Origin of the sequence: Sporolactobacillus putidus (genome assembly GCF_014647035.1) — a bacterium.
Classification (GTDB): domain Bacteria; phylum Bacillota; class Bacilli; order Bacillales; family Sporolactobacillaceae; genus Sporolactobacillus; species Sporolactobacillus putidus.
In genome coordinates, this window is sequence record NZ_BMOK01000005.1 from 114,057 (window position 1) to 171,081 (window position 57,025).

At 47.3% G+C, this 57,025-nt stretch carries 63 protein-coding genes, 1 tRNA gene, 1 pseudogene and 1 riboswitch (2 of these 66 only partly in view); of the genes and pseudogenes, 50 read left to right on the forward strand and 15 right to left on the reverse strand.

The window, feature by feature from the left end:
• Positions 1-69, forward strand: the final stretch of a protein-coding gene (locus tag IEX81_RS07475) for a hypothetical protein (protein WP_188802458.1). Its footprint begins 339 nt before the window's first position; 69 of the gene's 408 nt are visible here — the last part of the coding sequence; the start codon falls outside the window, past its left edge; it ends in the stop codon at positions 67-69.
• Between the two features lie 83 nt (positions 70-152).
• On the opposite strand, the gene IEX81_RS07480 is transcribed toward IEX81_RS07475, so the two are convergent.
• From IEX81_RS07480 to IEX81_RS07520, 9 genes are all read right to left on the reverse strand, one after another.
• Positions 153-581: a hypothetical protein gene (locus IEX81_RS07480; RefSeq protein WP_188802459.1), complete on the reverse strand. Its 429-nt coding sequence runs from the start codon at positions 579-581 to the stop codon at positions 153-155.
• A 120-nt stretch (positions 582-701) separates the two neighbouring features.
• Positions 702-1,736, reverse strand: a complete 1,035-nt coding sequence (locus IEX81_RS07485; RefSeq protein ID WP_188802460.1) for a cation diffusion facilitator family transporter — start codon at positions 1,734-1,736, stop codon at positions 702-704.
• Positions 1,737-1,798: 62 nt separating this feature from the next.
• Positions 1,799-2,848 carry a uroporphyrinogen decarboxylase family protein gene (locus IEX81_RS07490; protein ID WP_188802461.1) on the reverse strand — a complete coding sequence of 350 codons (1,050 nt, stop codon included), beginning with the start codon at positions 2,846-2,848 and terminating at the stop codon, positions 1,799-1,801.
• Positions 2,849-2,871: 23 nt separating this feature from the next.
• Positions 2,872-3,564 (reverse strand): amino acid ABC transporter permease, encoded by a 693-nt coding sequence (locus tag IEX81_RS07495; RefSeq protein WP_229727516.1) that lies wholly within the window; start codon positions 3,562-3,564, stop codon positions 2,872-2,874.
• Positions 3,565-3,575: 11 nt separating this feature from the next.
• Positions 3,576-4,274, reverse strand: coding sequence for an amino acid ABC transporter permease (locus IEX81_RS07500; RefSeq protein ID WP_229727525.1), 699 nt, complete (start codon positions 4,272-4,274; stop codon positions 3,576-3,578).
• 86 nt (positions 4,275-4,360) lie between these two features.
• A complete protein-coding gene (locus IEX81_RS07505) occupies positions 4,361-5,203 on the reverse strand; it encodes a transporter substrate-binding domain-containing protein (RefSeq protein WP_188802464.1) in 843 nt (280 codons plus the stop codon).
• 12 nt (positions 5,204-5,215) lie between these two features.
• The gene (locus IEX81_RS07510) at positions 5,216-5,977 is read right to left on the reverse strand and encodes an amino acid ABC transporter ATP-binding protein (protein WP_188802465.1); all 762 of its coding nucleotides are present in this window, start codon (positions 5,975-5,977) and stop codon (positions 5,216-5,218) included.
• Positions 5,978-6,105: 128 nt separating this feature from the next.
• Positions 6,106-6,213: riboswitch (SAM riboswitch) on the reverse strand.
• Between the two features lie 410 nt (positions 6,214-6,623).
• Positions 6,624-6,806: a small acid-soluble spore protein H gene (locus IEX81_RS07515; RefSeq protein ID WP_188802466.1), complete on the reverse strand. Its 183-nt coding sequence runs from the start codon at positions 6,804-6,806 to the stop codon at positions 6,624-6,626.
• A gap of 343 nt (positions 6,807-7,149) precedes the next feature.
• Positions 7,150-7,521, reverse strand: coding sequence for a ParB/RepB/Spo0J family partition protein (locus IEX81_RS07520; RefSeq protein WP_188802467.1), 372 nt, complete (start codon positions 7,519-7,521; stop codon positions 7,150-7,152).
• A gap of 398 nt (positions 7,522-7,919) precedes the next feature.
• Here IEX81_RS07520 and IEX81_RS07525 point away from each other — a divergent pair, with 398 nt between their 5' ends.
• The 36 genes and pseudogenes from IEX81_RS07525 to IEX81_RS07705 all read left to right on the forward strand — a co-directional run bounded on the left by IEX81_RS07525 (position 7,920) and on the right by IEX81_RS07705 (position 40,663).
• Positions 7,920-8,408, forward strand: coding sequence for a YbaK/EbsC family protein (locus IEX81_RS07525; RefSeq protein WP_188802468.1), 489 nt, complete (start codon positions 7,920-7,922; stop codon positions 8,406-8,408).
• Between the two features lie 271 nt (positions 8,409-8,679).
• Complete coding sequence (locus IEX81_RS07530; protein WP_188802469.1) at positions 8,680-9,540, forward strand: DUF4097 family beta strand repeat-containing protein; 861 nt, start codon at positions 8,680-8,682, stop codon at positions 9,538-9,540.
• Between the two features lie 204 nt (positions 9,541-9,744).
• Complete coding sequence (locus tag IEX81_RS07535; protein WP_229727517.1) at positions 9,745-10,980, forward strand: AGE family epimerase/isomerase; 1,236 nt, start codon at positions 9,745-9,747, stop codon at positions 10,978-10,980.
• Positions 10,981-11,076: 96 nt separating this feature from the next.
• Positions 11,077-11,580, forward strand: coding sequence for an RrF2 family transcriptional regulator (locus IEX81_RS07540; protein ID WP_188802470.1), 504 nt, complete (start codon positions 11,077-11,079; stop codon positions 11,578-11,580).
• Positions 11,577-11,945, forward strand: coding sequence for a hypothetical protein (locus tag IEX81_RS07545; protein ID WP_229727518.1), 369 nt, complete (start codon positions 11,577-11,579; stop codon positions 11,943-11,945). The genes IEX81_RS07540 and IEX81_RS07545 overlap by 4 nt, the downstream gene beginning before the upstream one ends.
• 265 nt (positions 11,946-12,210) lie before the next feature.
• Entirely contained in the window at positions 12,211-13,011 is an 801-nt protein-coding gene (locus IEX81_RS07550) for an aldo/keto reductase (RefSeq protein ID WP_188802471.1), read from the forward strand.
• Positions 13,012-13,188: 177 nt separating this feature from the next.
• The gene (locus IEX81_RS07555) at positions 13,189-14,628 is read left to right on the forward strand and encodes an MDR family MFS transporter (RefSeq protein WP_188802472.1); all 1,440 of its coding nucleotides are present in this window, start codon (positions 13,189-13,191) and stop codon (positions 14,626-14,628) included.
• Between the two features lie 104 nt (positions 14,629-14,732).
• Positions 14,733-15,503, forward strand: a complete 771-nt coding sequence (locus IEX81_RS07560) for a YwaF family protein (RefSeq protein WP_188802473.1) — start codon at positions 14,733-14,735, stop codon at positions 15,501-15,503.
• Between the two features lie 383 nt (positions 15,504-15,886).
• Positions 15,887-16,180, forward strand: coding sequence for a WXG100 family type VII secretion target (locus tag IEX81_RS07565; RefSeq protein WP_188802474.1), 294 nt, complete (start codon positions 15,887-15,889; stop codon positions 16,178-16,180).
• A gap of 120 nt (positions 16,181-16,300) precedes the next feature.
• Complete coding sequence (locus IEX81_RS07570; protein WP_188802475.1) at positions 16,301-16,693, forward strand: YwqH-like family protein; 393 nt, start codon at positions 16,301-16,303, stop codon at positions 16,691-16,693.
• Positions 16,694-16,704: 11 nt separating this feature from the next.
• Positions 16,705-16,989: a TIGR04197 family type VII secretion effector gene (locus IEX81_RS07575; RefSeq protein WP_188802476.1), complete on the forward strand. Its 285-nt coding sequence runs from the start codon at positions 16,705-16,707 to the stop codon at positions 16,987-16,989.
• Positions 16,990-17,011: 22 nt separating this feature from the next.
• Positions 17,012-18,490: a T7SS effector LXG polymorphic toxin gene (locus tag IEX81_RS07580; RefSeq protein ID WP_188802477.1), complete on the forward strand. Its 1,479-nt coding sequence runs from the start codon at positions 17,012-17,014 to the stop codon at positions 18,488-18,490.
• 26 nt (positions 18,491-18,516) lie between these two features.
• Positions 18,517-19,383, forward strand: coding sequence for a hypothetical protein (locus IEX81_RS07585; protein ID WP_188802478.1), 867 nt, complete (start codon positions 18,517-18,519; stop codon positions 19,381-19,383).
• Positions 19,384-19,425: 42 nt separating this feature from the next.
• Positions 19,426-20,280, forward strand: a complete 855-nt coding sequence (locus IEX81_RS07590) for a hypothetical protein (protein WP_188802479.1) — start codon at positions 19,426-19,428, stop codon at positions 20,278-20,280.
• 111 nt (positions 20,281-20,391) lie between these two features.
• Positions 20,392-20,844: a hypothetical protein gene (locus IEX81_RS07595; RefSeq protein WP_188802480.1), complete on the forward strand. Its 453-nt coding sequence runs from the start codon at positions 20,392-20,394 to the stop codon at positions 20,842-20,844.
• Entirely contained in the window at positions 20,844-21,281 is a 438-nt protein-coding gene (locus tag IEX81_RS07600; RefSeq protein WP_188802481.1) for a DUF5085 family protein, read from the forward strand. Before IEX81_RS07595 ends, IEX81_RS07600 begins: the two co-directional genes overlap by 1 nt.
• Positions 21,281-21,787, forward strand: a complete 507-nt coding sequence (locus tag IEX81_RS07605) for a hypothetical protein (RefSeq protein ID WP_188802482.1) — start codon at positions 21,281-21,283, stop codon at positions 21,785-21,787. The genes IEX81_RS07600 and IEX81_RS07605 overlap by 1 nt, the downstream gene beginning before the upstream one ends.
• 331 nt (positions 21,788-22,118) lie before the next feature.
• The gene (locus tag IEX81_RS07610) at positions 22,119-22,412 is read left to right on the forward strand and encodes a WXG100 family type VII secretion target (protein ID WP_188802483.1); all 294 of its coding nucleotides are present in this window, start codon (positions 22,119-22,121) and stop codon (positions 22,410-22,412) included.
• Positions 22,413-22,474: 62 nt separating this feature from the next.
• On the forward strand, positions 22,475-22,714 hold the full coding sequence (gene yukD / locus IEX81_RS07615) for an ESX secretion system protein YukD (protein WP_188802484.1): 240 nt from the start codon (positions 22,475-22,477) through the stop codon (positions 22,712-22,714).
• Between the two features lie 12 nt (positions 22,715-22,726).
• Positions 22,727-24,070, forward strand: coding sequence for a type VII secretion protein EssB (gene essB, locus IEX81_RS07620; protein ID WP_188802485.1), 1,344 nt, complete (start codon positions 22,727-22,729; stop codon positions 24,068-24,070).
• 54 nt (positions 24,071-24,124) lie between these two features.
• A complete protein-coding gene (essC, locus tag IEX81_RS07625; protein WP_188802486.1) occupies positions 24,125-28,606 on the forward strand; it encodes a type VII secretion protein EssC in 4,482 nt (1,493 codons plus the stop codon).
• 55 nt (positions 28,607-28,661) lie between these two features.
• Positions 28,662-31,511: a type VII secretion protein EsaA gene (esaA, locus tag IEX81_RS07630; RefSeq protein ID WP_188802487.1), complete on the forward strand. Its 2,850-nt coding sequence runs from the start codon at positions 28,662-28,664 to the stop codon at positions 31,509-31,511.
• The gene (locus tag IEX81_RS07635) at positions 31,492-31,818 is read left to right on the forward strand and encodes a hypothetical protein (protein WP_188802488.1); all 327 of its coding nucleotides are present in this window, start codon (positions 31,492-31,494) and stop codon (positions 31,816-31,818) included. Before esaA ends, IEX81_RS07635 begins: the two co-directional genes overlap by 20 nt.
• Positions 31,819-31,850: 32 nt before the next feature.
• Positions 31,851-32,219 (forward strand): hypothetical protein, encoded by a 369-nt coding sequence (locus IEX81_RS07640; RefSeq protein ID WP_188802489.1) that lies wholly within the window; start codon positions 31,851-31,853, stop codon positions 32,217-32,219.
• 8 nt (positions 32,220-32,227) lie between these two features.
• Positions 32,228-32,545, forward strand: coding sequence for a hypothetical protein (locus IEX81_RS07645; protein WP_188802490.1), 318 nt, complete (start codon positions 32,228-32,230; stop codon positions 32,543-32,545).
• Positions 32,546-32,547: 2 nt separating this feature from the next.
• A pseudogene (locus tag IEX81_RS07650) lies at positions 32,548-33,251 on the forward strand (DUF5081 family protein).
• Complete coding sequence (locus tag IEX81_RS07660; RefSeq protein ID WP_188802493.1) at positions 33,251-33,568, forward strand: hypothetical protein; 318 nt, start codon at positions 33,251-33,253, stop codon at positions 33,566-33,568. The pseudogene IEX81_RS07650 and the gene IEX81_RS07660 overlap by 1 nt, the downstream one beginning before the upstream one ends.
• An 8-nt stretch (positions 33,569-33,576) precedes the next feature.
• Positions 33,577-35,382, forward strand: coding sequence for a TNT domain-containing protein (locus IEX81_RS07665; RefSeq protein ID WP_188802494.1), 1,806 nt, complete (start codon positions 33,577-33,579; stop codon positions 35,380-35,382).
• Positions 35,383-35,404: 22 nt separating this feature from the next.
• Positions 35,405-35,662, forward strand: coding sequence for an Imm59 family immunity protein (locus IEX81_RS07670; protein ID WP_188802495.1), 258 nt, complete (start codon positions 35,405-35,407; stop codon positions 35,660-35,662).
• Between the two features lie 253 nt (positions 35,663-35,915).
• Positions 35,916-37,100 carry a hypothetical protein gene (locus IEX81_RS07675; protein ID WP_188802496.1) on the forward strand — a complete coding sequence of 395 codons (1,185 nt, stop codon included), beginning with the start codon at positions 35,916-35,918 and terminating at the stop codon, positions 37,098-37,100.
• A gap of 17 nt (positions 37,101-37,117) precedes the next feature.
• Positions 37,118-37,552, forward strand: a complete 435-nt coding sequence (locus IEX81_RS07680; protein WP_188802497.1) for a hypothetical protein — start codon at positions 37,118-37,120, stop codon at positions 37,550-37,552.
• Positions 37,553-37,721: 169 nt separating this feature from the next.
• Positions 37,722-38,585, forward strand: coding sequence for an IS1380 family transposase (locus tag IEX81_RS07685; RefSeq protein WP_188802498.1), 864 nt, complete (start codon positions 37,722-37,724; stop codon positions 38,583-38,585).
• Positions 38,586-38,731: 146 nt separating this feature from the next.
• Positions 38,732-39,121 carry an SMI1/KNR4 family protein gene (locus tag IEX81_RS07690; RefSeq protein ID WP_308424068.1) on the forward strand — a complete coding sequence of 130 codons (390 nt, stop codon included), beginning with the start codon at positions 38,732-38,734 and terminating at the stop codon, positions 39,119-39,121.
• A 141-nt stretch (positions 39,122-39,262) separates the two neighbouring features.
• Positions 39,263-39,409: a hypothetical protein gene (locus IEX81_RS16840; protein WP_373292347.1), complete on the forward strand. Its 147-nt coding sequence runs from the start codon at positions 39,263-39,265 to the stop codon at positions 39,407-39,409.
• A 35-nt stretch (positions 39,410-39,444) separates the two neighbouring features.
• Positions 39,445-39,588: a zinc ribbon domain-containing protein gene (locus IEX81_RS16845; protein ID WP_188802500.1), complete on the forward strand. Its 144-nt coding sequence runs from the start codon at positions 39,445-39,447 to the stop codon at positions 39,586-39,588.
• Positions 39,589-40,174: 586 nt separating this feature from the next.
• Positions 40,175-40,663 carry a hypothetical protein gene (locus tag IEX81_RS07705; protein ID WP_188802501.1) on the forward strand — a complete coding sequence of 163 codons (489 nt, stop codon included), beginning with the start codon at positions 40,175-40,177 and terminating at the stop codon, positions 40,661-40,663.
• A gap of 18 nt (positions 40,664-40,681) precedes the next feature.
• Here IEX81_RS07705 and IEX81_RS07710 read toward each other — a convergent pair whose 3' ends face one another.
• Both IEX81_RS07710 and IEX81_RS07715 read right to left on the reverse strand, forming a co-directional pair.
• Entirely contained in the window at positions 40,682-41,242 is a 561-nt protein-coding gene (locus tag IEX81_RS07710; protein ID WP_188802502.1) for a cysteine hydrolase family protein, read from the reverse strand.
• A gap of 115 nt (positions 41,243-41,357) precedes the next feature.
• Positions 41,358-42,563, reverse strand: coding sequence for an MFS transporter (locus IEX81_RS07715; protein ID WP_188802503.1), 1,206 nt, complete (start codon positions 42,561-42,563; stop codon positions 41,358-41,360).
• A 262-nt stretch (positions 42,564-42,825) separates the two neighbouring features.
• On the opposite strand from IEX81_RS07715, the gene IEX81_RS07720 reads away from it, so the two are divergent.
• The 3 genes from IEX81_RS07720 to IEX81_RS07730 all read left to right on the forward strand — a co-directional run bounded on the left by IEX81_RS07720 (position 42,826) and on the right by IEX81_RS07730 (position 44,608).
• Positions 42,826-43,158: a MazG nucleotide pyrophosphohydrolase domain-containing protein gene (locus IEX81_RS07720; RefSeq protein ID WP_188802504.1), complete on the forward strand. Its 333-nt coding sequence runs from the start codon at positions 42,826-42,828 to the stop codon at positions 43,156-43,158.
• A 2-nt stretch (positions 43,159-43,160) separates the two neighbouring features.
• Positions 43,161-44,099 carry a nucleoside hydrolase gene (locus tag IEX81_RS07725; protein WP_188802505.1) on the forward strand — a complete coding sequence of 313 codons (939 nt, stop codon included), beginning with the start codon at positions 43,161-43,163 and terminating at the stop codon, positions 44,097-44,099.
• A 122-nt stretch (positions 44,100-44,221) separates the two neighbouring features.
• Complete coding sequence (locus IEX81_RS07730; protein ID WP_188802506.1) at positions 44,222-44,608, forward strand: hypothetical protein; 387 nt, start codon at positions 44,222-44,224, stop codon at positions 44,606-44,608.
• A 60-nt stretch (positions 44,609-44,668) separates the two neighbouring features.
• Here IEX81_RS07730 and IEX81_RS07735 read toward each other — a convergent pair whose 3' ends face one another.
• On the reverse strand, positions 44,669-45,028 hold the full coding sequence (locus IEX81_RS07735) for a Lin0512 family protein (RefSeq protein ID WP_188802507.1): 360 nt from the start codon (positions 45,026-45,028) through the stop codon (positions 44,669-44,671).
• A gap of 436 nt (positions 45,029-45,464) precedes the next feature.
• Here IEX81_RS07735 and IEX81_RS07740 point away from each other — a divergent pair, with 436 nt between their 5' ends.
• From IEX81_RS07740 to IEX81_RS07760, 5 genes are all read left to right on the forward strand, one after another.
• On the forward strand, positions 45,465-46,550 hold the full coding sequence (locus tag IEX81_RS07740) for a BMP family lipoprotein (protein WP_188802508.1): 1,086 nt from the start codon (positions 45,465-45,467) through the stop codon (positions 46,548-46,550).
• 351 nt (positions 46,551-46,901) lie between these two features.
• A complete protein-coding gene (locus tag IEX81_RS07745) occupies positions 46,902-48,425 on the forward strand; it encodes an ABC transporter ATP-binding protein (protein ID WP_188802509.1) in 1,524 nt (507 codons plus the stop codon).
• A complete protein-coding gene (locus IEX81_RS07750; RefSeq protein ID WP_188802510.1) occupies positions 48,422-49,489 on the forward strand; it encodes an ABC transporter permease in 1,068 nt (355 codons plus the stop codon). The genes IEX81_RS07745 and IEX81_RS07750 overlap by 4 nt, the downstream gene beginning before the upstream one ends.
• The gene (locus IEX81_RS07755; protein ID WP_188802511.1) at positions 49,486-50,451 is read left to right on the forward strand and encodes an ABC transporter permease; all 966 of its coding nucleotides are present in this window, start codon (positions 49,486-49,488) and stop codon (positions 50,449-50,451) included. Before IEX81_RS07750 ends, IEX81_RS07755 begins: the two co-directional genes overlap by 4 nt.
• A 354-nt stretch (positions 50,452-50,805) precedes the next feature.
• Complete coding sequence (locus IEX81_RS07760) at positions 50,806-51,402, forward strand: histidine phosphatase family protein (protein ID WP_188802512.1); 597 nt, start codon at positions 50,806-50,808, stop codon at positions 51,400-51,402.
• 62 nt (positions 51,403-51,464) lie between these two features.
• Here IEX81_RS07760 and IEX81_RS07765 read toward each other — a convergent pair.
• Positions 51,465-51,535, reverse strand: a tRNA-Gly gene (locus tag IEX81_RS07765).
• A 164-nt stretch (positions 51,536-51,699) separates the two neighbouring features.
• Between IEX81_RS07765 and IEX81_RS07770 the strand changes: the two genes are divergently transcribed.
• Both IEX81_RS07770 and IEX81_RS07775 read left to right on the forward strand, forming a co-directional pair.
• Positions 51,700-51,969, forward strand: a complete 270-nt coding sequence (locus IEX81_RS07770) for an ACT domain-containing protein (RefSeq protein WP_188802513.1) — start codon at positions 51,700-51,702, stop codon at positions 51,967-51,969.
• Between the two features lie 21 nt (positions 51,970-51,990).
• Positions 51,991-53,346, forward strand: coding sequence for a PFL family protein (locus IEX81_RS07775; protein WP_188802514.1), 1,356 nt, complete (start codon positions 51,991-51,993; stop codon positions 53,344-53,346).
• Between the two features lie 176 nt (positions 53,347-53,522).
• Here the strand turns inward: IEX81_RS07775 and IEX81_RS07780 are convergent, their stop codons facing one another.
• The gene (locus IEX81_RS07780; RefSeq protein ID WP_188802515.1) at positions 53,523-53,693 is read right to left on the reverse strand and encodes a hypothetical protein; all 171 of its coding nucleotides are present in this window, start codon (positions 53,691-53,693) and stop codon (positions 53,523-53,525) included.
• Positions 53,694-53,899: 206 nt separating this feature from the next.
• On the opposite strand from IEX81_RS07780, the gene ssuE reads away from it, so the two are divergent.
• Entirely contained in the window at positions 53,900-54,448 is a 549-nt protein-coding gene (gene ssuE / locus IEX81_RS07785) for an NADPH-dependent FMN reductase (RefSeq protein ID WP_188802516.1), read from the forward strand.
• A gap of 44 nt (positions 54,449-54,492) precedes the next feature.
• Positions 54,493-55,362 (forward strand): polyphosphate kinase 2 family protein, encoded by an 870-nt coding sequence (locus tag IEX81_RS07790; protein ID WP_188802517.1) that lies wholly within the window; start codon positions 54,493-54,495, stop codon positions 55,360-55,362.
• Positions 55,363-55,429: 67 nt separating this feature from the next.
• On the opposite strand, the gene IEX81_RS07795 is transcribed toward IEX81_RS07790, so the two are convergent.
• The gene (locus tag IEX81_RS07795) at positions 55,430-55,684 is read right to left on the reverse strand and encodes a hypothetical protein (RefSeq protein ID WP_188802518.1); all 255 of its coding nucleotides are present in this window, start codon (positions 55,682-55,684) and stop codon (positions 55,430-55,432) included.
• 47 nt (positions 55,685-55,731) lie between these two features.
• On the opposite strand from IEX81_RS07795, the gene IEX81_RS07800 reads away from it, so the two are divergent.
• Positions 55,732-57,025: the 5' portion of a Ppx/GppA phosphatase family protein gene (locus tag IEX81_RS07800; RefSeq protein ID WP_188802519.1), read on the forward strand. 263 nt of this gene lie beyond the right edge of the window; only the first 1,294 of its 1,557 coding nucleotides appear in the window; its start codon is at positions 55,732-55,734; the stop codon falls past the right edge of the window.

Genomic DNA, 57,025 nt, shown 5'->3' on the forward strand with positions numbered 1-57,025 from the left:
TCCGCTGCCGGAATATCTCAAAAGCTTTGGTGGGGTGAACGCTTTCTCTGGTATCCGTGGTGCAGATGAATGTCGTTCGATGACACAAACAGATGATCCCGCTTGCAATCGGGATCATCTGTTATAGTGTAACGGATTCAGGTCGGGTTCTGTTAAAGGAGCAGATTTGCTTCAGGTAAGGCAGACGCCGGAAAAAGGGTTTTGGGGGACCATGTTACGGCATTGATATCTGCGTATTGTTTCAAGATGGAGTCGGTTATACCTTTTAAATTATTAAGGGTGTACTCATAGACACCATCAGGTAAATCTTCCTTCAGATGACTGGTTAAATCGACTAATGAGCGGAAAATACAATCCATATTTTCACTGCTGACTTCAAAGGTTTTATATTTTTCGGCCAGATTCATTTCCGTAACTTTTAACAAACCGACCAATTCATATTTGGTGCTGGTTTGTTCACTTCTGAAAAATTCGACTTGTCTCTGGGGATCATAAGGATATTTTTCCCGGGCCTGTCTCAACAATCCGTCAAACTCAGACCCGCTTGTTTTTTTCTTAACTCTTTTTTTTCTTTCAAGCATCAGCCGGTCTTCCTCCTTAAGTTTTTGGTTTAACCGTGTCTATTTTCCAGAAAATAAACCATAGGATAATCAGAATGCAACAAATTTTTCAGGGTATCAGGCTGCCGGCCTAATCTATCATTAATAGGCATGGGGCTGGGTTTCTTGATGAACGTGGTGCATATGTCTTTCCGAATCACGGTGTTCATGCAGCTCCTGACCATGATGAGCGTGTTCATGAGCATGAAATGATGGACCTTGTTCTTCGATAGGATCTACATGGATCTGAACGGCGGACAGGTGTTCAATTTCATGCTGCAGGCAATGGATTACCCGTCGCACAATAGCATGGCCTTCTCTGACGGATGAGTCGGAGGCGAGTGTGATGCCCAGTTCGGCGACAAGTTGATGACCCAGCCAGCGCGCTTTGACGTCCCCGACATGGCGAACGCCCTTTACCCTGGCGGCTGCTTTTTCAATGATATCAATGTATTTTGGATCAATTCCGTCCAGCAATCGCTCGAAGACAGCCATTGCCGAGTCTTTGACAATAACCAGAATCATGAGTGTGATGATCAGGCCGATAATCGGATCAATCACGGGAAAGCCAAGCCACGTTCCCAAAACCCCTGCCAATACAGCGAGAGAAGTCCAGCCATCAATACGGGCGTGATGCCCGTCCGCAATCAGCGCCGCGCTTTCAATCCGTTTTCCCATCCGGATGCGATAGATGGCCACCGCTTCGTTACCGATAAATCCTGCAATAGCGGCGACAGCTGTAGCTCCTAAGTGGGATGAGGATGATCCGGTGAATAGTCTCCCGATCGATTCATAGCCGGCAATTACAGCGCTGAGAAAGATTACCAGAACAATGATCAATCCCGCAAGATCTTCGCTTCGGTTAAATCCGAAAGTGAAGCGCTTTGTCGGTCGGCGGCGGCTGAGTGCAAAAGCGATCCATAACGGGACCGATGTCAGTGAGTCACCGAAATTGTGAATCGTGTCGGCTAACAAAGCTGTGCTGCCCGACACCGAAACGATCACTGCCTGAAAAACCGCTGTTAAAAGCAGCCCAATCAGAGAAATAGTTAGTACTCTTGTTGCCTCTTTATTTTCAATGATGTTTCCGTCCACGCTTCCGTGGGAATGCGTATGGCCGCCGTGCGTATGTGCCATTTTTCACCGCTCCTTTTCGGTTTCTTTTATTTAGCAAAGTTCCGGGTTTATCAAAGAGAGAATCAGGCGGTCGTGGCCTCAGTCACGACTTTTGGACTGCCAAACACCGAAGCTCTTCTCACGGCATAAATATTTTTTTCAGACGCTTCCTGGTCGGCGACACACCCCGGTCCTAAAATTAATCCTTTGCCGTCCACTTCCCGAATGGCTTCCCTTACATGATTTTCCACTTCATTGACGCTGCCATCCACAAGCAGGCTTTTTCTAATGATCCGGTTATGCTCATCGAAATAGGGAACCTCCCGAATGCCGCCCAGTAAACACTTATCCGTTATTTTTCTTGCTTCCGCAAGGGAAGGTGATACCCAGCGGTCATGCCAGTTCAGGCAGTTCACCGGATAGGCAGCGATCAGATGAAACAGATTATTCGGTCCATGAATGTGGGCAATATTGAAGAAAGTCTGTTTGTTATAGCTATGAATAACTTTCAAGTCATAAGGTACACCAAATTCTTTGTACTCCGTTTCCGTGAACAGATCTCTGGTCGCAGATTTCGTCGCAAAGAAGAATCCGCTGACCCCGGCCTCGATATTGGCTTTAACAAAGTTAATCGTTGTTTCCGTGATGATATCCAGTGCCTGTTTGATGATCGCGGGGTTTTCTCTAATGTCAAGGAACAGCCGGTCTCCCGCCAGCTTGTGGGCGGTCGTCAGCGGGCTGAAAATGGTCTGAACAAAAGGGAATTCTCCTTTCGACAGTTTGGCGACATGCTGGGACAGCTGCAGCTGCTTTCCGTACGTCCCATAAATCGCGGGAAGCACTTCAAGCCTTGTCCAGTCGTCGATGGATTCAATCGCATACTGTTTGACAGCGGGGGGCCGATTAATTTTATTAAAGTATTCAATTTCAACACCCCAGTCTTCCACGCCATAAAGCCCAAACGGAGCCAGTTTGATAAAATCAAAATCGTATTTTCTGGCATATGCCACTTGTTTTTCAGCTAACAGTTTTGGATTCTGATCATAAGCGGAAAAATGCATCCACAAATTTACGGGAATACGATCCACATCTTCAAAGTTTAAAGCGGCTTTGATACGTTCAAAACGATTCATGAGTTGTTCCTCCCTTTTTAAAATCAGGCTTTTTTTCTTATGTTTTGTTCATACCTTCTAAAAACAACAGTCAGCATCGCACAGAGCAGCCAATAAACTGCCGCTGCTGCGGCAAAGGATTCCAGATAGCGAAAGTTTAGCGCGGATTCGAGTTTCGCTTTAGCCAGTATGTCGACAACAGATACCATGAAGGCTAAAGAAAGAGATTTTATAATTGTTAAGTAAGAGTTTAAAAAGTTAGGCAGAGCCTCGATAATGGCCTGCGGTATCACAATTCTCCTCAAAGTCTGAACAGAACTGAATCCAAGCGAATGGGCGGCCTCTATCTGACCGTAACTGACCGACATGAACGCGCCCCGGATGATTTCCGACTGGAAGGCCGAAAAACATATGGAATAGGAGACAATCACAGTGATGACCGGATCGAATTGATTGGGATCAAACTTAAAATTCAATAATCCCGCAAAAAAAAGGATCAGTTTCGGCATGCCGTAATACGCCAAATATAATTGCACGAGCAGCGGAGTTCCCCTTAAAAAGGAAAGACACACAGCGGCGACCTGGAAGAGAAAAGGTATTTTATATTGATCAATAAGCGTCAGAATACCGCCGATCAGGATTCCGAGAATCAAAATCAGAAGAGCGAGCCCCAACGTGTAGGGGACAACCGTTAGTATCCCTGAGAAATCCTGGAAGAAAATGTTTGATTCGAACAAGGCCATTCCCCTTATCGTGTTAGTCCGTTTTCCAGATGATACCTTGCTGTTTTTCTTTCGAAATATTTGATAAACTTATCTGCCATATAAGATATGGCCCAATAGATTAAAGCTACCGTCAGAAAGACGTCGATCTGCCTTGAGCCGAAATCATTTGAGATGAGATTATTGGCCGTGCCCATAATATCAACGACACCAATTATAAATAATATGGATGTATCCTGAATCAAATAGATCAAAGCGTTTCCCAAACCCGGCAATGCGACCGGAAGCACTTGCGGGAATACAATCCGGGTCAGCTTTTGAAAAGATGTGAAGCCCAGACTGTCGGCGGCCTCTTTCTGTCCCTCATCAACGGCCAGATAGGCGGGCCTGAGAATTTCTGAAAGAAAAGCCCCGTTGTGCAGAACTAGGGTCGCAATGGCAAAAAGTGTTCCGCTCCAATTATTGATGTTTATCCCGATCAGCGACAGGACAACGGGCAGCCCATAATAAACAAGGAGCATCTGAAGCAAAATGGGCGTGCTTCTTGTAAATGAGATGTAAAGCTCCATTAAAGGACTGAAAATTTTAACCCTTTTAATTCGGATGCCTGTGACTAGCACACTTAATAAAAATCCGAAAAGCCCGGAGCACAAAATGACTACAAGGGTTAAAGGAAGGACGCTAATAAATCCGGGCAATATTTTGATCATATAGCCAAAGTCCATTTTCACTCGCATCCCTTCTGAATCTGCATCAACCTCAAGTAAAACGGTGGCCGGATTCTGTCAAAATGGACACTAATTTGACAAAATTAGTTGGTTATTTTATACTGAAAAACATCTTCCCCGTAATATTTTTTTGATAGTTCAGAGAGAGTCCCATCACTCTTTAACTGTTTTAAAGCTGAATCGACGGCTTCTTTAAGCTGTTCATCCTTTTTCGAGAGCAGAAAGTATGTCGGTATCACTTTTACCGGGGCAGAAGTATGAATCTTTAAGTTTAATTGTTTAATAATCTGCGCTTCACCCAAATTAGACGGAAGGATCAGGGCATCATATTTTCCCGAGGCCACTTCTTTAAGCCTGTCGGCTGTCGAAAGACCGGTGTCGGATGTCGGGATATCGATTTTTTTCGAAGGATTTTGTGTATTATAGGCTGTTAAAATATTGAATATGCCCCCGTTGGCGTCGACCGGAGTCAGCCTTTTCCCGGAAAGATCCGAAAGGCTTGCGATCGATTTATTGGCATCATTGGTATAAATTTTAATTAAGCTTGCTCCGTCATTTTCATTAGGGATCAGGTATTTTTGTGCGCGTACGGGATTTTTAAAGAACCCTTCGGCAATCAAATCGTATTTGCCTGTATCCAGGCCGATCTGCTGAGCATTTGATGAGACACTTTGAATATTGAAACTGTAGTCTTTCAGCTTTGCATCGACTTTTCTTAATATCTCGACTTCATAGCCAGTCAGCTTTCCGTTTTCCGAATAGCTCAGGGGTTTTTCAGCTGTCGGGACGGCAACCTGAACGGTTTTTGCGCTGGATGACTTGGATGATGCAGATGAAGGCTGGCTCGCGCCGGATGAATTGTTTGTACATGCGCCTAATGTAAATACAAGAATAAATACGAGTACGGCGGCTGAAATCTTCTTCATTTGTTATTCCACTCACTTTGCTGTTGTAATTTTTGTGTAATTGCTGTTAAAATGACTGAGAAATTCTTTGGTTCTTTTTTCTCTGGAATGATTGAAGATTTGAGAGGGAGGCCCCTCTTCAACTATTTTTCCTTGATCCATAAACACAATTTTTGTCGAAATGTTCTGGGCAAAGGACATTTCGTGGGTGACGAGCAAAATAGTTACACCCGACCTTGCAATTTGATCGATCACGTTCAATACTTCACCGACTAATTCCGGATCAAGCGCCGACGTCGGTTCGTCAAAAAGAATAATTTCAGGTTCCATGGCGAGAGCTCTGGCAATACTGACTCTCTGTTGCTGGCCGCCGGAAAGCTGGGAAGGGTAGGCGTCGAGTTTGTCGGCCAGCCCGACTCTGTTTAACTCTTCCAAACTTTTTTCATAGGCGGCTTTTTTACTTTTTTTCTGGACAACGATCTGTGCTTCCATGACGTTCTCAATCGCTGTTTTGTTTTTGAATAAGTTGTACTGTTGAAAAACCATGGCCGTTCTTCTCCGGAGCCGAAGGATATCCTTTCTTTTTACAGACTGATAATTCAGCTGGAAGTCTGAAAATGCGATTTCTCCTTCATCAGGTTTTTCCAGATAATTGACGCACCGCAGCAGTGTTGTTTTGCCGGTACCGCTCGGACCAATAATGGTCACAACATCGCCTTTATTAATTTTTAAATCGATGCCTTTCAGAATTTCATGATCGTTGAACGATTTATGGATGTTTTTCAATGCCAGCATCGTACGGTTCACCTCCTTTCAGGCTTTCTCATCTTCGAAATGAATCTTGCCGCTGTACCCGCCTCCTAAAATTAATTTAAAATAAAAAAGCAAGCCATACAGATTAAGAAGGCTTGTTCTTTTATTCCTTCTCATCTTCTGAACACCGAACCGTGTTCCTGGAATTAACACCATACACAAGATGTGCTGGTTGTCGGGTTTCATAGGGCCAGTCCCTCCGCCACTCTGGATAAGAAATCGTTTTATTAATTTGTTGATTCTTATAATAACCACTGGCCATCGCCATGTCAATATTAATTCACATTAAAAAGATAGGATTTATTTGTTTTTGACGAATGGACACAAAAAAGACAACAAAGCCAAGGATGATCCAGTGAGCGTGACCAAAATATTTTCTTGAAAATTATGAGAGGGAGCGCTGAGCGACTCTGCGAAGTTCCCAAAGTTACAGAGCCACTTCTTTCAATGTCAACAAAACCCCCTTCGAAAAGAAGAGGGTTTGAAGTCTTTTTCTGTTGGGCCGGAAGACCGGAATTAATACCTTGATTTGTGCTATACCGCTGGTGCTGAAACGTCATCGGTTGAGGAATCAGCGTGCCGTTCCTTAATTTTCAAAGAACAAAACTTACGAGCACACATCGTCTACTTATCTCTGCTCCTGCAGACTTCCGATGGAAACCTCTTGCTCCTTTCCCGGATTGTCGAGCGGATAAATACGGGCTGTTTCCGTGCTCTCATCGACATGCTGAATATAGATGGGAATCCCGTTATGAGTGACATTGACCATAACAGGTGATTTTGCAATTTCCTGTGCGCGCTGAGTGTCCATTGTCCGACCTCCTTTTATTGGTTACAGGTATACTATTTGCCATCATGAATGGAATTATTCTCCTTTTGTTTAAACCTGACTTTAAAAACAACCAGGAAATTCTAAGCGAATGGAATAGGGAGTAAACGCTGCCGCAGAGCCTCAGTTACATAAAAAAGCGAAGCACGTTTCGGCTTCGCTTTTTTGTACAAATAAGAAAGAGTAAAAATAAAAGATTAGAGGTGTCTAGTATAAGAAAAACTAAGGCTCAGGCCGTTGTCAAAGACTGGGCTTCACCAAGTTTTTCTTATGATCAGGCTACAGTATGCGCAGTCAGAGATGCCAATCATGTTCCGGCTCCGGATCACAACTCTTTATAGATTTGAACCTCTTTTATTTCAGGAATCATACTGTAGGCGGTGAGCCTGTGCTGGCCGTCATAGAGGCCCAGATCTTTATTGACAATCATCGGCGGCAAAGTTCCGCCTTCTTTTATAGAGTCGACCATTTGCTTGATATTGTCGGTGTGGTAACCATCATAGTTTTCCGGATGTTCTTCCCACTCTTTAAGAGTCAGGAGATTTCGTCCGTTGCTGCTGAATGAGCAGGGCACCTCATACAATGTTTCCTTGGCTACTGTAGTTAAAATGAACCGGTGGGCATCCGTTCCAAAGTCGTCATTTTCGATATCGTTATACTTGCTGCAGATTTCTTTTCCTGTGTAATACGTCGTCATTATGCCGCCCCTTCTTGGTTTGTCGGAAATTTTGATCATGATGAAGTAATTATCCAATCATACATTTAATTTATTATATATACGGTCGATTTGCAAAAACTTATTTTAAAAAAGTGTTCATCCATACGATTTTTAACGCTGTGTGTAGGACACACGCTGAAGTTTGCCTTTAGGAGATCGACGGTTTTCCTGATTCAAAAATCAGCGGAGTTATTCAACAAAGCTTTGCAAACAGGAATGCCGGGCGGAGATCTGCAGTGTTTACAATTTGCAAGTCACCAGTCATTTGACAGGTTCAGTAAATTTGTTAGACTGAACATTAAGAAAAAAATTACATACCGGATCAAGCAAAATTGCAGGGTACGTGAAAATAATTTATTGTACAGGGAGAACGAGCCATGTCTGTTGAAAACGTCAGGTCCTATTTCCGACAATTCGGACGGGATAAGGATATTATTGAATTGGAACTTTCCAGCGCCACTGTGGATCTAGCAGCTGAACATCTTCATGTCGGACCGGAGCGTATTGCAAAGACTCTTGCGTTTCGCGGAGAGAATAAAGAAGGGGCTATGCTCGTTATTACGGCCGGCGACGGAAAAATAGACAACAAGAAATTCCGTAGCACCTTCGGCTTCAAAGCGCATATGTTGTCACCGGATGAGACGCTTGAATTGGTCGGACACGCCGTTGGCGGGGTTTGCCCATTTGCATTGAAAAATGACTGGCCGGTATTCATGGATGAGTCGCTGAAACGGTTCGAAACGGTTTTTCCTGCGTGCGGCAGCAGCAATTCGGCGATTGAACTGAGAATTGACGAATTGTATACATTGGGAAAGGCAAAAGAATGGGTAGATGTCTGCAAGGGATGGCAGGAAGATATTGAATAAATAAAAGAAGAAAACCAGAGGGCAGAGCCCGGATGGAGAATCCTTCTCTGTTTGCTCTTTATAAAATATCGCAGCTCCGGTGATATCGGCCGTATTAGATTCAACTCGTTTGTTGATTCTCATAAAACCTTTCATCCCGTCTTTCACTTCTGTAAATCTCAGGGCCTATTAAAAAATAAAGCTGAGGATTGTTTTCTCATCTTTCTTTATTTTTTAAAATAGGTTTAAGGAAATCAGCCTTAAAAGTAAGTGAAAAATGGGGGACTAACCAATGAAAAGATTTGTGGCGGTTTTGGCCGTCCTCGCGGTTCTGTATGTTCTTTTTTTTAATCCGTTCGGTTTTTCCTGGCTGCCTTTCGGCCATCCGCAAACGGACGAGACGGTAACGGGAGATGTGCAGTCCATTAAAATAGAAACTTCAGGCGCTGAAGTTCAGGTCGTGCCGGAAAACGGTAACAGGCTCTGGACAAAGCTTGATGGCGGAGGAAGCGCATCGGTTCAAAAAAATGGGAACACGATTAATGTGAAAATGAAAGGGACAGACTGGTTCCTGCCCTTTTCGTGGTTCCGCCATCCTGACCTGACTGTTTACATCCCGCAGGATTATCGAAGGAATCTGGATCTTACTGTTGGTTCCGGAACGCTTTCGTTTGACGGAAAATCTGCCAACGATCCCTATGTTCTTGAACAAGTCATTCTCAATGTCCGGTCAGGGACCGCTGATTTAAGGGATTTTTCGGCGAGATCCTTGAAGCTTGAAGAAGCGTCAGGACTCGCGACACTATCCACACTGTCCATAAACTCGGCAGCGATCCATGTGCAATCCGGTATTCTGAATCTGAAACATTATTCGGGCCCCGTTTCCGCAGACGTGCAATCCGGCAATCTGAATGCGCAGTTTGCTGAATTGAAGGGACCGGTGACTGTTGACGTCCAGTCCGGTCTTGCTACGATTGATTTACCCGATAATGCGGACTTCACACTCAACGGTAAAATAGCCAGCGGTTTTATTGATTGCCGGCTGCCGCTGAAAAATGAGCAATCGGACAGTACAGAGTTGAAGGGAACACATGGATCAGGAAAATATACTGTGAATTTGAGTGTGCGGAGTGGGTTGATTAACCTTCGCTGATCCAACCGAACTTGAGAAAAGTTGAACCGAATTGTGAAAAAGCGGGAACGAGTTTCCTTGTATCGCCTCTTCATCGTTAACTCCTTTGACAATCAGGGGACTGCTGGATGTTTGAGACTGAGGGTCGGCGTCTTTCGTATAAATTGCCCGGCGCGGCCATATTTATACAGCATTGGAATCCCTTGATGAGAAGAGGTGGCTGTGGTGTCTTATCATACCCCTGAGTCTCCTAATTTTTTTAGCGCGGACTGGCTGAGAACACATATTTTTCAGACTATTGAATTTTATTATCCGCAGTGTATGGATGAAGAAAACGGCGGTTATTTTCATTGCTTTAGGGATGACGGATCGGTTTGCGATACTTTGGACAAACCGCTTGTCGGAATCGCGCGGTTTATTTATAATTTCAGCATCGGCGCATTGCTTGGGGGACCGCTGGAATGGAGACTGGCTGCGGAACAGGGACTGCGGTTTTTAAACCGATTTTTCCGCGACAGTGTGCACGGCGGCTATTACTGGCATTTGAAAGGAAGAATTGCTGACGATCCGAAGAAAATAGCTTACGGACACGCATTTGTTCTCCTGGCAGTCTCTACTGCCGTAAAAGCGGGAATTAAGGAGGTCCGTAAGTGGATAGAAGATATTTATAATGTGCTGGAAAACCGTTTCTGGGATGGCGACCATGGACTGTACATTGAGGAGCGGTCGGCCGATTGGCAGACGGTCTCCCCTTACAGGGGCCAGAATCCGAACATGCATCTGTGCGAAGCGCTGATTGCGGCGTTTGAAGCAACCGGCTGCTATAAATATCTGGAACGCGCACGCGGGCTGGCGTATGCCGTGACGGTCGGGCTCGCTGCAAAAACAGGGGGGATGATCTGGGAGCAATATGACCGGAATTGGAATCCCGATTGGTTCTATCACGAAGAGTATGCGGGGAACGAGTTTCGGCTCTATGGTTTTATTCTCGGGCATTCTATTGAATGGAGCAAGCTTCTGCTCAAACTTTCCGTCTATTATTCTGAATCATGGATCACCCGGCGTGCCTATCATCTGTATCATTGCGCGATGGCCCTTACTGAAGATTCGGCGTACGGCGGACTTCTGTTCTCGATTTTGCCGGCCGGGTGTATTTTTGATGCCGACAAATACTATTGGGTCATGGCAGAAGCGATCGGCGCTTCCGTTCTGTTTGCAGGATTGAGCCGGCATCCTTACTATTTGCAAAAATACCAGTCACTTTTCTTGTACTGCGATCGCTTTTTTATCGATCATAAATATGGCGGATGGTATAACCGCCTGAATCGCGAGAATCAGAGAACCAGTCCGGTTAAGAGCCCACCTCCGAAAACGGACTATCATCCGATTGCAAATTGTTATGAAGCTCTGCGCGTTTTTTCCGGAGAGCGATTCCGGAACCTCCCGCATTTCAATGAGTAAATTGCTTCCAACTGCACTTTTTTCAAACAGAACGATTGATTTTATAAACTGTATCTATTATAATTACACTAATCTTCTTAAAGAGGAATCGATAGAATGAATAGCGAGTTTACGATAGCAGTGCATTGCCTGATTGTACTGGCAAGCGCTCCGGATCGTGTCTGGAGCAGCGGGTCGCTGTCAAGAAAGGTGCATACCAATCCGGCGAGAGTTCGCAAGATTATGAGTGCCCTGCGAAGGAACGGGCTGGTCACAACGAAAGAAGGCTTGGGTGGTGGCTATCGTCTAGGCTTTTCTTCGGGCGATGTTAATCTGGCGCTCGTATATCGGACCGTTTCCTGTGAGGCGCTGAAGCTGAACTGGTGCTCGGACGACGGGGCAGGAGATCCTGAACTGGCAAGGGTCCGGTCGGTCATGGATCAGGCTTTCTGCAGAGCCGAAACAATGCTTGAAACGTATTTGGAGCAATGGACCATTGATTCTCTCTTAGAACAGATCAAGTGTGAGCCGGATGTCCCGATTTCGGATCATTTTCCGGTTTCCGCTCACAAGGACAAGTCGACTAAATATAATATAAATAGGATCGGTGGTGAAGGATGATGCAACAGGAACTGAAGTGGAAAAAGGGCGACTGGGTAAAGGGAAGAACGGTGAACGGAGAGCTCATGCATGGTTATATTGTCGATTATGACGCCAATACAGGAACGGTAAAAGTTCATGTCGTTGCCTGCGACCGTGAATCGACCGTGGGCCGGACGATCGAGACGCTCGGCTATCTGATCAAACCTTTCCCGGTTCTGCCGCTGAGCAGCGATCAATTGCGCAGCATGACCGACCTTGCTCTGGTCACCTATGACCGCGACTGGTTCATGGACCTGTCGTCGAAGCTGGCCGGGATGAGCGAAGACTCCGGCAATGATCAATCTTCACGATCCAATTCTTGGTTCTGGCCGGCTCAGCGATGAAGAAATATAAAGTTGTTTATGATAGATGAGAGAGTGCCCGAAATAAATCGATACGGACACTCTTTTTTGTTTCAGAGAAATATGAGGCGTGCAGCAGTCCCTGCAGGGCAAGCGGCGGGTAAGTTTTAACCGGTGAATAAATTATGTGGACACGCCTTCACCGATAATGGAGAAAAAATATTTCTTTTCATGTGAAACTTTCAGGAGTTTATTTCTTTTTTCTTTGCACAATCTATGAGAAAATTTTACTTAGGAGGAGGATAGTATGATAAAATCTTTGAGCGACACAATAACATTGAACAATGGTGTTGACATGCCGGGTTTTGGACTCGGAGTCTGGCAGATCAGAGACGGTGAAGAAGTCATTAATTCCGTTAAATACGCTTTGAAAACGGGTTACCGGATGATCGACACGGCCGCCGTTTACCGAAACGAAAGCGGCGTCGGCGAAGCGGTCCGCCAGTCGGGGCTTCCAAGAGAATCTCTGTTCATTACAACTAAGGCAGTTGATCAAGGTTATGATGCAACGCTGAAAGCCTTTGAAGACAGTACGGCAAGACTCGGCATCGATACGATCGACCTCTATCTGATTCACTGGCCAATCGGGGAACATTACAAGGAAACCTGGAAAGCGATGGAACGGTTATACAAAGACGGCCGTGTCCGGGCAATCGGCGTCAGCAATTTCGGGCCGCAACATCTGGAAACCCTCCTTCAGGACGCGGAAGTTGTACCGGCGGTGAACCAGATCGAAGTACATCCACTGCTTACGCAGGTGGCGCTCAGAAATTATTGTTACGCAAAAGGGATCAAGGTGGAATCCTATTCACCGCTTGGCAGCGGGGCACTTCTTGACAATCCGGATTTAAGCACAATCGCAGGAAAATATCATAAGTCGGTCGCTCAACTGCTCTTGCGCTGGAACGTGCAAAACGATATGATCGCCATCCCGCGTTCAGCGAAAGAGGTTCACATAGCCGATAACGCGGACATTTTTGACTTTGAACTGTCTCTCGAGATCATGGACAAGATTGATGCGTTGAACGCCAATAAAAGTGTATTGTGAACGGAAACTCATGATACTGAAACATGATCGGTGCATGAGTCAGCCTGAGGAATGTGCGAAGAGACGGGCCCTGTTCCCTTTTGCATCCATAATATTTATTGCCGGCTTAGCATATTCCGCTTCGCCCGGGCTGTTTTTCTGCTCAATAATCATTTCCGACAAGAGGAGTTTTGAAAAATGACGAATATCGGGACCCTGCCTGAACAGGAGATTAAACGAGGCCCCATTACTGTGGCACTGATTATCGGCGCTTTCGTCGCCATTCTTAATGAAACATTCCTGAATATTGCTTTGGCTGATTTAATGCGGACTTTTCACGTCTCGGCAACAACGGTGCAATGGCTGGCGACCGCATATATGCTGGTTGTCGGCATACTGATGCCGGCCACCGCACTGATTTCCGGATGGCTGACGACGCGCCAGATGTTTCTTAGCGCGATGTCCTTCTTTCTGATCGGGACAATCATTTGCGGATTTTCAGCAAATTTTGGCTTTCTTCTGCTTGGAAGAGTAGTTCAGGCTATCGGTTCGGGACTTTTGCTGCCTGTGATGATGAACACCATTCTGCTGATCTATCCTCCGGAAAAAAGAGGAGGAGCAATGGGCATGATCGGGCTCGTAATCATGTTTGCGCCGGCGATTGGGCCAACCCTTTCGGGACTGATCATTTCCGTATTATCCTGGCGCTGGCTGTTTTTCCTTGTGCTCCCCCTGGCTGTTTTTTCTATTTTGTTCGCGATGGTCTATTTAAAAAATGTCTCGGAAGTCACCCGCCCGAAAGTGGAGATTCCTTCGATTCTGTTATCGACGATCGGGTTTGGCGGACTGGTGTACGGGCTCGGAGCGGGTGCTCAAAACGGTGGGATCGGTATGATATTTCTGATTGTCGGTCTGGCTGCTCTGCTGGTTTTTGTCTGGCGCCAGCTGACGATTGCGGAACCGATTCTTGATCTCCGTGCTTTTAAATACCCAATGTTTTCACTGGCGACAGTCATATTAATTCTGGTGATGATGACCCTGTTTTCGACAATGATTCTTTTGCCCCTTTATATGCAGAAGGCGCTTTTGCTGACTTCATTCAGTGCCGGCCTCATTCTTCTGCCGGGCGGGTTAATCAACGGGCTGCTTTCACCGGCTATGGGCCGGGTGTTCGATAAATTCGGTCCGAGATGGCTGGTCATTCCGGGCCTGTTCATCATGAGCGCGGTCATCTGGCTCTTCAGCAGACTGACGGCTTCCGAAAGCCCGCTGTACATTGTGATCTTATACAGTGTCCTGTTGATCGGTATGGCGATGGTGATGATGCCGGTATCGACAACGGGTCTGAACGAGCTGCCGAAAGATCTGTATCCGCATGGAACGGCGATCATGAATACGCTGCAGCAAGTATCCGGCGGCATCGGAACGGCGCTGTTCGTCAGCATTATGGTTTCCGGCCAGCAAGGCTATTTAAGGAAGGTGTCCGACCCGACTGCACCCGGACAGCTATTGAGCGCTCTGGTGTCGGGTATGAATCGGGCATTTATGGTTGCGATGATCGTCGCGATTGCTTCATTTATTCTCTCACTGTTTTTGAAACGGACGCATGCGCCGAAGGAAGAGCGGGCGGAAGGGTAAATTCGCAGACGAGCCCAGACTGCATTCACAGACGTATGATACATGAAATTGTACACCCCGCGGCAAACTAGTTCTGACTCGTTTGCGATCGGGGTGTTTTTAATATGGTAAACTTTTTTCAGCCGAAGCCTTATGGAGCGCCGTTCCATCTCTTTTCAGCGGAACACCTGGCGGCTCTTGTCCTCATCAGTCTGGCGGCAATTCTTCTGTTTGTTTTTCGAACACGTATCCGGCTTTCAGAACAGTGGCGGACCTGGCTGCGTTATCTTCTCGCCGCTTTGCTGCTTCTTTCGGAAATCAGCTATCAGGTCTGGCTCGTTTATTTTAATAAATGGTCGCTGAAATCATCGCTTCCGCTCGAGTTAAGCGACCTCGCCGCAGTGCTGGCGATACTGCTGCTGGTGAATAGGAATCGTTATCTTTTTTCATTTCTTTACTTTGCAGGCCTAGGCAGTTCATTGCAGGCGCTGCTTACACCGGATCTGGGCGGTTACGCGTTTCCTCATTTTCTCTTTATCGAATTTTTCACGGCACACGGCAGCATGATTCTTGCCTGCCTGTTCATGATTGCGGTGGAACACTACCGACCATCATTTCTTTCATTATGGGTGACTTTTCTGATTGTTACTGTATATGGGGCGGGCATCTTCTTCCTTGACCGGCTTACGGGTGCCAATTACTTATATCTTATGAACAGGCCGAAAACATCTTCTGTCATGGATTTTCTCGGACCGTGGCCATGGCATCTCCTCTCTCTTGAAGCGATGGTGCTTCTTGAATTCGTTTTGCTTTATGTCCCTTTCGGCATGATGGAAAAAGACGAGCGGGGAGGGGGACGGATAAAGCACAAATTTCATATGCAGAAAGAAAAATAAAAGGAACGCATCCGGATGCACTGGTGGCGGATGATAGTTTTCAGGGCATTAAAAAGTGCCTTTCTAACGGCAAAATCAAGAAATGACCGGTAAAAAAGTCCTGTATTTTCCTGTCGAATTCGGTCGATTAATTTTTGAATTGCGCAAAAATTGACGGAAATTTAGGCTCTTCTTCATGTTCATTAATTTGTCATACTTTTATATAATACGAATTAACGGCAGGAAAAGGCTTACTTTTCCGAACACGAAATCCGGCTCTTTAGTTGATCATGAGTATGTGTCTAAACACAGGGCTTTTACTTTCAGCGGAGAATCCGCCGTTCCGCGGATTTGACGATAAATTTTCCGGCATGGTACATGCCAAAAATGAGGAGGCTTTATTCATGGCAGGACAAATCAGACTGACTCCGGAAGAACTGCGCAGCTACGCGGCAAAGTACGGACAGGAATCGTCGAACACGGGCGAGCTGATCGGACGGCTGGACGGGATGATCAATCAGCTGGGCCAGGTTTGGGAAGGCGCTTCAAGCCGTGCGTTCAAGGATCAGTATGAAAGGCTGCGTCCGTCTTTTCATCAGATGCAACAGCTTCTGGAGGACATCGACAGGCAGCTGGCGAAGACGGCCAACATTCTGGAAGAGACGGATCAGCGTATTGCCGGACAAATTAACGGATAATTGTTTCGATCATGCCGAGGCTCCGACAGGAGTTTCGGTTTTTTCAAGTTCATGGAATTTTGCGCCTGAAGCGGATTCACTTGTGATTCATTAATAGCCTGCAAGAGGGAGGGAAGATCGATGCCGGCGAGTCTTGCCGATCAAATCCGGCAGAATCTGAATCATAACCTTTCATCCCTTTATGGGGAAGAATCGGTACTGATAGCAAAAATCAACAAACTGCATGCGCTGCTTGCAAAAATCGATCAGCATCTGTCTTCATTTGTGGACAACCGCAATAAATTTCATTCGCTGTATAATCCGCGGAACGAATGGGACGGTGCCCATCGGAGAATTTTTGACAACCGATTGAATTCGGAAACCCTGGCGGATTATCAATTCTACATCACTTCCGTTCATCATTTAAGAGAAGACGTCCAGGATCAGATCAGACATTTGAGCGGCAGCCTGAATCTCTGCCGCTCCGACATCACGTCGATTCATTCGTCTCTTGCCGCATTAAAAACCAAATAGGTGTGATTAAGATGATAACGATTGAATTCAATGCGCGTGCGTATTTCAGCAAAGTCTCGCAGCTTGATCGGGCGGCTGCCAATCTGGGCGCCGGCCGTCCTGTCGACACGAATCTTCACGAGACCGATGCCCGATCGATCAGGGAACTCAGCAAGGCAATTGAACAGTGGCAGCGCCTGCTGCGCGATTATCAGTCGTCGCTTCATTCCGAAGTTTCGAAACTGAAAAAAATCGGGGACGAAATCGAGCAAACCGATCAGAAACTGGCACACTATCTCTCTGCACGCGTTAAATGATGACGAAAAGCGAGGCGGTTCGATGCCGAAAGTTCAAATTGCAGAACCGAGAAGAATAGAAAGTCAACTGGCGCCTCAAGAGGCCGCTGCGGCGGATGCGCTGCGAAAGATCCAAACCGAAATCAAGGAATTCAACGCGCTTCAGTCCTTTGAAGGGGCGGCTGCGGACAGCATCCGCGCCTATTTCAGCGAAGTCCATCTGACGCTGATTAAAAGCCTGATTCAGGCGGGGGAGCGGCTGCAGCAGGTGTATAAGAAAATGCTGCAGCAGTTTGACCGGCAGGTCGACAGCGACTCCAATGCAGTAATCCGTTCGGAGCATCTGGATGACGTCCGCAGACAGCTGAGACAGCTGAAAAGCCATTTCGACGGGATTGAAAACCAGCTGGCGGCGGACGTCCGTGCCGTCAGTGATGTCTCCTTCTTCAATGTCCCTTCCGCAATGGCGTTCTCGTCGGACGTCGAACTGCAGGACCGGGAAACCGGCCAATTGAAAGACCAGTTCATGTCTTTTGTTTCGGCCGATTTTACCGGCGACCTGGTGCCGCTCCTGACAGCGATCGAGCGGGCGATGACCAAGATAAAGAAAGATTACAGCCCTCATCTAGGCACCGAGTCCTTTTATGTAGGAGGCACTTTCGCGCAAACGGCGATCGGCAAAGAACTGATTCAGAGAACGAAGGCCGTGGAAACCGCCTATGCCGGCGATGTTCCTAAAACGGGGCAGAACGGTAATCTTGTGCTCGTAAAAAACGGTGCAAAATATACGATTACACTCTCGGCACTGACAGCAAAAACTCTGCCTGCGGGTTTAGCTGCGATGAAGGGCCTGAAAATAGTAAGAAGGGGCAATTATATTTACATTACCGGTGATAAAAAGTGGATGGAGCTGTACTTGGGACGTTGGGGCAAACTGCCGCAAAATTATACGTTTAATATGAAATTAACAAACGGGGATCCGATCAGAATCGGCGGGGAAAAAGGGCCGAGTATTGCTGGGTACGGCCTGATCAACGAGTCCTCTGATGTGAAAAACTATTTATTAAGCGAGTCGGGCACGATGGGTAAGTTAAAAGCTTTTAACGGCGCTGTGAAAAGCAGCCTGAACAGCAACTGGGATTTCGTCAAAAAAGGCAGCTGGACAAAGCTGGGCAGCATGGGGAAATTCGGAAAGGCTGCCGGCATCGCCGGTGTCGGTTTAACTGTATATTCCGATATTGAGGCTCATAAAAATGAAAAAATGGGCGGGGAAAAAGTTGCCAATATTACAGAAGATATTGGTGTGGATCTCGGCGTTTCGGCTGCAGCAACTGGTGTAGGGGCTATTATCGGTTCTTTCTTCTTTCCGCCACTGGGAACTGTGGTAGGAGCTGTAGCTGGCGCTGAGGCAAGCACGCTGTTGAATTACAAATTTAAAGCGTTTGGCAATAAAAGTATAGTAGACAGTGCTAAAAGTATTGTCCACAACGCAGGAAACCAAGTAGCTTCCTGGGTTCGATAAGCCAAATTAGCATGAGGGGCCTAATAATGAGAGCGTCAGGTGAATTTTCAGAGAAAGATTTCGAATTTTTTCGTAAAGGTGTTTCATCAAGACGATTAAATCCGGCCAATATGGGAAAGCGTCTTTTTGCTTTTCCATTGCTTTCTTTACTTTCTTTGTTTGGAAGCACCGCAGAGTTAAGCGTGATAACAAATCTATATGAGATTTGGTCACCGCTGCTTATGTTTCAATGGGCTTTGCTAATAATTATGGGCCTATCATCGCTGTTGTTTTTTTTCAAATGGATAAGTTTAAAGTTTCAAAAAATACAGATAGTAGTTTTGATTATCAGTTCGGTTTCCATGGCATTTAATATGACCTTCTTTTTTCTTATTGTATTATCGGAACGTATCGCGTCATTTTCATTTACAGTTTCATTGCTTCTTTACATCCTGGGAAGTATTCTTATTTTTTGTCTGTCGTTGATTAGAGCTTATCGCCTGCTTAAAAAAGGAGAATTCAGAGAAAACGGTCGCGGGCTATTAGGTAAACAATATAGTGAAAGCACATCGAAATTTTCGAATATAGCCGTTTACGCTTTGGTTGCTTCTTTCTTGGGAGGGGGAGCGGGCACCGTTTTGTTCGGAGAGACTGGGATGTATGTTGTTATTACTTTTGCTATGTTTGTGTTATCCGCCATCATTTATTCCGTCGGTGTCACAGAATTTATTTTCGTGCTGTACTGCAAGCTCCGCTTTCCGTCGTTTAATGTCACAGCCGAACAACAAGTAGGAATCGATAGGAGGAATAAGATTCTTTTAAAACAGATCAATCGGTTAGAAAAAGAAAAAAAAGAAGCCATGAAGCGGCCAAAACGTGAGAAAAGGAAAAACTCAAAAAATTTTCGTGGGTGAACTAGGTCATCCATTCTGCGGACAAAAATTGGCGGGGTTAGTATGAAGGCATTAAGCAACTTTTCTGAACAAGATTTCGAGTTTTTCCGAAATGGCGTTTCGTCGGGACGGCTTAATCCGATAAGGCTAGGTAAAATGGTTTTTATATATCCGTTTCTGTCTTTGTTGATGGTTTTTGGTGCATATGCGGCGTCACAATCGGTAAGTTCAAATTTCAGCCAATTTTGGTTTCCTTTTTTCTTTTTTCAAGAATTGACTGCCTCCATGTTATTTTTGGTTACTTTGTTATTTTTCTCTAAGAGACTTAGTTTAAAATATCAAAAGTTCCAAATGTTGATTCTTTTATTAAGTGCACCAAAAATGTCATTCGATATGACATTGTTTTTTTTAGTTAAAACTAAAATGGATTTTCCGGCATTTCCTTTTTTCAATACGTTAATTTTTTATATTCTAGGAAGCATATTCATTTTTGGCCTTTCTCTATTAAGAGCTTATCGTCTTCTTCAGAAAGGAGAATTTAAAGAGAACGGTCGTGGACTTATGGGAAAACAATATGGTGAACGAGTAAATAGTTTTTCATCGATGTTCGGTGTTATATTTCCGATCGTCATTTTGGGCGGCCTGGTTATGAGCTTCCTTGGAAACATGGGGCAGGACATAGTGATTCTTTCCGTAATGCTTGTCATGTCGTTTTTGATGTACACTGTTGTATCGACTGAATATATTTTTGTATTCTACTGCAAGTTGCGTTTTCCTTCGTTTAATATTACTGAAACTGAGCAGATCAGAATTGATAAGGAGGCCGGCCTATTAAAAGCGCAGCTGAAACAATTCGATATGGAAGAGAAGAAAGAAGTCAGAAGGCAGAAACTAGAAAAAAAAAAGAAAGACCAATAATCGCCATTTGTGATGATTTAAAGTGAGCGCATCGCTAACCATTGGTTTTTGATCATGCTGACAATTATAAAAGACGCATGAACAATTGAAAGAATGAAAGGAGTCCTGATGATGAGGGTTAAGCAAAGTTCGCTGGTTCTTCTCAATTTGCTGAGCCGTTCGGTTATCTGCGGGATGGACCGCTGGCATGAAGAGGGGGAGGAACTGAGAAAGCTGGCGCTTGAAAGCGGTGTTTATCCGAACGGACCGCTCGTGATGACGATCGGCAAAGTGAAAAACGAGCCTGAACTGCGGGAGTACGGATTATTTCTGCCGCTCAGTTCGCCTGTCGAAGTACCTGCCGAGCGGGCACTCGGCTTTCGCAGCCGTCTTTATTTCAAAAAAACGGCAGCCATTCGCCATTATGAAGCGGATGAACCGTTTGCAGCGTCATACCGGGAACTGGAGAACGTCGCGTACAGGCGGGGGATTATTCTTGAACGGCCCTTTTACCATGTCTGCCTGGAAGTCAATGGAGAACGGTTTTTCGATATACACGCCCCCATAAAAGGAAGTGCTGCCTGATGGTTATCGAAAATGATTCGATTGAGCTCAGAAATGTCGTGTCCGGGCGGTACAGCCTTCACTATTCGCAGTTTCCGGAGGCGCTGGAAGACTTCTGCCGAATACTCGAGGAGAAGAATCTGACACCGACAGGAACGCTTTTCTACTCATTAAACAATGTTCCGGTCGATGAGCAGATGGCAGTTGAAATGTTTGCGGCTGTTGAAGAAAACTATGTTCCCGAGGACGACTTGCTTTTTTTCCGCAGCTACTTCACCGTGAAAAACATGATCATGACCTATTATTCCGGAAATATTGAAAAACGGACGGAACGGGCATACGCGGAACTGCTTCAATTCTTAGAGGATAATGAGCTGGAGATGGCGTCCCCGTTCTTCCATTTTTTTAGGGGAGACCTGAATTTTCAATATGTCGAATTGAAAGTGGGGATTCAATGATGCCGGCAGAAAAACAGAAGCACAGCCGCATTAAAGAGTCGTCGCTGATTCTGTTCAACGTGCTGAGCCGGACGGAAACTATTGAGAAAGCGATGTGGCTGGAGCGAGCGGAAATTTTGAAAATCGAGGCGGTCAAACACGGCTTGTATCCTGTCGGACCGCTTGTCATGACGAGCGAGCAAATGGATCCGCTTTCCGCCCGGGACACGTTTACTTTTTACCTGCCGCTGAATGGGTCACTGAAGGCAGATCCGGAAGCCGGATTCGTTTTTCAGCCGTCTCTCATGCTGGAGCATACGCTGTCTCTCCGCCACGACGAGGAGGGCAAACCGTTCTCCGTCTCGCACAGGGAACTGCAGGCGTTTGCGCGCCAACATGGTTTTTCCTGTTCGTCTGTATTCTATCATGTTATGATCGCGGTTTACGGAGAATGGTATGCGGAAATTCATCTTCCCGTTAGCGTTGGAGGATTGCTGCCGAATGGACAGGAAATGCCGGTAGAATAGGATAATTTAAAAAAAGATGGTAAAAAAGGCCTGCAATTTTTTGTCGAAGTTTATCGAATGAGTGTTGAATGCCGCAAAAATTGACGGAAATTTAGGAACTTTTCCCTGTTCAATATTCTGTCACATTTATTTATAATACGAGTGAATGGCGGGGAAAGGCTTACTTTTCCGAAAAACAAGAAATTCGGGTCTTCGGCTGTTCATGGGTATTTATCAATTATCTCGGGACTTGGAACTCGGGGCCTTTTGCTTTCAGCGGCGATCCGCTGCTGCGCGGATTGGACCCTGCATTTTCCGGCAAGCGTTTGCCAAAAACGAGGAGGCTTTATTCATGGCAGGACAAATCAGGCTGACTCCTGAAGAACTGCGGAGTTATGCGGCGAAGTATGGGCAGGAGTCGTCGAACACGGGCGAGCTGATCGGGCGGCTGGACGGGATGATCAATCAGTTGGAGCAGGTCTGGGAAGGTGCCTCAAGCCGGGCGTTCAAGGATCAGTATGAGAGGCTGCGCCCGTCTTTTCAGCAGATGCGGCAGCTTCTCGAGGACATCGACCGGCAGCTGGCACAGACGGCGAACGTCCTCGAAGAGACCGATCAGCGTATTGCCGGACAAATCAACGGGTGAGGAAAAGTCGAAACCGGAGCTCTTGGCAGAGTTTCGGTTTTTTTCCAATGGAGTGAACTAAAATGTATATCAATATTACAGTCGATTTGTCTCGTTATCAAAGGAAGACGCTGGACCTGAGAGTCTCGGACCGGCAGCCGGTCAAACAGCTGATACGGACGGTCTGGACAATTGCCGGCATTCAGAAGGCGCCGCGAAGCGGATACTGGGTACGCGTCGAAAATAAGGAACAAATGATTCGCGGTTTTGATATTTTAGGAGATAAAAGGATCTCGGACGGCGATAAGCTCACTGTATTGTGAAGGAGAACAATTATGGCACTTTCGAACAGCTTTTTTCAATCCGTACTTGATGCGGAAGCGGAGCAAAAAGACAGTCAGTACAGGCTGACTTTTCAACGGGTCAAGATTCCGCTGCGCCATGTGGAAGAATTAGGTGTTCTGCAAAGTATTGAGGACGGCGTCACCAGAAAAGTGGAAACGACCGAAGATGAAGTTGTGATTACAGCTGTGGAAAATCCTGAACTAAGAAGCTTTTCCGAACTGAAAGCGGAAACGTCAATTGAACGGCTGATTTTTTCCAGCAATCTGATTCATTTCTTTAAAAATAGGGAGCACTCCCGGATCGTTCCGATTTGTTTCCCGGAAAATCTCTTTTTTTCTTCTGGATTTCAGCCGGTCTTTCTTCATTACGGGGTCAGGGACAGCCTGCCGCCGGTTGCATTCGATGAGGAAAAGACGCTCCAGCATGTCAGGGCGGTCATCGCATTATTGTTTGACCCGTCAAACAGCTTTGATACATATGTCAAATTTGATTTTGCAACAAAATCGACGCGGTTTGTAAAGGACCTTTTCCGCTGCAAAACGTTTCACGCGCTGGCCGGCCTCGTGGAAAATGAACGGAAAAAAGAACTGTTGCTGGAAAAACAGAGCACGAGAATACCTAAAAAAAAGAATATGATCAAAAACGGACTTTTGATCGGCGGCATAGCCATCCTTATTCCTCTTCTTATTTTGACGATCTATGCATTTTTCATTCAGCTCCCGCGGGAGAGCCTTTTCGAGCAGAGCCATGAGTTTTTCCTGCAGAATCGCTACAGCGATGTAGTGACGGTCTTAAGTCCGGTTGCCTATAATAATATGCCGAAAGTTGTCCGTTATGAATTGGCCGTTTCTTATGTGAAAAACGAACCGCTGACGGATACACAGCACAACAACATTTTGAATAACCTGACCCTTCAAAGCAACCCGCTCTATTATCAGTACTGGATTCAGGCCGGACGCGGCGATGCGGTAGGCGCGCTGAATACGGCGAAATCGCTCAATGACCGCATGCTGACGGCTTATGCGCTGATCAAGGAAAAACTGGCGGTCCAGAACAATATGTCGATGAGCGGCAGTGCAAAGGCACAGCAGCTTCAGGCGATCAATTCCGAACTGTCCCAGTATCAGGATATAACGCAAGGCCAGAAAAGTATGTCAGGGAGCAGCACTTCAGGGAGCGGGAGCAGTTCGACGAATACTTCTGCTGCCGGGAGCAGTGGCGCAAGCACGCAAAGCGGAGCGTCATCGCCGAAGCAGCCGGCGCAAAATGAAAAAAATACGCAGAATACCCAAAGTAGCGGCGGATCATCCGAAAAGACGCAAACCAGCAATTAGGTTTAAGCGAGGGTACAGGGTTTGAAAGATGTCCACTGAAAGGAGGGGTGCATTTTGGAAAAGCTGTGGCTTTTTACAAAAGAACACTATCAGCTGATTAACCTGCAGCCTTTTCATAAGAAAGAAGTGGTGATCGGCGACGAGTTAATGGATACGATCACGATTCCGGTCCCATTCGGCCATAAAATGACGGTGAGATGGGATGCCGAAGAAAAGAAGTGGGTGCTGATCAATCAGGACTCACGATCATTTCTTACTGCCAACGTGCACGAGATTGTCCGGAATGAAGCAAATGACCGGCTGGAGCTGGTGTATCAGGATACGGCCTCGAAATCCACCGGCTACTACATCGGGCACAGGCTTCAGGTGTCGGTTGCCTCCGGGGAGGCCGCTGATTTTTCCTTTCCGCAGTATGAAGACGGAACCGGTTTTCTTTTGATCAGAGAAAGAGACAAATGGCGCGCACGGCCGGATTCCGAAATCCACCCAATGTTTGTCAACGGGGAAAGGATATACGGCAGTGTGCTTTTAGAGACGGGCGACGTTGTTTCGTGGGGGCTAAATGAATGGACGCTGAAGTCGTCGGATTTAATCGTGCTGACTGCGAGTGAACCCTATCAAACAAAGCTTGTCCCCGCCCGCAGCCCGAAGACCATGCTTGCCGAGAAATACCCGAACTATCAGAGAATGCCGAGGCTCATCTATGAACGCCCGAAGGTCAAAGTCAAGTTTTCCTGGCCGTCAGATTCGGAGAAAGACAGCCGTCACAATCTGTGGGTCACGATTCTGCCGCCCCTCGTCATGCTCATCGTCATGTCCATCGTACTGATTGTTCAGCCAACCGGCATTTATATGCTTCTCTCCATCGTCATGTTTCTTTCGACAATCTTCACGTCTGGTTATCAATATGTTAGAGAATCAAGGCGTACGAAGGAGCATCAAAAAGAGCGGAAAGCCAACTATACAGGCTACCTCAGAGAAAAGCGGGAAGAACTGAATCAGCTGTACGAAAAGCAGAGATTGGTGCTTCGCTACCAGTTCCCGGGCAGCGCAAAGCTGAAGGAACTTGCCTTCCGGCTGAGCCCGCGGATCTGGGAGCGCGGCCGGACAGACGATGATTTTCTCGAAATAAGGCTGGGCAGCACGACTCTGCCTGCCGATTATGAAATTCAGGGCAGTGATCAGGAACTTTCCAACCGGTCGTTTGATGAACTTTACCTGGAAGCAAGGACCATTGTGGACCATTATCGCCAGGTCGCCGATGTACCGCTGACGATCCGGCTGCTGGACGGCCCGGTCGGGATTGTCGGGAAACATTCGATCATCCGCAATGCCGTCCAGCAGCTGATGATGCAGCTGGCTTTCTTTCACAGCTACCATGACCTGCGGTTCGTCGTCCTCTTTGATGAAGAGGAGTACGCGGAATGGGCATGGCTGAAATGGCTGCCGCATCTGAAAAGCCTGAACACACAGGGACGGGACATGATTTACAGCGAACAGACACGGGATCTGCTGCTCTCGGGAATCTATGAGCTGCTGAAGGAAAGGGAACGTGCGGAGAACAAAGAAAAGAAACTGTTTCTGCCGCATATCGTCTTCATTGTCGCATCGGACCGGCTGATTCACGAACATGAAATCGTGGAATTCCTCAATAAGGATTTCACCGAGATCGGGGTCGGCTCCATTTTTCTGGCTAATAACAAAGATAACCTAACCGAGAACGTGAATACGGTTGTCCGCTACGTGAACGAGCATGAGGGAGATGTCATGATTCTGAATAAAGTGGCGAATGGTCAGAAGTTCAGCCTCGATCCATTTACTAAAGACGGAAATGAACGGTTTTCCCGCTGTCTGGCTTCGCTCAAGCATACGACCCGATTCACCAATTCGATTCCGGAAAGCGTCTCTTTTCTGGAAATGATGCACGCGGAGGACGTCAGGGATCTGCAGATCCAGAGGCGCTGGGCCGAGCACGACCCGATTCAGTCGCTCGCCGTGCCGATCGGGCTGCGCAGCAGGAACGATGTGCTGGAATTAAACCTTCATGAAAAGGCGCACGGGCCGCACGGGCTCCTGGCGGGTACAACAGGAGCCGGAAAAAGCGAGCTGCTGCAGTCTTACATTTTATCGATGGCCGTCAATTTTCATCCGCATGATGTCGCCTTCCTCCTCATCGACTTCAAAGGCGGCGGAATGGCCCAGCTTTTTGAAAAATTGCCGCATCTGCTCGGAACGATGACGAATATCAACGATGAGAAGAACTTCAGCGAGCGGGCGCTGGCCGCGGTGAAAAGCGAATCGCTCAGGCGGCAGAAGCTCTTTTCCAAAAATAATATTAATCATATTGATGACTATCAGCTGTTGTATAAACAGGGAAAAGTCAAAACGCCGATGCCCCACCTGTTCATTATTTCCGACGAGTTTGCGGAACTGAAGAAGGAAGAGCCGGACTTTATCCGCGAGCTGGTTACGACGGCGCGGATCGGCCGCAGCCTGGGGATTCACCTGATTCTGGCGACGCAGAAGCCTGCCGGAGTCGTGGATGATCAGATCCGCAGCAACTCGCGTTTTAAAATAGCCCTCCGCGTGCAGGACGCGTCGGACAGCAACGACATACTGGGCAACGGCGACGCAGCCGAGTTGAAACAGGTCGGCCGCGCCTATCTTCAGGTCGGAAACAACGAAATGTACGAACTCTTTCAGTCTGCCTGGAGCGGGGCACCTTATGAGAAAAATATCTACACATCCGAGGATGATGTTTTCTACGTGAAAGACACAGGCCTGTATCCGATTTCCGAGGTGCATGCGAAGTCGCAGGTTCAGGCGAAAAAGGAAACGGAGCTCGACGTGGTCGTCCGGACGATCGCCCGGCTCTATGCCGAAATGGGCCTGAAACGTCTTCCAAGTCCATGGATTGCGCCGCTGCCTGTTCATCTTGTCCGTCCGGCGGCATTAAAAGAAGAAGGCGATTTTTACGCGGTCGGTCTCGCGGACCATCCCGAAACGCAGAAACAGACGCCCGTATATCTGCAGCTGCAAAAAGCAAAAAATATGGCGATATTCGGCGCGTCCGGGTTCGGAAAAACGACCACCATTTCCTCTTATTTACTGGCGGCCGCCAGACGCTATTCACCGGACAACGTGCAATTCTATCTGTTCGACTTTGGCAGCGGCGGTTTGCTGCCGCTCAGAAAACTTCGTCATTCCGGCGATTACTTTCGCCTCGATGAGAAAGAAAAGATCAGGAAGTTCGTCAAATGGCTGAATCAGGAGACTCAGCGGCGCAAAGATCTCCTCCGCCGCGGAGGGGTCCCGAGCATCGAACTTTACAACGAACAGGAAGCGCAGACATTACCTTACCTGAAAATCGTTGTCGATAATTTTGAAGCGCTGAGAGAGGAAGCGTCGGAGCTGGAGGAATCCTTCATCCGCTGGGCACGGGAAGGGAGCAGCCTCGGCATCCAGTTCATTCTGTCCGTCTCACGCGCGAATGGTATTCGACCGAATCTGCTGACCAGTCTGCCGGTTCGCCTGTCCCACTATATGGTGGATCAGTCGGAATTCTATACGGTATTCAGCGGTTCGGTCAAGAAAACGGTTGAAGCCCTTCCCGGACGCGCCCTGATCATGACAGAGGAACTGGAAAGCATACAGACCTACCTCCCGTTTGAAGCCAAAACGGCGGCCGGACAGCTGGAGAGACTGCGGGAGGAAGTCGATGCCTGCAACCGGATTTATCCGGAGAGCGAGACGATATACCATGTGCCGATGCTGCCGGAAACCTTGGAAACCTCGCTGTTCCTTCAGAACAAAAAGATGCGCGCGGACAGCATTTATCTCGGTCTTGATGCGGAATCCGTCGAACCGTTGGGCATTTCCTGCCGGCAAATGACCGCCTTCATTATTGTTGGTGACTCGGGAAAGGGCAAAACCAATGTGATCCGGCTTTTTCTCGAACAGATCAGGCGGTCCGGACAGTCATTTGTCGCGATCAGCGATTCTGAAGAACTGGCCTTTGCCAAGGCGGCCGAACACCACGACTGGATGTACCTGGAGGACGCCGCATTGATCGAATTGTATGCCGATCGGCTGGAGAACACGTTTGCCGCAAGAGAAAAGGAGATCAGGGAAAAGATGCTGGAGACCGGGCGGACACGTGCGGAAATCGCAGAAGGTTATCCCGCATTTTACTTGCTGATTGACGGTCTGGACACATTTCTCCGCAAAATGGACAGCCGCCTGCAAACAAGGATCGTTAATCTGATGAAGCGCTTCGCCCCGCTCGGCTTTTACGTGATCGCGGCCGGCAATCAGCTGGAATGGAAAGGCTACGATCCGCTCGCTGCCGAACTGAAAAATACGAAAGATGCCCTTCTGCTTATTCGGAAAACCGACCAGTCCGTGTTTACATTACCTTTTATCAACAAGGAACCTGCGCTTGAGATGGGATTCGGCTATCTGCTGCATCAGGGACAGGATCGCCGCGTGATGATTCCACTGACGGACGCGCCGGCCTTTGATACAGCGATTATGTAAAACTTTGAAAATAAACGGTCAGGCCATAATTTCATTAAAAAGGAGTTCTTCAATGATGGACGAGGAAAGAAAAAACCGTTTGATGAAATGGGGGTCACTGATTCTCGTATTTATTCTCATTGTCAGTGTCTCCGCCGTACTGCCGCGCTACCTGACACCGCCGCCACAGCCGGTGGCGAAGAAGGGAAATGTGCCGAAAACGGTCGTGACTCCCGCACCGCAAACCGGGCACATCGCGCTTGTCAATGAGGATCAGGGCGCTGATTTTAACGGCCAGAAACTGAATCTCGGCAATCAGATCGTACCGCTCTTTTCCGATCAGGATCCTTATCAGTGGGAAACCGTCAGCCGCAGCGCAGCCGACAGCGGCCTGAGCCAGGGCAACTATCAGGCCGTCTTCTATATTCCTTCGAATTTTACCCAGAATATTTTTACGTTTGAAAATCAGAAGCCGAGCGCGGCGGTCATTTCCTATCGGGCGAACCCCAAGCTGACTGCCGAAGACACTGCTAGGGTACAGACTGAGTTTGAGAAAGTCAGGGGTACCCTGAACCAGCAGTTTTCTAAAATATACTGGCGGTTCATCTCGGACAGGATCAATTATATAAACGGAAATTTTGCGGGTGTTCTGCAAAAGGAACAGCAGTATCTGCAGGCCATGTCCGATTTTTACAAGCCGTCCTCACTGGATATGGCGCAGGTCTTTAACGCGCAGCTGGACCAGATCAACCAGCTGCTTGCCGAAACCGGCCAGGCGGCAAAAATGACGGCCGATAAACAGCTGACGCTGACCGATACCAAAACACAAATCAGTCAGCAGCTGGACGCGCTGAATAAACTCAACGATCAGCTCAAAAAACAAATCCAGACGATGGATCAGACGCGAATCGCAAACGAGAAACTGGTATCGGACGCCACAACCACTGCGCAGGATGCCTCAAGCAAGGCTCAGGCAAGTCTGACCGGAGTGACCGGTCCGGCGAGTCCGTATTCGCAAATCATACAGACTCTTTTAGATCAAACGGTTTCGATTGATAAACCACTGAAAGCAGCAGATGAATTAACTGGATTAAATGGTCTGATTAATGATGCAAACAGTGAATTAGCAACACTGAATACGACGGCTCAAACTCAGCTGGATTCTCTATCAAAAGTGTATACAGATCCTCTGGATACTTTAAACAACCAAATTAATCATTCAAAAATTCCAATCAACGCTTTAATAGATCCGGATCCTTCGAATACAAACAGTCAAAGCCTATACAATCTGGAACAGGCACTTTACCAAACGGCTTATAATAATGCGTCTCAAAATGTAAATAATGATATTAATAGTCTTGCACAATCAACAAAACCCGGTCTGGTTGCTGTTTCACAGTGGAACGGTGAAACAGACATTTTAAGTACTATAGATTCCGTTCAGAGTGCAATCAGTGATCTTGCAAATAATGGAAACATTACCGGTGACAGCAGCATCGCTGCCGGCAACCTCGGGAAAATTAATGATGCTAAAAACTACATCGGCCCATCACTATTTATTGATCCTGCCGCAATAACTGCGACAAATAATTATGATGAAGCTGCTTTAAAATATTATCTGGTATTACTGAATAACACGAAGGACAGTTTGACTAATTTGAACAATTTAGTTGGAAATAATCCTGGGAACACACTATCCGCGTCTTTAAATTCGGTCAAAAATTGGATCGATCAGACAACCGGGGAACTGACTTCATCAGTCACATCATTAGAAACCATACAAACAGATTCGAAAACGATTGATCAGACTCAAGCTTTACAAACTACTCAAGATTCGATTCAAAAACAATATGATTCAGCTGTTCAAACATACAGTGATGCGCTGGCCAATCAAAAAACCGGTCTTCAAAAAGCGGAGAATGAGCTGGCAAACAACATCGCCAGCACGCAGCAGCTGACCGCGGCCATCGTTAAACCGATTCAGCTGACGACACCGGACATGACTGTTGCCAATACCGCCAGCGGCATTGCCGTGACGCTTCAGGACAATAATTTTGATCAGCTGAATATGATTGATCAGGGCATCCAAAACATTTCAAGCAATGAATCTCTGATTCTGAAAGATTCAAAAGACGTGCAGTCGATGGTCAACGGTGTTCAGAGCAGCGCCGGCCAGCTGAGCAATTCGTGGGGGCAGAACGTCGCGGCAACCGCAGAGCTGAAAAGCGCGATCGCTCAGACGCTTGGCAACACGGGCGAACCCGGCAACCGCAATCAGAACGTTTATCAGCAGCTGTCGAGCCCGGTAAGTCTGGCCGGACTGACAGCCGGAAACGCGAACAATGCCGCACCCGGACCGGCTCAGCAATCGGCGGCCGATAGCAGTAATACGCCCCCCGTTCAGCAGCCTTTTCTTACCTTGCTCGCCGTGCTGATTGCCAGTATCCTGACCGGTTATTTCAGCTATCACTATCGCAGCCTGAGCAAGATAACGAACGGGCTGATTACGGCTCTGCTCGCACTCGTCAGCTCCGCCGCTATCATCTACTATGGTACGGCGCAGTATAATCTGGCGGGCGCGGCGACGATCATGTGGAGCGTCTTCACATTCGGACTGATCACGCTCATGTCCGCATGGATCCGGGAGGTTTACCTGCTGTCTGAAATTGCCGGCGTACTGCTTACGTCGGCGCTGGTTGTCTTCTTTACGCTGCCTTTGCTGAGAAACAGCATGGACGGTTTCGCTTTTCAGAACCCGGCTGCCGACGTGTACCTCTCGATCGCATACAGTCAGGACTATCTTCCGTTCCTGAAAGGAATTCTGGCTATTGCTCTTTTGACTATTCCTGTATTCGCCATAATCGGGACGAGAGCGATTGTACGCCACGTGAAAGAGGAGAAAGCGCATGAAACGGAAATTCTTTAAGGTGCTGCTGCCGGCGGGTGCCGTCCTTCTGTCTTTTATCGTTGTTTCCGGATACGGATACGGGAACGGAAATATCAAACAGGACAGGGTCACACCGAATCATCTCACCAAATCGCAAACGCAGATCAACCCCAGTGAGATCAATGTCACGATCAATGAACCCTACCGGAAAATACCGGCGGAAGTGAGGAAACTGACATTTATTGAACCCCGCCCAAAAGATGACCTTGTCAAGAATCTGTTTTTGACGCCGGATAAAGATCAGAAAGCGGACGTTAAAACAGCGGCCGCCAAGCTGTTTAAATGACATAGAGAAAACGGAGATGAGGAGGCATTTTAATGGGAGAGTCAATATGGGATTCGATCGGCAACTTTTTTGGAATCGGCGTGACGGATGCCGAGCGCAAGCGCGCGAAATATGATCAGCTTCGCCATCAGTTAGACGCTTATATCAGCCGGGCGGAAGACGATCTTCATCAGATCTCCGGGCAGATAAACAGTTACGTGAGCGTACATCCTGTACCGAAAACCAAGATCCCGGGAATCGAATTCAGTATCTCGCGGGAGAGGACGGACGAACGGCTAAAGGCGCAACTGCGCACTTTGAGGACAAAACTGGATGATGCGAAGGAAGCCAGGGCGGGGGCGGAAAGAGCCTATGCTCATTACAGATATTTAGCCGCGGAAGAAGACAGGAAGAAGGGGTGACATAACCGATGGGAAAAGCCAGTAAAGATCATGTGGAAATCAGGGGTTCGCAACTGGGAGAAGCGATAAAATGCATGAAAACGATCGACGCCGCGCTGCACACCGCACTTTCTCAAGGTGAGGCGCTGAAGTCGGATATTGACGGACAGCCCGACTGGACTGGGAAAAATAAACTGGCTTTTTCAGCCTTCATGGATATTTTGCTGCAGTATCAGCGTCAAGTCACGAAGATTACTTCGCAGCATGCAGCGTCCCTCCAGTCTCTGCAAAAAGATATTGCCGCTTTTTCCGGAACGGATGAAGTGTCGAAAATAAAGGGGCTGTGAATATGGGAGATCAACGGCTGACGCTTGACGGACTGACACCGGCCGAGCTCTATGTGCTCGGAACGGCTGCGGATGTGCATGATTTATTTGGCCTTCCGGAACAGGAACTGCTGGCGATGCTTGATATGAAGATTTTTATCAAGGCCAAAAGATCGCTGCAGAGGAAAAAGATCCTGACGGATGCGGGCGGGTTGACTGAACAGGCGGTTTTACTCATTGAAATGATGAAAATCTATGCGGACAGCCCGGCCTATGTCCGGATCAACGATCAGATGGCGGCGTTCAGAAAAGAGAGGAGCAGGGATCTGATTGTGCTGACCGAGCAGGAACCGTGGCGCAGTTATCGGCTGGAGGTCCTGCCGAAAAGCCTGTTTGTTACCGGGCTTTTTCAGGCGCATCCCTTCCTGAACCGCAAACCGACCGAGGAAGAACAGCGGTTTTTACTGAAGGAAATCACAGCCGAGGAAAAAAACTGTGGGCATCCATCTCTATGGATCAAACCGATCTTTTAGCGATGGAGTGGATGCCGAAGGAAAAATCGGGTTATCTGAGGCCCTATTCCCACTTTCTCTATGTCCCGGTTGAAAATCAGCTCTACCGGACGGATGTTGTCAGTCAGAAAACACGAAAGGCCAGCCTGTTTTATCTCTATAAGGAGCTGTTTGACTGGCTGGACATTCCCTACGGACAGGAGGCGCATGCCTAATGAGGACGATGGCGGAAGGCGGGGGCGGAGAAATCTCTCTGAATCCCGATGAACTGCAGCGCTTTGCCGAACGGGCCCAGTCGATCGGCGATCTTTTTCAGAACAGAATTCGCCCGGAGATCGAACGGTTAAGCGGTCTCGGATACTATGCTCAGGGCGAGGCCGCCGACGCGTTTGCCCACTACCGGCAGGCGCTGGAGAAAATGATGGATGCCGGCGACTTCTACTATCGGGCGGCGCAGATACTGGCGCTCGTAGCGGAAATCATGAGCGGCCAGGACGAGGCGCTGGCCGCCGCAATCAATGAAGGGCGGTGACGGAAAGCATGGGAGAGGATGTTTCCTACCGAAGCGGTTCATGGGACGACATGGGCCGGGCGATCGCTAAAATTTCAGGCTGGGGCGGCGCGCTGGAGCGCATGCAGCAGATGGACCGGACTCTTCAGCAGATCCAGAATGCGATTGATGATCTGGATGAGGACCGGCGTCTCTGGTTTTCGTACAAGAGCCAGGCTGGGGCGCTCGACAAACTGGGTCAGGACTACCGGAAACTGGACACCTTTACGGGAGAGGCCGGCAATGCGGTCAGCCGCCAGATCGATGATCCCTTTTACAAGCAGATGGATGCCTTTGTCGCGGAAATGTCGCAGATTTCAATCAGCCAGTACCACACCCGGAACACGCTGAACGTCAAGGAATACCAGGCGACCAGCCCGCTCGCCTCCGTCGCCGCCTATGAGCCAGTGACGAAACAGTCGATCACATTCGACGATCTCTTTAACAGCAGCAGCCTGATGGCCGCCTCGCTGAAAAAAGAATACGAAATCTACCGGGCCGCGGCCGGGAAACAGACGGGCGGCGTGACTTTCGACCAGTACAAAGCGGGCATTCAGTACAGCCGCGGCTTCGACTACCGGTCGATCAAAGACAAGCAGATGGACAAAGAGTTCTGGGTGAACCTCGGCGTTGGAGCGGCGATTGTCATCCTGACGATCGCCTGCCCGCTGGCGGGGATCGCTGCGGGTGCCGCCTATGGGGCGATGCAGCTGACCGACGCGGCCACCGGGACGAGTATGATCTCCGGGCGGAAGCTGAGCACGGAGGAGCGGGTCACGGAGGGCGTCTTCGGCGTGCTGGACGTGATCCCTGCCTTCAAGGCCGCCGGCGCTTTCAGCGCGATCGGCCGGATGGGCACCAAAGGCGTGACGACTCTGGGCGGCCTAACGAAAACGATGGGCCGGGCATCCGGAAGGCGGGTGATCCAGCTGAAACAGATAAGCCGTGCAGGGATAGACAGCGTGAAACAAGCCGCGGCCAACGCGGGAGACCGGCTTTCCCTGGGCGGCCTGCAGCCGGAATTTGCCGGCGCTTCGGGGGTCGGTGGTGCAGGCGGCGGAGAGCGTTTGATTCAGAATGTCAAAAACACATTCCGGCAGATGGCATCTAAGGAACGTGTTACTCAGCAGGTCAATTATAGTAAAATAGGGGAAGTTCAGGGGGCTGAGAAAGCTAGTACTACAGTAGATAATATTTTACGAAAAACAAAGTGTACAAATTCGGATTTACAGGTTTATTTAAAGAGTATTAATAGTGATTTAGCGGATGAATATTTAAAGATGGGAAAATGGCCAGAGAAAGTACAAATTCCTAAGTCACCAGAAGTATTAAAACCTAATGGCAAGATTGATTGGTCACAGGTACCAAACGATGGATTTAAACTTAATGAAAAAGGGAATCCAATCAAAAAGCCTTATATACCTAGAGTTGGAGAAGTCATTGATAGATATGGTCCGGCTGACGGAAGATTTACTTCGCCAGTTATTGATGGAAAACCATACTCTTATGAACAACGCTCATTACCTTATTTGGAAGATGGGTCAAAATATCATCAATATGAGATTACTAGAGACTTTAATAATATTAAATCGTATATAGAGAATTGTTCAAATGAAAAACTAAAAGCTGCTATTGAAGGATATATGTCAAAATATTCATTAACAGTTGATGATTTAGTTATTGAAAAGGGAGAAATAGCTCCGGGTTTTGGCTCGATAGGAGGCGGGATACAATATCAATTACCTTTGCCTATAAAAATGTTAGAGGATTTGGGTATGATAGAAAAATTATTTTGATCCATACGGGGAGGAAAAGAGAATGAATGTAGAAGAAACAAAAATGATCATTCAAAAAGAAGGTCTGAAGAACTATTGCTTTTTTTGCGATAGATCTCCAAACGAGAGAGAGGTAGTTATTCAAAAATCAGGGAAAAAATGGGCAGTGTATACGTGTGATGAGAGAGCAGCTAAGATAGGAGAGCAAATATATAATAATGAAAGTGATGCATTAGAAGATTTCGTTAAAAGATTAAGGGGAGACAAATTAGTCAGAGAATATTATGGCGATTCGCTATAAATGTTTAGAATTGTTGATTAGAAATAAGTGGACGATTTGGGGAAAACTGATAGGTTTAGATCATAAATTGCAAAAATAAATTGATTTTTCACTTAATTCAACGAGAAACTACCTAATAGATTATTTTGTAAATAACATTAAATACGACTCTCAACATTATCTTGGCTAAAGCCCCACGAAAGCAGTGATATTGACAGCACTTTAATCATCTATGCATGCTATCCTGCCATATTCCGGCAGTACTGGAGTTCACGTGCCAATCGTTCTGTTGGTGCGTTTTTATTTTCGTCAATTTCGGACTAGCACGATGCGTTTAATCGTAATAGTCACCGCCATCGCCTGCCCGCCGGCCGGGGTCGCCGCGGGTACCGCCTACGGGGCGATGCAGCTGACCGACGCGGCCACCGGGACGAGTATGATCTCCGGGCGGAAGCTGAGCACGGAGGAGCGGGTCACGGAGGGCGTCTTCGGCGTACTGGACGTGATCCCTGCCTTCAAGGCCGCCGGCGCTTTCAGCGCGATCGGCCGGATGGGCACCAAAGGCGTGACGACTCTGGGCGGCCTAACGAAAACGATGGGCCGGGCATCCGGAAGGCGGCTGATCCAGCTGAAACAGATAAGCCGTGCAGGGATAGACAGCGTGAAACAGGCCGCGGCCAACGCGGGAGACCGGATTTCCGTAGATGGCCTGCAATCGGAATTTGCGGGGGCTTCGGGGGTTGGTGGTGCAGAAAGTTTCGTCGATAATCTAAGAAACATTAAACAGCCAGTTCAATACATCTCTTCCAAAAATACAAGTAGTATAACCAAGGGTATGGGCAGTGGTATTAAAGAAAGCAATTCCGAAATAGGTAGAATTGATTATTTAAGAAATAAATTTGGTAAGCTTAGTTCAGAAGAGTTACATCAAAGAATTAATACTCCTAAGTTACGTAGAATGTTAGAGGATTATAGTCCATCAAAAAAAGCTACAGAATGGCAGGGTGAAGATCCATATTTCGGGATAGATGCTTATACTGATAAAATATATCCAAAAGGCAGTGTTTTATATGCTGGCGAGCCATTTCCTACAGGATATTTTACAACTAAAGAAGCGTTAGATAATGTTGGGGTTGATGCACATAAAGTATTTGAAGGCTTGCAGGTTAAACCCTATTGGGGGAAAGGAATGTTTAATGCTATATTTAGGGATAAGATGGTTGGTTATGAATTAAAGGTGGATATTACTGGTGCCAATGGAATAGCAAAGAATAATACCCAGTTCTGGAGAGGTAGATTAGAACAGATTTTTATGCCAGATTTAAAAGAACTTATTCATAATAAGTATTTAAAAAGATTGTCTGGGACAGAAATAAAGTTGACTAATACGGAAATGCCATTTAGTGAGTATAAAAAAATTATTGAAAAAATCAAAGCATTAGGTGGAAAAGGATTTTAAGGAAAGGAGAAAGTGCATTGAATAGAATAGAAGAAAAATTGCCTGTAAATAATATAAGTATTGATAAGCAATTGGATAAAAATTCATTTATTAACTATTTTAAAGATGATTTAATGCCATATAATAACAATGAAGATCTATTCATATTTAGTAAAAAATATAGCATTTATGATATGGAATTTTGGATAATAGTAGGGTTTAAAAAAGAGAATATTCAATATGTAGAACTTGAAAATGCAGATGAAAGTTTGAGTAATAGTTATGCTAATTGGTCAAATTATAAGGTTAAATTAAAAAAAGACAGTCATGATAATTGGTTAAAGAAATTATTAGGTTTTCCAGACATTATTAGAGATAATGAGGTAATATATAATCTACAATGGGGTAAGGTAACATCATATGTTGACCCTAAGAGCGGTAATGTGTGTATTTCAATAAGATATAGATACTAACCTGATTATTCACAGCACTACAGCTGAGAGGTGATAATCGTTGGGGAAACAAGGTTTCCCGGGATACATTCTGGTCATCTATTAAGTGACAAAAAGAAATGAAAAAGGAGCCCCTCCTTGGTATGATTAATTTGTGAGAACCAAACATGCAAGGTAAGGGGCTCCTCATATGACCAGTGTAAAAGAAACGTCGCTTCAGTTCAACCAAAAAATCAAAGTCAGCTTCTCGGGTGGGGCTCTTTCCTCCGACTCGGGATTGCTTCTTTACCAGGAATTCGATGCAAAGACCGGATTCAGCCGGTTGATTGAGGAAAGGCTCAAGATCAAGGCCAAGGATCCTGTCATACACACGCGTCACACGAATGCGCAGGCCGTGGTTCAGAAAGTCTACCAGCATCTGGCCGGTTATCACACCGATGACGAAGCCGAAGAACTGGGGAGGGAACCGGCCTTCACCGCGATTCTTGAGAAAAAACGGCTGGCCTCTCAGCCGACCCTCTCCCGGTTCAACCAACGTGTGGATGATGAAACGGTTCAATCGCTGGAAGCGATCAACCAGGCTTATCTGGATCGGCTTCATGCCCTGCGTCCCAGCGCCCAGATGGTTCTCGATGTCGATTCGTCCAACTTTGAAACCTTTGGGAATCAAGAAGGCTCCGCCTACAACGCCCACTACCAGGACATGGGATTCCATCCGCTCTTCCTGTTCGATGCGCTGACGGGTTACTGCCTGAAGGCGGCGCTGCGCCCGGGAAATTTTTACACCTCTCGTGACGGGGTCGCTTTCCTCCGGCCTGTTCTGGAACACTTGCGGTCACTAGCCCCCGGGCTGGACCTGGCGCTTCGCGTCGACAGCGGCTTCACCGTTCCCGAACTCTACACCTTGTGTGAAGGCATGGATGTTTTTTATGCGATCCGGCTGAAAATCAATTCACGGCTGATCCAAAAAGCACAGGAGCTGATTGCTGCACGTCAGAAGAAACAAGCCATGCCGGTTGGGACCTCAGCCGTGTTCTACAGTGAATTTTCCTAATATTACACCTCATAATGGAGGGAGAACTAAAGGAATGTGGGCAGATGCTCCAAGATAATTAAAGGAGGAAATTTTGTGGAGATAAATAATGATTCAATAGTACTCCCATTACCCACAGATACACTTCTTGAAAAAGAAGAAAAAATGTGGAGAGTAGCTCTTCCAAAGAGCTATTAAAAAAATACAATGGGGGTACCCTAGAGCATAAGTCTTTTTATACTCAAAATCATTTTTATGCGATAGATAGATTTTTATGTGTTTTAGAAGAAACAGAAAACAATGAATTTGGCATATATGATATCGATGTGACTTTAACTCGTATCGAGGAGCGTCTTACAGATAATGAGGATCTGATTGGAGTAGATTTATTGCCAATTGCGATACTGTTTGCTGGAGATTATCTATGCCTGGATTATAGGATCTCTAAAAATCATCCAACTGTTTGTGTATGGGATCACGAAGAATCAGGAGAGTTGGATCCGATGACTTATTTCACTGCTAAAAGCTTCGAAGAATTCATAAGCATGTTATCGTAATTGCTTAACTTTCGCACCCTGGTTTGAATGGGTGAACTTTGATTAAGTAGGGTAAATCTACTATTCATTTCGTAAGTTCGCCTTTTGCATAAACTGTCTACTAAATTAATTAGCGGGAATCAAGTCATTAGTTTAGAAGATTTGAATGTAAAAGGTATGTTATCTAATTACAAATTAGCCAAGCCCACAGAGCAATCGTTCAGAGCGTTAAGAAGGCAACTGGAATATAAGGATAAATGGTATGGAAGAGATTTCATAACTATCAATGGTTTCTTTTCATCTTCTTAGATATGTTCTGAACATGGTTATCAGAGCAGAAAGAATTGACTATCGGTGTATGGGACTGCCCAAATTGTGGTGCTCACTATGACCGTGATATTAATGCAGCTAAAAATATTTTAGTTGGGAGACTAAAACAGCCAAGCAGTATATATAATCCACCGTCGGAACGGGGGTTAGCCTGCTAATAAGGCTGGAGCCTTTGTATCTAGCAGCATGGATACAAGTTCTGCTAGTCGTGATTTAATCATGCTTCCAGAGATCCGAAACTCAAGCGACCAGTGTTTATGGCAATATAAAATTGTAATATTTGGGAATTAATTTATGCTGGAGGCTTAAAGGACAACTTCATCCTTTTTTAGAAGATTTAAAGTACAGTAAGAAAAGGAAACCCCTCTAAGAGAAATATCTGATAAAATCAGAATTTTAATTGTTGACCGTCAATGCTTTAGAATATAAAAAAGCCGTCATAAAATTGAAATTCCTAACGTGATAAATCTTTAAAGTCTTGAAAGTTAATGCCTTTCAGGGCTTTTTAGTACGAGATATATCTTTACATAGAACTGGGTAAGTAATCAGGTCTTCCAGCAAATTCGCCATACGATTGACGATCTGGACGATGACTGGCGCCTCTGGTTTTCGTACAAAAGTCTGTCCGGGGCGCTGGACAAACTAGGCAATGACTACCGGAAACTAAACACGTTTACGGGTGAGGCCGGCGACGCGGTCAACCGCCATATCGACGATCCCTTATACAAACAGATGGACGGGTTTGTGGCGGCGATGGCGCAGATCTCGATCAGCCAGTATCACACCAAGAACACGTTGAATCTCAAGGAATACCAGGCGACCAGCCCGCTCGCTTCCGTCGCCACTTACGAGCAAGTAACGAAAAAGGCGATCACGTTCGACGATATTTTTAACAGCAGCAGTCTGATGACCGCCTCGCTGAAAAAGGAGTACGAAACCTACCGGGCCACGGCCGGAAAAAAGGCCGGCGACGTGACCCTCGACCAGTACAAAGCGGGCATCCAGTACAGCCGCGGCTTTGACTACCAATCGATCAAAGACAAACAGATGGACACGGAATTCCGAGATCATCACGGCAAGTATTATCATCACCGCGATCATCTGCCCTCCGGTCGGGATCAATGTGGGTGCCGTATACGGGGCGATGCAAACGGCCGATGCGGCGCCATCGGCACCCCCGAGCCATTTTCTCAAGGCGTGACGACCCTGACCGATCTGTCTCAACCCGCTTGAACTTAAAGCAAGTGTCAGTTACTCCTCGCCGACGATTTCCGCGCCGAGCGTATTCTTAAAGTGCTGCAGCGCCCAATCGTGACCCTGAGGGTTGAAACTTGCGGCGGCGTCCGCGTGGACAACCAGTCTGTAACCGAGATTATAAGCATCGACGAGTGTGTGGAGCAGGCAGATGTCGGTGCAGACACCACAAACATGGATTTCATTAACCTGGCGGGCGCGCAGGCGCATGTCGAGATCGGTTCCGGCAAACGCGCTGTATCTAGATTTGTCCATGTAGTAGAGTTTAGGATAGTTTCTATTCTTTTGATACCAGGTTTCCAGTTTGCCATAAAAATCACGTCCGTGAGTACCGGCGATATTGTGTGGCGGAAACAGTTTCGTTTCTGGGTGCCAGGGATCGTCTATCTCATGCCGGTCAACCGCCAGTACGATCCATGACTGATCAGAGGCGAATTGTTGGGCGAGACCGACAATACTGTCCTCAATCTCCTGCCCCGGCCGGCCGCATGTCAGTTTTCCGTCATCGGCGACAAAGTCGACGGTGTAGTCAATTACAATCAACGCTTTATTTGCCACATGACTTCCCCTCACTTATCCATATTGGTTTGCTTTAATTTTAGCAGGAGATGAGATAAAAAGCGTATGAAAAATAAGTTCCTCCCGCTTGTGAATCCTTAAGCATCATGACAACTCAGGACAATTCTTTGTTCATTGTTTCTTTTCCGAGCACGAGTACGGCAAGAACACCGAGGATGATCGATGCGCAGAAAATGGAGAAGATGGCCGTAATCGGGAGATGCTGAGCAATCAGATAACCGACGAGCAGAGGGCCGAAAATGCCCCCGACTCGTCCGAATGCGGCTGACATACCTGTTCCCGTCCCGCGGATTGCGGTCGGATACTGTTCGGGGGAATAGGCGTAAAGCGCACCCCAGGCGCCGAGGTTAAAGAATGAAAGCAGGATGCCGGAAGTCAGGAGAAGCGGCAGTGCAGAAGCGATGCCGAAGAAATAGGCGCTAACTGCCGTGCCGATCAGATAAACGATCAGTACCCATTTCCTTCCCCACTTCTCGATCAGCCAGGCGGCTGTGAAATAACCGGGCAGCTGGGCCAGCGTCATGATGAGCACATACTGAAAACTCTTCACGAGGCTGAAGCCCTTCAGGACGACAACACTCGGAAGCCATAAAAACATGCCGTAATACGAGAATACAACGCAAAACCAGAGCACCCAGAGCATCACCGTCCGCCTGACATATTTTTTTGACCACACTTCGGCGATGTTCCTGACAACATTTGCCTTTGACTCCTGCTTCTGTGCTAAATATTTGGACGAGTCGTGAATATTCCATCTTAAATAAATCGCGTAGAAGGCCGGCAGTGCACCGATAATCAGGGCGATGCGCCAGCCGTAATGAGGGATGATAAAATAGGAAATCAAGGCTGCGGCGATCCAGCCGACGGCCCAGAAACTTTCCAGCAGGACGACGATCCGGCCCCGTTTATCGGCGGACACGCTTTCGGACACAAGTGTGGAGGCGACAGGAAGTTCACCGCCCAGGCCCATACCGACAAAGAATCGTAAAAGAAGGAAAATGCCCAGTCCGGTGGTCAGCGCTGAAAATCCGCCTCCGAGAGAGAACAGCAATAAGGTTAAGATTAGAACAGGCTTTCTGCCGATGCGATCGGCCAGAAGCCCGAAAATCAAGGCGCCGACCGCCATGCCGATGGAGCTGATGCTGCCAATCCAGCCCATCTGGACTTCATTTAAGTTCCAAACCATTTTCAATGCCGCAATAATAAAAGACAGCATACCGACGTCCATCGCGTCGAACAGCCAGGCCAGTCCGGCGACGCCCAACAACTTTCTCTCCGATTGCTGATTTGTAATTGACATAATGTCCTCCCGATCATAATGATTGTGGCACTTGCTGCGGATAAGCGCTTTTCTCATAGGAATGTATGATAGCCTGCTTTCATTATAAGAATTTTGTTTACATAGGTAAAGATAAGTGTAAAGACAGGTGGCGGTCAATGTTTATGCCTTTTATTGCATTCTTTATGTCAGTACTATTAAAAAATCCTGTTATTCTATCTTGCCGCGAATCGGCATGTTAAACTGAAAACAAAATGCTGCAAGATGGCGGGAGGCGGGAACAATGGATTTGTCGGAAGTGCAAGATTGGGAGATTAACTTTTACAGCAAGAGAGGCTGGAAGGATCTGGGGCCATTTATCAGGGCCGGATTTTTAATGGAAGAAGTCGGTGAAGTGTCCAGGGCTGTCCGCGCCTATGAAATCGGCCGGGATCATCCCGAAGAACGGAAAAAGTCAAAAAATGAGATCAGACAAAATCTGGCTGAAGAGATGGGTGATGTGCTGTCCAATCTGGCCGTTCTTGCCGATCTCTATCATATAAGTCTTGAAGAGATCGTAAGGGCACATCAGGATAAATTAAAAAAGCGTTTCAATAGTAAAGGGGGGGAGGCTTGAGAATGGGCGGACAGACGGTTTATTTCAACCACGATGCCGGAATCGACGATCTTGTCTCGCTTTTTCTGCTCCTTCAGATGGAAAATGTGACGCTGAGCGGGGTCTCAGTAATACCGGCGGACGGTTATGTGACGCCCGGCGTGCAGGCAAGCCGGAAAATCATTGACCGGTTTGGCAAGAAAATAGTTGAGGTCGCGCGTTCCAATTCAAGGGGGCTGAATCCTTTTCCAAAAGAATGGCGGATGCATCCCTTCTTCGTGGATGCCCTGCCACTGCTTAATGAGTCGGGGCAAGTCGATACTCCGCTGAGCGTCCTCCCGGCTCATGAGCATCTGATTCAAAAAGTGTCGGAAAACCCCGGGCAAACCACTTTACTCTGTACGGGACCGCTGACGGATGTGGCACGCTCGCTTGACCGCGCTCCTGAAATTGAAACGAAAATAGACCACCTGGTCTGGATGGGCGGCACTCTGAACCCGGTCGGTAATGTACAGGAACCGGAACATGACGGTTCGGCGGAGTGGAATGCCTTTTGGGATCCCGAAGCCGCGGCAAGAGTATGGGAGAGCCGCATTCCTATTCAAATGGTGGCCCTTGAAAGCACGCACCAGGTACCGCTGACTGTTCCGGTCCGTAATCGCTGGGCATCCATGAGAAGATATACAGGCCTTGATTTTATCGGCCAGTGCTATGCGGCAGTACCTCCTCTTGTCCACTTTGAAACAAATTCCACCTATTTTTTATGGGATGTTCTGACAACGATGACAGTGGGCAGGCCTGAGCTGGCTAAAACGAAAACTGTTTATACGAGCGTTCATACAGAGGAGAGAAGCGGGGGGAGGATTGAGGAGACCGAAGACGGCCGCCCGGTTGATATCGTCTATGATGTCGATGCGGAAGACTTCTTCGCATCGATCATCCGACTGGCAAAAAAAGCATAACAAAAAAAGGTGATTTTCGTGACAGCGGCGAAATGATTAATAATGCAGACGGATTCTGTTTCAAGAATTGCCCATACATAAGCCGCGTCTGTTTGCAGGCTGCAGAAAAGGAGAAATGCCGGATGGAAAAAGTTGATGACCGTTTGGATCGTAGAACAGATACCAAGTCCTCATCATTTGTCGAACGCTTCTTTACGCACTTTTTGAAGCAAAAGGATGTATCAACCGTTTTTGGGGAAACCATCGACGCCGGCAATAAAAAAATCGTTCCCGTTGCAACGGTACGGTATATGGGCGGCGGCGGTTTTAAAGATGAAAAAGATAATCTACCTACGGACAGAGGAGGCGGGGGAGGCGGATACCTTTCTGTCAAGCCGCTCGGTTTTTATGAAATCACTGAAGAAAAAACCACGTACAAACCGGCCGTCGATATCAACTTTTTTATTTTGGTTCTTACCATATTTACATTGGGACTGGCCCTGATTATAAAGAGATCCGTCAAGAAGTAAATAAAAGGCAGCCTGAGAGGCTGCCTTTTATGTTTTCAATGACTGGCACTTATTTCTGAATCAATAGCCGACTTCAACAGAGGCGTTAACAATATACATCAGGTCATTCTTATCGTTTTTTTCCTTCAAAACAATGCCGCTCGGGGCCGCCATTCCGCCGTCCACCACATCAACCGTGACCGTTCCGTACGGTATTTCGGCTTTCACCTTGTCCGTATCCAGGAAATCCTTGTCGAGCGGGACGGCCAGACGAATGTTGACCTTCATGTTGTTCAGGTCATGGTCAGGCAGAAATTCGGTAATGCCGGGCATTGAGTTTTTATGGATGGCATCAATGACCGCACGTACAGCCGCTGTTGTCACATCCTGGCCGTGAACATCAACCCCGACACCGGTTTCGATAAATAAAAGATGTTCCATAGTTATTCCTCCTTCTCGCCCATAGTCACATTCATTATAGCAGAACAAAAAAGTCACCCACAAATTCGTATGACTGAACACTATGTCAGAAGATACGACAAACTTGTACATTTTTTTTTGAAATGATCTAAACTTGGGAAGGCATGCAGGAAGAGATCAAAATGAGAGTTTCCTATGAAAGGAATATAGAATCAATCCGGCACCGCTGTTCTGCCTAAAAGAGACAGAGAAGTTGGGGATAGTTTCCATTTATATGCTGTATTCATAAAAAAGCGGGACGTTCAAGGTCGGAAATCAACTGAAAGGCGAACGTTTTTTCGAAAATGATCTTGAATTTTCGCCTTTTTTGTCTGCTTTTAATGTTTATTTTTTTTTATGGATAGGCTATAGTTAAATTTGTGAGTTGCGACATTAAAAAAAAACGGGGGGTTTTTTTGTGTTCAAAAAGAGAATAGCGATCCTTGCAGCATGCGTCGTCGTCCTTGCGACCATTCTCGCAGGCTGCGGCAGCAAAAGCGGCACCACTTCAGGCACTTCCGGCAAGAGCGCTTTTAAAGCCGGAATGGTTACGGATACCGGCGGTGTGAATGACAAGTCCTTCAACCAATCTTCATGGGAAGGTCTGCAGAGCTTTGCCAAGGATAACCAGTTAAAAGTGGGTACGGATGTTAAGTATCTTCAATCGACGCAGGCATCCGATTATTCTCCAAACCTGAATCAGCTCGTCCATCAGAATTATAATGTGGTCTTCGGCATTGGCTTCCTGATGCAGAATGATGTACAGAATGTAGCCGAACAGAATCCTAATGCTAAACTTGGCATTATTGATGCGGTTGCTGTAGGAAAGGACAATAAACCGCTGAAAAATGTGGCCAGCATGACGTTCAAAGAAGAGCAGGGTTCGTTCCTTGTCGGTGTTGTGGCCGGTATGATGACGAAAACAAACCAGGTTGGTTTTATCGGCGGCGTTAACTCGGCACTGATTAAAAAATTCGAAAATGGTTTCAAAGCCGGGGTCAAGGCGGTTAACCCGAAGGCGAGCATCGATGTCCAGTACGCAGGTGCCTTCAATGCTCCTGATAAGGGACAGGCCATTGCTTCAACGATGTATACGAAGGGCGCGGACATCATCTATGCTGCAGCAGGCGACACCGGAAACGGCGTATTTACCGAAGCAAAAGACCGGACAAAGAACGGAAAGAAGGTCTGGGTTATCGGTGTCGACAAGGATCAGTATGCTCAGGGACTTCCTCAAAACGTGACTTTAACTTCAATGGTTAAACGCGTAGACAAAGCCATCTATGATGTTGCAACGAAAGCCAAAGCAGGCAAATTCCCTGGCGGCCAGGTACTTATGTACGGGTTGAAAGAAAATGGTGTCGGCATCGCACCGACAACAAAGAACTTGCCTCAGAAGGTGCTTGATAGTGTGAATTCCTACAAACAGAAAATTATTGACGGCAGCATCAAGGTGCCGACGACAGACCAGGAATATCAGACATATCTTTCTAACTTGAAGTAAGATGCATTGACCTGATGGATGAGGCGGAAAGCGGCCCCATCCATCATTATTATTATTTTTAAGGCCGTTTCCTTAAGTGCTTGTTTAAAAAGTCACCCAATGATAGGTCGAAATCCTGTGTTACGGTTCGTATCCCTTAGATAAGCCGCAGAATTTGATTTTTGCTTGTCATTCGTTGTTTTTTTAGATGCACATCCGCATGATGACATAAATAGCCTCCATCCCAATATTCGGCACTCATTTTCATGCTTCTTTAGCGAATATAATGAGCGGCTGCATGGTTCATTGGGTCACTTTTAATCTATTTAATAATGAACATTGATTACATAATTTGAGATTGGAGACAGAGGAATGCCCTACGCTATTGAAATGAAACATATCAGGAAAGAATTTCCCGGTATTATAGCCAATGACGACATTAACCTTCAAGTGGAGGAAGGAGAAATACATGCTCTTTTTGGGGAAAATGGGGCGGGGAAATCAACACTGATGAATGTGCTGTTCGGCCTTTACCAGCCGGATGAAGGCGAAATCTATGTTCACGGGAAAAAAGTGCGGATCGCCGATCCGAATGACGCTAATCGTCTTGGAATCGGAATGGTTCATCAGCACTTCATGCTTGTCGAAAAATTTACAGTTGCTGAAAATATCATATTGGGCAGAGAGCCGACGATTCACGGAAGGCTGGATATGACCAAAGCTGTAAAGATTGTCAGTGATCTGTCGGAAAAATACGGACTTGACGTTGATCCAATGAAAAAAGTTGAAGACATAACAGTGGGCATGCAGCAGCGTGTTGAGATTCTCAAGACACTGTACCGAGGGTCGGACATCCTGATTTTCGATGAGCCGACAGCAGTGCTGACGCCGCTTGAAATCAAAGAACTGATTGACATCATGAAGCGTCTTGTCAAAGAGGGCAAATCGATCATTCTGATTACCCACAAGCTTAAAGAGATCTTTGAGGCATGCGACCGCTGCACCGTCATCCGCCGCGGGAAAATAATCGGCACCATCGGCATCGGCGAGACGAATCCGAGCGACCTGGCAGATATGATGGTCGGCCGAAAGGTGAATGTCCGGATCAACAACGCGCCGTATGAGCCAAAGGAAAAAGTACTTGAGATCAGGGACCTGACGGTGCTGGATTCCAGAAAAGTCAAAGCAGTGAATCAGCTGAATCTGACCGTGCACGGTGGTGAAATTATGGGCATCGCCGGTGTGGATGGCAATGGCCAGACGGAGCTGGTTGAAGCTATTGCGGGTCTTCGAAAAGTAAAAGAAGGCGCCATTGAAATCAACGGCAATGACGTGACCAACCATAAAACAAGAAAAATCATTGAAGCGGGACTGGGCTATATTCCCGAAGACCGGCAGAAACACGGGCTGGTGCTGGACTTTTCTATCGGTGAAAATATGGTTCTTCAGACCTACTACAAGAAACCCTATGCGTTTGCGGGCGTACTCAACAATAAAGTGATTTCAAAAAAAGCGAAACAGCTGATCCATGAATATGACGTGCGGACACCCGGTGAGAAAACCCTTGCGCGATCGCTTTCCGGAGGCAACCAGCAAAAAGTGATTGTCGCCCGGGAAGTAGACCGCAGCCCGCAGCTGCTTGTGGCGGCGCAGCCGACCCGCGGGCTCGATATCGGAGCGATTGAGTTTATTCATGGAAAACTGCTTGAAGAGAAGGAAAAAGGGAAAGCGGTACTTCTTGTTTCGTTTGAACTGGATGAAATTCTTCACTTGAGCGACCGTATTGCCGTCATTTTCGAAGGGCGTATTATTGATATTGTCAATCCGAAAGAAACAAATGAAAATGAACTCGGCTTGCTGATGGCCGGCCGCAAAAAAGAGGAGGCGCAGGCATGAGTAAAATGCTGAGTAAAATTCAGTGGATGAAGCTTCTGGTGCCCATTGTGTCCGTGGTGCTGGGCCTGCTCTGCGGAGCCATTATCATGGTGGCTGCAGGGTACAATCCGCTTTTGGCCTATGGATCAATTGTTCAATCTATTTTTCTTCAACCCTATTATACGGGCGAAACCATCCGTGCCATGATTCCGCTTGTCCTGTCGGGACTTGCTGTAGCTTTCGCCTTCCGTACGGGTCTGTTCAATATCGGCGTTGAAGGACAGCTGCTTGTCGGATGGTTTGCATCGGTTGCGGCGGCGATTGTGTTTGAAGGGCTCCCCAAAGTTATTCTGCTTCCGCTCTGCATCATTGCAGGAGGGGCTGCCGGGGGGATATGGGGCTTCCTTCCGGGTTTCCTGAAAGCGCGGTTCAAAGTTCATGAGGTTATTTCAACCATTATGATGAACTATATCGCCCTCTATACGACCAGCTATCTCATCAAAAATTTTCTCTATACGGAGGGCGAACGAACACCGACGATTCCTTCGGCGGCATCGCTGGCTTCCCCGACCCTCGCCAATCTGACGCAGGGCTCCAGGCTGCACTGGGGCTTTATCGTTGCCATCCTCGCTGCGGTCGCCATGTGGTTTATCCTATGGAAAACAACGAGGGGTTATGAGCTCAGGGCGGTCGGCTTCAGCCCTGACGCCTCAAAATACGCGGGCATGAATGTCAGCCGCAATATTATTCTGTCGATGACTATTTCGGGCATATTTGCCGGACTCTCCGGTGCAATGGAAGGACTGGGCACATACCAGTATATGATGATTAATTCGACTTTTACCGGTATCGGGTTTAATGGAATTGCCGTTGCGCTTCTTGGGCTGAACACGCCTGTCGGTGTGATTCTCGCCGGAGCGCTGTTTGCGGGACTGCAGACTGGCGGGCTGACGATGCAATCGGTGGCGGGCGTGCCTGTTGAGCTCATTCAAATCGTTATTGCACTTATTATTTTCTTTGTCGGATCAAGCTATGTAATTAAGTGGGCACTGCTTCGCTTTTCAATGAGGGGGCATAAAAATTGAGTATACTTGAAGTCCTTGCGATCATTGTACCTTCGACGCTTTTAACCGCAGCTCCATTAATTTTTACGGCACTGGGCGGTGTTTTTTCTGAGCGTTCCGGGGTTGTCAACATCGGCCTGGAAGGCTTGATGTCTGTCGGTGCATTCACCGCGGCAATTGCCACGTTGTTCCTTGAACATGCGGGTTTTGGCAATGCCTCACCATGGATCGCCATTCTCATTGCGGCAGTTGCCGGAGCGATTTTTTCTTTGATCCATGCCGTCGTGTCCATTACTTTCAGAGCGGATCAGACGGTCAGCGGCGTTGCCCTCAATTTTCTGGCAGCGGGACTTACGATATTTCTTGTTAAGCTGATTTATAATGGGAATGGACAGACGCCTTACATTGCACACAATATTAATAAAATCAGCGTTCCTGTGCTGTCCAATATTCCGATCATCGGACCTATTTTCTTTCAGCAGGTCACCTATACGTCTTATCTCGCAATATTCGTGTCGTTTGTTGTCTGGTATATTATTTTTAAGACTTCTTTTGGTCTTCGTCTGCGCTCCGTCGGGGAGCACCCTGCCGCGGCAGACACGCTGGGTATCAATGTGACCCGTATGCGCTACATCGGCGTCATGCTGAGCGGCTTTTTCGGCGGGATCGGCGGCGCCGTTTACCTGGTGACGATTACGGCGAATTACAATGTTTCAACCATTGCCGGCCAGGGCTTCCTGGCGCTTGCTGCCATGGTTTTCGGCAAATGGCACCCGATCGGCGCGATGGGCGCGTCTCTTTTCTTCGGGTTCGCACAGGCGCTCAGTATCACGAGCCAGCAAATTCCTTATATTGACAGGCTTCCATCAGTTGTGATGATGGTCGCGCCGTATGTTCTGACGCTTATTGTTCTGACAGGATTTGTCGGGCGCGCCGAGCCCCCAAAGGCGGACGGGATACCGTATATCAAGGGACAGAGGTAACGGCGATCGTCTGAAATTAATCAAATTAATACCGCCGCTGTGATTAACGCACAGCGGTATTTTTTGTGCCGGGGCAGCGGGTGGTTGAAAACAGGCCGCTGACAAAAAAGTCGTTGTCCGGCAAATGAGATCCGGATCATCCGACAACGAATGCGGCCGATTAACCGAATCTATGAGAGCAAAAAAAATTTCACATTTGCTGAATAATAGTAAAAAAATACGGAATTTGTCAGAGCACAAGATCTGTTTTTTCGCTATAATGAATTTACACAGCTTAACAGGCTGAAGATGTTTGAAAAACGGGCACGGAAGGACAGCGTTTTAAACAGTCTTCGGCAGATGGAGGATGGATTGATGACAGCGATATGCCTTGTCAGGCATGGAGAGACGGATTGGAATGCGATCGGCAGACTTCAGGGACGCGAAGATATCCCTCTGAATGCTAGAGGGAAGGAGCAGGCAAAAATAGTCGGACAGTATCTGCAAAATTCGAAATTCGCCGCTGTATTTACAAGTCCGCTGGCAAGGGCGAAGGAAACGGCACGGATTGTGAACAGATATGTGGGCGATCTTCCCCTGTTTGAAAGCAGCGACTTTATCGAGAAGGACTACGGTCACGCATCGGGTATGACCGTTCAGGAGCGCGACAGCCATTTTCCGAACGGCGATATTCCGGGAATGGAATCGTTCAGTCATATAAAAGAGCGCGTGATGGGCGGACTGGAAAGGGTCAGAGAAAGATTTCCGGATCATCACATTCTGCTTGTTGCACACGGCGGCCTGATTAACGTCATTCTGGCGGTACTGTCGGAAGGCAGAATTGGGACCGGAAAAACGAAACTGTTCAATACATGCATTAGTGATATCGTCTCAAACGGGAATTCCTGGAAAATCATCGACTATAATCGGATCGATCATTTAGGCAGCTTCGCCAAAGTGACCAGCATCTGACCGAGCCGGAAGACGCAACAAAAAAAGGAGCGAATCGCTCGCTCCTTTCCAGGATCTTTATAAGCGGGTGATGGGAATCGAACCCACGACGAGAGCTTGGGAAGCTCTAATTTTACCATTAAACTACACCCGCATGCCGTTGCCAATACTTCACAAAGACAAACAGTATAATATAGGAAAATCTGTTTTTTGTCAATAACGGCTTTGAGAGAGAAGTGAGGCAGGCTTTACGGGAATTCGGCCAAGGCAAGATATAAAGCAGATCGGCAATAATTTGAAAGATGGGAGCGAAAGATAGTGAAAGCTATTTTAACGGTGATTGGCAAGGACAATGTGGGGATTATTGCCGGCGTCAGCAGCCAGCTTGCGGATCTTCAGATCAATATTCTGGATGTGACTCAGACCATAATGAACGGCTACTTTACAATGATGATGATCCTCGATTTATCGAAAGCAGCCGAAAACTTTGGCGAGATTAAAAAGGCGCTGGCCGATAAGGGCGAGGCGCTGAATGTCCAGATTAAAATTCAGAGAGAGGAAATCTTTACTTCGATGCACAGTTTATGATACGGGGGTTTTTGAAAAACAATGGAGACAACACAAATACTCGAAACAATCCGGATGATTGAGGAAGAAAAACTGGATATCCGGACGATAACCATGGGCATTTCTCTTTTAGACTGTATTGAAAGCGACGGAACGAAGGCAAGAAAAAAAATATATGACAAAATCACACGGCTTGCGGAAAACCTGGTAAAGACTGGTGAAGACATTGAAAACGAATTTGGCATCCCGATCATTCACAAACGCATATCTGTGACGCCGATAGCACTTGTCGCCGGCGCGTCTGAAGATGAGAACTATACCGCCTATGCCGAAACACTGGATAAGGCGGCAAAAGAGACCGGTGTCAATTTTATCGGCGGTTTCAGTGCACTTGTGCAGAAGGGGTATACGACCGGCGACCAGCGCCTGATTCAGTCGATTCCGGAAGCGCTCCGGACCACGGAGCTCGTCTGTTCTTCGGTCAATGTTGGCTCGACGCGTACGGGGATCAACATGGACGCAGTCGGTGAAATGGGGCGTATTATCAGGAAAACGGCGGAACTGACGGCGGATCGGCAAGGGCTGGGATGCGCCAAACTGGTTGTTTTTGCCAACGCTGTCGAAGATAATCCATTCATGGCTGGCGCTTTTCACGGCGTCGGGGAAGCCGATTGCGTCCTCAATGTGGGCGTCAGTGGACCTGGAGTAGTCAAAAGAGCGCTTGAAAAAGTAAAGGGGGAACGCTTCGATATTGTTTCGGAGACGATAAAGAAGATCGCATTTAAAATCACGCGAATGGGCCAGCTCGTCGGCCACGAGGCTTCGTCACGTCTCGGTGTGCCGTTCGGCATTGTCGATCTTTCTCTTGCCCCCACCCCGGCTGTTGGCGATTCTGTCGCTCGTATTCTTGAAGAAATGGGCCTCGAGTCTTGCGGCACGCATGGAACGACGGCGGCTCTCGCTTTGCTGAATGACGCTGTAAAGAAGGGCGGAGTTATGGCCTGCAGCCATGTCGGCGGTTTGAGCGGCGCCTTTATTCCGGTTTCCGAGGATGCGGGTATGATTGAAGCTGTAGAAGCTGGTTCTCTGAATCTTGAAAAGCTGGAAGCGATGACTGCGGTTTGCTCGGTCGGACTGGATATGATCGCCGTTCCCGGAGATACACCTGCCGAAACCATTTCCGCGATGATCGCCGACGAAGCAGCCATCGGCGTGATTAATAATAAGACCACGGCTGTGCGGGTGATCCCCGCACCGGGCAAAAAGGTCGGAGACAATGTTGAATTTGGCGGGTTGCTCGGACGCGCACCGGTCATGGCGGTGAATAACCATTCGTCCGCGAATTTTATTTCGCGCGGCGGGCGTATCCCTGCCCCGATCCACTCCTTTAAAAATTAAAGAAAAATAGGTGGCGGGAAAGTTCAGATTGGCGGCTTTTCCAGAGACGGAGCATCAAACCTCATCAATTCTTTCAGCTTTGGTATAATAAGCTTATGGGTATTTTGCCAGCTGATTCTCATGAGCACGAATCAAAAGGGATCCGCACGATTGCCCGCGGATCCCTTTTGATTTCTTTATTTATTTTGTTGCTTTGTTTCACTGACGCTGTCATCACCGGTTCTCTGAGCGCGTTCTTTTTCTTCAACCGAGTGTTCGTCAAGCGGCTGTGCAAATTCTTCTCCGGTTAAAGCAGCTGACTGGGTTTGTTTGTTCAGCTGTTCGGCATTCGTTTCATGCTTTGGCATTTATTCTTCACGGCTTTCTGATAATTTTTGGCACTGTTGCTTCGCCGTTCATTAGTATGGGCCGTTTTCATTCAATTATCCCCAAAGAGTCACGGCTTTTATTAAAACGCAACGGTATGGATGAAGGATCATATTCTGATAAAGAACATCATTGTAAAAGGGAAAATAAGGAAATTGTCCATGCTTTGGAAGCAGGGGGTAACAAAATGAACACGATCGTTATGTTGTCAGGCAGTCCGGCACCCGCATCCCGTTCGGAAAAGGTGCTTCAATATATAGGAAAAATGCTGGGCGGGCAAAATTTTACCGTGAAAATGATGTCGGTTCGGGAAGTCTCTCCTGAAACCCTGTTTCACGGCGACTATCAAGCGGCGGAAATCGTTAGAATTTCGGAATGCCTTGCCCGGGCGGATGGCGTTATCATCGTCTCTCCGGTGTACAAAGTGTCGCTTACGGGCATATTAAAAGCATTGCTGGATCTCCTGCCGAGAGATATTTTTAAGGGAAAACCTGTCTTGCCGATTATGGTCGGCGGAACTGAAAAACATTTTATGGCTCTGGATTACGCATTGAAACCGGTACTTTCTTTTATGAAAGGTGAATTGCTTCAAGGCGTCTACGTCCTGGAAAAATGGGTTGACCAATCGGCGAACCCACCGATTCAGGATGAGAACACGGTTCGGCGGATCGAGGGACAGATTGATCAGCTGATCGATCATATTCGGAAAAATGGAAATGTATCGGCGAACAGCTGAAATTTTAGAAAACCGGTGAATCTTTGGCAAAGGGTGGCATGGGAATGGCAAAAGGCAGACTGGATCAGGCAGACCTCACTCAAAACATTGAAAGCAGAAGAAAATATAATAAGAAATTAGAGAAGTATCAGCTAAGGCTTCTTGCGCTGCAGCACCAGCTCGTTGAAAATAAAATTGCCGTCATTTTTGTTTTCGAAGGCTGGGACGCTGCCGGAAAGGGCAGCGCGATCAAACGGGCGGTCGCCAACCTTGATCCGAGGCGTGTTCGTGTAACCTCGATCGCCGCTCCGGCCCCCCACGAAAAAAGGTATCATTATATGCAGCGCTTCTGGCGCAAAATTCCACAATACGGCCAGATCGCGATTTTCGACCGTTCCTGGTATGGCCGGGTCCTTGTCGAGCGGGTTGAGGGTTTTGCGGAGAAAAAAGAATGGAAACGTGCCTATGAAGAAATTAACGATTTTGAAAAACTGCTGACCGACGATCACTATATCATTGAAAAATTCTGGCTGCATATCAGCAAGGATGAACAATACAAGCGTTTTAAGGAACGCGAGGAAAACCCGATGAAGCGCTGGAAGATTACAAGTGAAGACTGGCGCAACCGGGCGAAATGGGACGAGTACGCCGAAGCGGCTGAAGAGATGTTTGAAAAAACGGATCGTCCGAACGCACCCTGGCATATTATTCCGGCAAACAGCAAGTGGTTTGCCCGTATCGCCGTGGTGAAACAGATGGTCAAGGCCATTGAAAATTATTTAATAAAACGCGGAATCCCCATTCAGTCTTTTCCGGATCGTGACGATAACGATGGTCCGGAGAATAAGTTTGAGGAAAGTTCTGTTCCTGAAAAAAATTCCGAAAAAAACGTTTCCGGCAAAATCGCTGAGACGGCGGAGTCAGGCAGGAATTGACAGAAACAGGATGAATGAAATCACTCTTTTTTAGTTCAGAAATGAATTGAAGGTCAACACAAAGCGTTCAACGCCCTGATTTTCGGGTGCTGGCGCTTTTACACCGTTTACCGACATTCAGATCGTTTTCAAAGTTTTTAATCCCCATTTCTTTTTGAATTAAGATATACTTTAAGTGCGGAAAAATGGCGGCGAAGGCTGGGCGGCAAGCAGTGAATGCTGCATGCCGGGCCTTGCCGGGATACCCACCTGAAGTAAACGGGCCGCTTAAGCTGCGGAGAAAGAAGCCATATCCAGGGGCCTGCCAGGCAAACAGGTTCATTTGCACTCATTTCGGGTTCTTATATGATCAGTGAGGGGGTCCATAATGTGGAGATTTTACAGAAGCATGCGATGATCGATATCGGTTCCAACTCCATTCGGCTGGTAGTTATAGGCATCGACAAGAACTTTTTTTTTGAGGAACTGCATAACTTCAAGGCGGTTGCCAGACTCAGCGACTACATAGATGCAAACGACAATCTGGATCAGGAAGGAATCTCCATTCTTCTGACTGTTCTGAAACGGTTTCAATCAATTCTCGGCCGGGAAAAAAATGTGACGGTGGTCGATGCCGTTGCAACGGCGGCGATGCGAAAAGCGAAGAATCGCGATCGTGTATTTGCCCTTGTTAAAAAACAGACAGGGCTGGCCATCCGCCTGCTTCCGGGTTTAAAAGAAGCTTATTATGGCTATTATGCGATCATCAACTCAACATTCATAGAAAACGGCATTTCCATCGATATCGGCGGCGGAAGTACTGAAGTTACGATGTTTCTGAATCGCAAGCTGATTCACGCACATTCTTTTTCATTCGGTGCTGTAACTCTATATAATACGTTCTACGCGAGCGGGGACATTAACGCAGGAAAAATGCTGGAACTATTCCTCATCAAGACTTTTTCACAATTCGACTGGCTGATCAACCAGGAGCTTCCGGTAATCGGCATAGGCGGGAGCGCGCGCAACCTGGCACGTATTGACCAGATACAGGAGCATTATCCGATGGTTGGCCTTCACCAGTATACAATGCCGCGTGAACGTCTGAGCGAGCTGACGAATACGCTGGCGTCGATGACGGTTGAAGCACGCGAGTCGATGGACGGTCTTTCTAAAGACCGTGCGGATATCATCCTTCCGGCGGCCGTCGTCATCAATACGCTTGTCGGGCTGAACCATGGCCACGCGTTCATGCTGAGCGGCGAAGGGATCCGTGAAGGCGTCTTTTATGAATGGCTGCTGGGTGCAAGGGGTGTGAATCAAATTCCTTACGTGCTTAATGAAAGCATTCGTCATCTGAGAAAAAATTTTAATCTGGATGCAAACCATACAAGCTACGTTAAAGCGCTTGCGTTTCAGATCTTCGACGGAATCAGCCCGGTGATCGAACGGAAGTTTTCTGAAAAAAGAACGGCGTGGATACTGTCGCATAGTGCGGACTTAGCTTATATCGGTGAATATGTGAATAACGAATCGAGCAGCGCGCATACCTTTTATTTATTGACAAATATTAATATCAACGGTATCAGCCATCACGACCGCCTCGCCATCGCGCTTATCGCCTCGTTCAAGTCGCGGGCAAACCTTCTTGATTTTGCCGCGCCGTTTCAGAAAATGGTCACCA

Coding starts and splice junctions, on each gene's coding strand:
- IEX81_RS07480 (WP_188802459.1), bottom strand. CDS start 581: ATGCTTGAAAGAAAAAAAAGAGTTAAGAAAAAAACAAGCGGGTCTGAG.
- IEX81_RS07485 (WP_188802460.1), bottom strand. CDS start 1,736: ATGGCACATACGCACGGCGGCCATACGCATTCCCACGGAAGCGTGGAC.
- IEX81_RS07490 (WP_188802461.1), bottom strand. CDS start 2,848: ATGAATCGTTTTGAACGTATCAAAGCCGCTTTAAACTTTGAAGATGTG.
- IEX81_RS07500 (WP_229727525.1), bottom strand. CDS start 4,274: ATGGACTTTGGCTATATGATCAAAATATTGCCCGGATTTATTAGCGTC.
- IEX81_RS07505 (WP_188802464.1), bottom strand. CDS start 5,203: ATGAAGAAGATTTCAGCCGCCGTACTCGTATTTATTCTTGTATTTACA.
- IEX81_RS07510 (WP_188802465.1), bottom strand. CDS start 5,977: ATGCTGGCATTGAAAAACATCCATAAATCGTTCAACGATCATGAAATT.
- IEX81_RS07515 (WP_188802466.1), bottom strand. CDS start 6,806: ATGGACACTCAGCGCGCACAGGAAATTGCAAAATCACCTGTTATGGTC.
- IEX81_RS07520 (WP_188802467.1), bottom strand. CDS start 7,521: ATGACGACGTATTACACAGGAAAAGAAATCTGCAGCAAGTATAACGAT.
- IEX81_RS07525 (WP_188802468.1), top strand. CDS start 7,920: ATGTCTGTTGAAAACGTCAGGTCCTATTTCCGACAATTCGGACGGGAT.
- IEX81_RS07530 (WP_188802469.1), top strand. CDS start 8,680: ATGAAAAGATTTGTGGCGGTTTTGGCCGTCCTCGCGGTTCTGTATGTT.
- IEX81_RS07540 (WP_188802470.1), top strand. CDS start 11,077: ATGAATAGCGAGTTTACGATAGCAGTGCATTGCCTGATTGTACTGGCA.
- IEX81_RS07545 (WP_229727518.1), top strand. CDS start 11,577: ATGATGCAACAGGAACTGAAGTGGAAAAAGGGCGACTGGGTAAAGGGA.
- IEX81_RS07550 (WP_188802471.1), top strand. CDS start 12,211: ATGATAAAATCTTTGAGCGACACAATAACATTGAACAATGGTGTTGAC.
- IEX81_RS07555 (WP_188802472.1), top strand. CDS start 13,189: ATGACGAATATCGGGACCCTGCCTGAACAGGAGATTAAACGAGGCCCC.
- IEX81_RS07560 (WP_188802473.1), top strand. CDS start 14,733: ATGGTAAACTTTTTTCAGCCGAAGCCTTATGGAGCGCCGTTCCATCTC.
- IEX81_RS07565 (WP_188802474.1), top strand. CDS start 15,887: ATGGCAGGACAAATCAGACTGACTCCGGAAGAACTGCGCAGCTACGCG.
- IEX81_RS07570 (WP_188802475.1), top strand. CDS start 16,301: ATGCCGGCGAGTCTTGCCGATCAAATCCGGCAGAATCTGAATCATAAC.
- IEX81_RS07575 (WP_188802476.1), top strand. CDS start 16,705: ATGATAACGATTGAATTCAATGCGCGTGCGTATTTCAGCAAAGTCTCG.
- IEX81_RS07580 (WP_188802477.1), top strand. CDS start 17,012: ATGCCGAAAGTTCAAATTGCAGAACCGAGAAGAATAGAAAGTCAACTG.
- IEX81_RS07585 (WP_188802478.1), top strand. CDS start 18,517: ATGAGAGCGTCAGGTGAATTTTCAGAGAAAGATTTCGAATTTTTTCGT.
- IEX81_RS07590 (WP_188802479.1), top strand. CDS start 19,426: ATGAAGGCATTAAGCAACTTTTCTGAACAAGATTTCGAGTTTTTCCGA.
- IEX81_RS07595 (WP_188802480.1), top strand. CDS start 20,392: ATGAGGGTTAAGCAAAGTTCGCTGGTTCTTCTCAATTTGCTGAGCCGT.
- IEX81_RS07600 (WP_188802481.1), top strand. CDS start 20,844: ATGGTTATCGAAAATGATTCGATTGAGCTCAGAAATGTCGTGTCCGGG.
- IEX81_RS07605 (WP_188802482.1), top strand. CDS start 21,281: ATGCCGGCAGAAAAACAGAAGCACAGCCGCATTAAAGAGTCGTCGCTG.
- IEX81_RS07610 (WP_188802483.1), top strand. CDS start 22,119: ATGGCAGGACAAATCAGGCTGACTCCTGAAGAACTGCGGAGTTATGCG.
- yukD (WP_188802484.1), top strand. CDS start 22,475: ATGTATATCAATATTACAGTCGATTTGTCTCGTTATCAAAGGAAGACG.
- essB (WP_188802485.1), top strand. CDS start 22,727: ATGGCACTTTCGAACAGCTTTTTTCAATCCGTACTTGATGCGGAAGCG.
- esaA (WP_188802487.1), top strand. CDS start 28,662: ATGGACGAGGAAAGAAAAAACCGTTTGATGAAATGGGGGTCACTGATT.
- IEX81_RS07635 (WP_188802488.1), top strand. CDS start 31,492: ATGAAACGGAAATTCTTTAAGGTGCTGCTGCCGGCGGGTGCCGTCCTT.
- IEX81_RS07640 (WP_188802489.1), top strand. CDS start 31,851: ATGGGAGAGTCAATATGGGATTCGATCGGCAACTTTTTTGGAATCGGC.
- IEX81_RS07645 (WP_188802490.1), top strand. CDS start 32,228: ATGGGAAAAGCCAGTAAAGATCATGTGGAAATCAGGGGTTCGCAACTG.
- IEX81_RS07660 (WP_188802493.1), top strand. CDS start 33,251: ATGAGGACGATGGCGGAAGGCGGGGGCGGAGAAATCTCTCTGAATCCC.
- IEX81_RS07665 (WP_188802494.1), top strand. CDS start 33,577: ATGGGAGAGGATGTTTCCTACCGAAGCGGTTCATGGGACGACATGGGC.
- IEX81_RS07670 (WP_188802495.1), top strand. CDS start 35,405: ATGAATGTAGAAGAAACAAAAATGATCATTCAAAAAGAAGGTCTGAAG.
- IEX81_RS07685 (WP_188802498.1), top strand. CDS start 37,722: ATGACCAGTGTAAAAGAAACGTCGCTTCAGTTCAACCAAAAAATCAAA.
- IEX81_RS07715 (WP_188802503.1), bottom strand. CDS start 42,563: ATGTCAATTACAAATCAGCAATCGGAGAGAAAGTTGTTGGGCGTCGCC.
- IEX81_RS07720 (WP_188802504.1), top strand. CDS start 42,826: ATGGATTTGTCGGAAGTGCAAGATTGGGAGATTAACTTTTACAGCAAG.
- IEX81_RS07725 (WP_188802505.1), top strand. CDS start 43,161: ATGGGCGGACAGACGGTTTATTTCAACCACGATGCCGGAATCGACGAT.
- IEX81_RS07730 (WP_188802506.1), top strand. CDS start 44,222: ATGGAAAAAGTTGATGACCGTTTGGATCGTAGAACAGATACCAAGTCC.
- IEX81_RS07735 (WP_188802507.1), bottom strand. CDS start 45,028: ATGGAACATCTTTTATTTATCGAAACCGGTGTCGGGGTTGATGTTCAC.
- IEX81_RS07745 (WP_188802509.1), top strand. CDS start 46,902: ATGCCCTACGCTATTGAAATGAAACATATCAGGAAAGAATTTCCCGGT.
- IEX81_RS07750 (WP_188802510.1), top strand. CDS start 48,422: ATGAGTAAAATGCTGAGTAAAATTCAGTGGATGAAGCTTCTGGTGCCC.
- IEX81_RS07760 (WP_188802512.1), top strand. CDS start 50,806: ATGACAGCGATATGCCTTGTCAGGCATGGAGAGACGGATTGGAATGCG.
- IEX81_RS07775 (WP_188802514.1), top strand. CDS start 51,991: ATGGAGACAACACAAATACTCGAAACAATCCGGATGATTGAGGAAGAA.
- IEX81_RS07780 (WP_188802515.1), bottom strand. CDS start 53,693: ATGCCAAAGCATGAAACGAATGCCGAACAGCTGAACAAACAAACCCAG.
- ssuE (WP_188802516.1), top strand. CDS start 53,900: ATGAACACGATCGTTATGTTGTCAGGCAGTCCGGCACCCGCATCCCGT.
- IEX81_RS07790 (WP_188802517.1), top strand. CDS start 54,493: ATGGCAAAAGGCAGACTGGATCAGGCAGACCTCACTCAAAACATTGAA.
- IEX81_RS07795 (WP_188802518.1), bottom strand. CDS start 55,684: ATGAACCTGTTTGCCTGGCAGGCCCCTGGATATGGCTTCTTTCTCCGC.